The following is a 49,894-nucleotide window of genomic DNA, read 5'->3' as shown; positions in this document are numbered from 1 at the left end:
CGATTACTTGGTTTCCTATTTTGCTGACAGGCCTTTTCGTTGGAATTCTTCCTATTCTTTGAAAACGAGCCAACTTTTAAAAGAGGATATTAGAAGTAATCGGGATACCACAAATGCCTTCTGGGCAAGTGCCTTGAATAAGGAGAATGGCACGGTCTATCCCTACGAGTTTGGAGAACATGACCCTCAACCAAAAGAAAAACGGTTTGAAGGAAATGTCTATGTTTTGGTCAATAGGCAGTCTCATTCTCAGTCCGCCGTCACTGCTGCACAAATTCAGGATTATGATTTTGCAACCATCGTGGGTGAAGAAACGGGTGAATATCCTTCTTTGATGGCTTCGGTTTTTTACATTTCCCTTCCCAATACCGCAATCACCTTACAACTCTCCAAAGGCTATCTTGTACGAGTCAATGGAAGTACTAAGAATGAAGGGGTGATTCCGGATATTTTGATTCGGGATCATTTGCTTGATGAAAAAGATGAAGTTTTGGAAGGATTGCTTGAGCGTTTAGAAGCGCAACAGTGAACCGAATGGACTTTGGGAGGTTGTAAATTTTGTACCCAAAATCAAAAAGAAGATGCAGGAAAACTTTCAGAAAGAAGCGGATAAAAATGTCTTTGGGGAAAAATTGATTCCCTGTAGCACGGATCCATTGACTGGATTTTTCAGAGATGGCTGCTGCAGTACGGGACAGACTGATCATGGGACTCATACAGTCTGCGCGATTGTAACGGAGGAATTTTTAGATTTTTCAAGGAAGCAGGGTAACGACCTGATTACACCAAGGCCTGAATATCTTTTTCCCGGTCTAAAACCTGAAGATCGCTGGTGCTTGTGTGTACTCCGCTGGAAGGAAGCCTATGAAGCAGGAGTAGCTCCGGAGGTGGTGTTGGAAGCCACCCATGAGCGAAGCTTGGATTTTATACCCTTGGATGTGCTGGTGAAGTTTGCTTTCAGTAAAAAGTAAAGGACTTACATCCTAGCTAACTTTTAGAAACAATTCGCCATGTCTCTTCACCACCCGAATTCCGAAGTGTTGATTGATAAAAGCTTTGCAGTGGTTTTCGGCCCACTCAGCACGAGACTCTGTATCAAACAATAGCGTCATCCGAAGCATGGTTTTGACGTATTGCTCATTTTGACCCAACTGACGAATCATCGAGATAAACGCAGCCTCCCACTCTTCCTTAAACTTGTCAAAATGCGATTTGCCGTCAAATAGCAGTTCTAGCTGATTGTCTTGTTGTTGATAGCGGTAAACGCCACAAAGCTGCCGATAGATCATTCGAATGCGATCGGTAGGAAACTCAAACCCGTCTAAAATCACGGCATAGGTGCTGTCCATGAGTTTTAGTGGATTGTAGAGGTAAGTGTAGGATCGCTTGAGTTCGTATACCATCTGATCCAAAAGTTCCTCTTCTAGCGCAAACTGCGCTTGTCTAAGGATATAATTTTTGTCTAATGGGAAAAGTTTTTGAATCATTTTCAGTTCGAACTCTGGCAAAAATAGAAAAAATCCAATTCTGGATAAAATTCTTTTGATGCAGAACGAGAATTATCCAAATATTATTTCAAATCAAAAAATAATTCCTTTTGAAAAACTGTCTTTTACCAGTCAGCCGGTCTTCTGGCTTGGTAGGCTTGCATTTGATCCAAAAGCTCCACAGGATCATCAGAAATGATCAAGAGTTCTTCCTGCTCAGGGTATAAAAAGCCCTCTTTCATTGCATGATTTAGAAATTCGATGAGCATGTCATAATAGCCGTTGACATTATAAAGTGCGAGGGGTTTCTGAATATAGTGCAATTGATTCAATGTCATAATTTCAAACAGTTCCTCTAAAGTCCCGATTCCACCCGGCATGGCAATAAAACCATCACCTCGCTCCGCCATTAGCCATTTTCGGTCGCGCATGGTCTCGACGATGACTAGCTCTGTACATCCTGAGTGTGCTACCTCCCGGTCAACGAGTTTTTGTGGAATAATTCCCAAAACTTCCTGCCCCGCAGCCAGCATTTCATCTGCAATCACCCCCATGAGCCCTACCCGCCCAGCTCCATAGACCAAGGATAGGTCTCGATTGATCATCTCTTGTGCAAGTGCTCTTGCAGCTGATTCGAAAACAGAGGAGTTGCCTTTTTTTGAGCCGCAATAGACCGTGATTTTTTTCATAAATAGGAGATTTAAAAATCTGTCCGAATTTAGTTCTTCGAAAAGTAATGACAATATAAAACCGCTTAAAAACCGATAATTCGTCTTAGGAATATTCTGTACTTTTGGATATGAAATGCCCATGTGAATGGCTCCTCACACAGGGGAATTCCCCGATATATCAAAGTAGGGATTCTCCCGAATCAAGTTCGGGTCAAGCTATGTTGCCGCTGAAAAACAAATTATATACGCATGAAAATTTGCTTTGCCACCAACAACTCGAAGAAAATAGAAGAGGTCAAGGCAGCTCTTCCTGATTCCATCAAAATAGTTTCACTCAAAGAAATTGGTTGTGAGGAAGAGCTTCCTGAGACTGGAGATACGCTTGATCACAATGCTTTCCAAAAAGCTCGATATGTCAAGGAGAAGTATGGCGTAGATTGCTTTGCGGATGACACAGGTTTGGAAGTTGCAGCTCTTCAAGGTGAACCAGGAGTCTACTCCGGTCGCTATGCAGGTGAGCCCCGATCGGATGAAAGGAATGTGGACCTTTTGTTGAAAAATCTAAGTGGAATAAGCAATAGAGAAGCTCAGTTTCGGACTGTGATCGCTTTGATTTTGGGTGAGGATGAATATGCTTTTGAAGGGGTAGCTAAGGGGAAAATTATCGAAGAACGAAGAGGCGAAAGGGGATTCGGGTATGACCCTGTTTTTGTGCCGGAAGGAATGAATCGGACCTTTGCAGAGCTTGATATGGAAGAAAAAAACCGCATTTCTCACCGTGGAAAGGCGGTTCATACATTAGTTCAATTTTTAACGAGTAAAAATTTTTAAACTTGTGGCAAAATTCAGCACATGGGACGGCCATTTATAGTAGGAATCACAGGGGGTTCTGCCTCAGGTAAGACACTTTTTTTGGAAAGACTTTTGGGAAGTTTTGATCCAGGAGAGGTTTGTTTGATCTCGCAGGACAACTACTATAAACCAAGGCATTTGCAGCCAATCGATGCGCAAGGGATACATAATTTTGATACCCCTCAAAGCATAGACTTTGAAGCCTATGCGGCTGATATTCGTAGGATTCAAGCAGGAGAGACAATTTACAGAGAAGAGTACACTTTTAACAATGCCGCTAAAAAACCGGCGATGCTCACCTTTCATCCTGCACCGGTTATCGTGGTGGAGGGAATATTCGTATTGTACTATCCTGAGCTTTCGGACTTGCTCGATCTGAAAATATTCATCGATGCCAAGGATCACATCAAACTCAAGCGCAGAATCATCCGTGACAAAGTAGAGCGAGGATATGATCTCGACGATGTGCTTTATCGGTATGAAATGCATGTGATGCCAACCTATGAAAAGTACATCAAGCCTTTCAAAAATGACGCTGATTTGATCATTCCAAACAATTTGAACTTTGATAAGGGTTTGGAGGTCATTCGCGCTTACCTCAAAGCGAAATCAAGCTAAAACTCTCAGGAAAGGGCTTTTACATTGTAAATATTCTCTATATTTGCGCAGCATGAAGCAAAAAGCACAAAATAACATTTTATGGCAGCGAAGGTTCACATTGGCCTTGGCACTATTGCTGTGCTTTTTTGTCTCCTCATTAGAATACGTCACTCATCCCGAAATCAATAAGATTGAGCATCAATCCACCGAGGATGGAAGTGAGCAGGCTGTCATCTCCATGGCAGTAGATGCTGTGGTCCCTTTTGCGGTGCAATTGACCCAGACAGCCTTATACTTTATTTATGACATTATCAGCTTCGAGCCAAGGTCATTTACCGTTGAATCGGCATCCTTTGCTCCATCCAATCAGCTGGTTGAGATACTTTTTGAGCGGATTATTTCCACGCTCGGGCCCTAGTTTTCCTTCTTTTTCTTGCCAATTTCCATGCATGACCTATTGGTCTATGCTTCCTTATTCTATTTAAGAAATCAATAATTAATTCTATAATCCAATGCAAAACAAAGGAGTCATTGTGTTTTTGACAGTGGTGATCACAGGCTTGTGTCTGTATTATCTGTCATTCACATTTGTATCAAGTGGTATTCAAAAACAAGCCACTGAATATGCCGTCGAAGCGGATGGCAACGTAGATTTTGCCAAAAGAAGATCCTACCTGGACTCTATTTGGAGAGAGCCGGTGTACAACTTCTTAGGGGCAGATTTTACCTATCAAGAAATCAAAGAAACCGAATTGGGTCTAGGTCTAGACCTTCAAGGAGGAATGCACGTGACCTTGGAGGTTTCCCCAGTGGAAATCGTAAAGGGTCTTGCAGGAAATCCCAAAGACCCTGGATTCAATCAGGCTGTAGATGAAGCTCGCGAAGCTGCTAAAACCTCAACTGAAAAGTATGTGGATCTATTCTATTCCGCATGGCAAAGCAACAACCCAGATCGTCAGCTAAGCAGTATTTTTGCAACAGCTGCCAATCGTGGCCGTATCTCCCTGGAGTCATCTGATGCAGAAATTCTAGAGATCATCGACACAGAAGTTGAAAATGCAATCGAAAGATCTTTCAACATTCTTCGTACACGAATTGACCGATTTGGTACTTCTCAGCCAAACATTCAGCGAATTCAAGGAACTGGTCGTATTCAGGTAGAGCTTCCAGGTGTAGATAACCAGGAGCGTGTAAGAAACCTACTTCAAGGAGTAGCGAAATTGCAGTTTTGGGAAGTAGCCGAATTAAACGAACTAGGCGGTTCCCTTGACGCGATCAACGCTGCTTGGGTAGCTGATAATCAAAATGCAGATACTAGCGACGAAGACACGGTATCTACAGAGAATATGACAGAGGAAGATTCTCTTCGAAATGCGCTTGAAAAGCAGTTGGCGGAGATCGATCCAATGAATCCTTCCAATGACGTTTCTCCGATCTACAGCCTAATTCAGCCGAATTATGGTCTTGCCTATCAGGTTCGTGATACTATTATTATCAACCGAATCCTTAAAAACCCAGATTACAAATCACTACTTCCAAGAGACATTAAGTTGCTTTGGGGTGTGAAGCCATTTGTACCAGAAGGTACAGATTTGGAGATTCTTGAGCTTTATGCCATCAGAGCTCCTCGAGGAGCAGATCAAGCGCCTCTAGAAGGTGATGTGGTAACTGACGCTCGTCAGGTACTTGATCAGACTTCCCGTCCTGCTGTGTCCATGCAAATGAATGCAGAAGGTGCCAGAAAGTGGAGATCACTTACAGGTGCAAATATCGGTCGTCGTATCGCAGTAGTTTTGGATGACTATGTGTACACAGCACCGGTAGTAAATGGCGAAATTCCTACAGGTCAGTCTGAAATTTCAGGATCTTTCACCCTGCAGGAAGCACAGGATTTGGCAAACATTCTGAAGTCAGGATCACTTCCTGCGCCAACTCAAATCGTAGAAGAAAGCATCATCGGCCCAACATTGGGTAAAGAAGCTCAAGGCCAAGGTATCATTTCCATGGTCGCAGGTCTTGTCTTAGTTGTCCTTTTCATGGTAGCATACTATTCCAAAGGTGGATTGGTTGCTATCGCGGCATTGGTATTCAACATCTTCTTCATTCTAGGAATCCTTGCTCAGTTGGGAGCAGCTTTGACATTGCCTGGTATCGCCGGTATCGTATTGACTATCGGTATGTCCATTGATGCGAACGTACTCATCTTTGAGCGAATCAAGGAGGAACTTCGAAATGGAGCAGGTCTACTTGCTTCAATCAATGCAGGTTATAACAAAGCCTTCTCAGCCATCTTGGACTCCAATGTGACGACATTCTTGACTGGTGCCATTCTTTACGCTTTGGGACAAGGTCCAGTAAAAGGCTTTGCCATCGTATTGATGATCGGTATTGCTTCGTCCTTCTTCTCAGCGGTATTTATCACTCGAGTGATTGTTCACTGGATGAGCAAAAAAGGAGAAAAGAGCTCTATCAGCTTCGCAACGCCATTTGCTAAAAATGCATTGACTGGCTTGAACTTCGATTTCTTAAGCAAGCGAAAGACTGCCTATTTGATTTCATCCGCGATCATCATTGTCGGTTTGGCTATCGCCGCTGTAAACGGGTTAAAGTTTGGTGTTGACTTTACAGGTGGTCGATCTTATATCGTTGCTTTTGAAGAGCCGGTAGTTCCTTCTGAATTGAAAGTAGGACTGGATGGCGAATTTGATGGCTCCGTAGAGGTTAAAACTTATGGTGCGAATAATGTCCTGAAAGTGACCACCTCCTATCTGATCAACGAGGATGATGACGAGTCCAACCGTCAGGTAGAAGAAAAGGTAAAAGAAGGAATTGCCACAGTCACTGGCTTCTCTTTCACAGATAATGCTGAAAACCTAGGCACCGGCCAATTCGCAATTACTGGATCCTCGAAAGTGGGGGCGACTGTAGCAGACGATATCAAGACTTCCTCTGCCGAAGCCATGATCGTAGCCTTGATTGCTATCTTCCTTTACATTTTGGTACGATTCCGAAAGTGGCAATTCTCATTGGCATCAATTGCTGCCTTGGTTCACGATACATTATTTGTAATTGCAGCATTTGCAATTGCTACCGCACTGGGTGCGACCTTTGAGATCGATCAAGTATTTATAGCTGCGATATTGACGGTGATCGGTTACTCGATCAACGATACGGTGATCGTTTTTGACCGTATTCGTGAAAATATCGAGCTGAGAGGCACCGGTAAACTGGTGAATATCTTCAATGAGGCGATCAACCTTACCTTGGGTAGAACCTTGATTACTTCATTCACCACTTTGATCGTGGTATTAGTACTATTGATTTTCGGTGGTGAGGTCTTGAGAGGATTCTCCTTCGCCTTGTTCATCGGTATTCTAGTAGGTACTTATTCTTCTGTATACATCGCTACTCCGATTGTAGTAGACTTGATGAAGAAAGAGTTGGATAAAGAAAAAGAAGCGAAAAAAGTAGCTTAATCAGCAAAACCTATAAATGCAAAAACCCGGCTTAGTAGCCGGGTTTTTTTATGCCCTTTCCAAAAATTTGAAAAGGATAATGGATTGGTCAAATTATGATTTCAAGCTGTAGTTTGGAGCTTCTCTAGTCACACTCACATCGTGAGGATGCGACTCTTTCACACCTGCAGCGGTGATTTTCACAAACTTGCCATTTTTCTGTAAGTCGTCGATTGTTTTGGTACCGCAGTATCCCATACCTGCTTGTAGTCCACCCACGAGTTGGTAAAGGACCTCTGCTACCAAGCCTTTGTAAGGTACACGGCCTACGATGCCCTCAGGCACTAGCTTTTTGATATTGTCTTCTGCATCCTGGAAGTAACGATCTTTGGAGCCAGATTCCATGGCTTCCAATGAACCCATTCCCCGATAGGACTTGAATTTTCTTCCTTCGAAAATGATCATTTCACCAGGTGCTTCTTCGGTACCAGCAAGTAGGGAGCCAATCATAATAGAACTACCTCCAGCCGCGACGGCTTTTACCAAGTCGCCTGAATATCGAATACCCCCATCCGCAATTACAGGTACTCCTCTTTCCTTTAAAGCTTGTGAGCATTCGAATACTGCTGAAAGCTGAGGAACTCCAACTCCGGCAATGATTCGTGTGGTACAAATGGAACCTGGACCTACTCCGACCTTTACTGCATCAGCTCCGGCATCCGCCAAAGCTATTGCCGCTTCGGGAGTAGCAATATTTCCAACGATGACCTCTAAGTCAGGGAATGCTGTTTTGATTTTTTTACAAGTTTCAATTACGCCTTTGGAGTGTCCATGCGCAGTATCGATAGACACTACGTCTACACCTGCTTGAACCAAAGCCTCTACCCTACTTACGATGTCTGCGGTCACACCGACAGCTGCACCTACACGTAGTCTGCCATATTCATCCTTACAGGCATGAGGCTTATCCTTTCGCTTCAGAATATCCTTGTAGGTGATCAAGCCTGTCAGTTTATTATCTTCATCGACGATCGGTAATTTTTCGATTTTGTACTCCTGAAGAATCTCTTCAGCCTGCTCTAGGGATACACCAGATTTGGCGGTGATTAGATTCTCGATCGTCATGATTTGCTTGATCGGGAGATTTGGGTCCTTGATGAAGCGAAGGTCACGGTTGGTGATGATTCCTTTCAGAACTCGATTTTGATCAACGACTGGAATACCACCAATGTGGTATTCGCGCATGATAGATTCTGCATCACGGACCTTAGCATCAATATTCAAAGTGATTGGGTCCAAAATCATCCCCGCTTGCGAGCGTTTTACCTTTCGGACTTGAGCTGCTTGCTTCTCGATGGACATGTTTTTGTGGATGAATCCCAAACCTCCTTCCAAAGCGATAGCAATGGCAAGTTCAGCCTCAGTTACCGTATCCATCGCTGCGGACACTAGAGGAATGTTCAGTCGGATTTTTTTGGTGAGCCAGGTAGAAGTGTCGGTTTCTCGGGGGAGAACTTCGGAGTATCCTGGTACTAGAAGCACATCATCATAGGTGAGGGCTTCGAAGAGGAATTTATCGGAATTTCGATTCATAGCAAATATTGGTTTGAGGTAACCCTATTTGCCCGTCAAAGGTACAAACAATTTCTCATGCGGAAATACCTATTAGAAAAATAAATCTTCAGATAGAAGTTACTTAGGGTTTTCAGCCTGCAGAAAACGGGTCCTGCAGATATTTTCCTGATTTGCTGGCCCGAATGATGAAGTAGAGTAGTAAACCAACAGGTCCCATCATGAAGGTGAAGATGAGGCAAGGTAAAATCCACCATCTTCCAATATTTTGCCTAGTGGAATCCCGACAAATCCACATCCCAACAAATAAATCAAATACCAAATAGTGGATCCAGCCAGCCAAAACGGCTAAATCATCCTCGAAAAGTAACTTTAGATTGCCTAATGTATCGAAGCCACCTTGACTTTCCCCTGTCAGTGCTTGCGTAATGAAAAATGCATAAGTCAAGGCAAGTCCAACCATGACAAAGGAAAAGAGCGCCTTATAAATCCATGTCTTTTCGTAAAAGACAAACAAAAAAATCCAGCAGAAAAAGGCGATTGAATTGACGGTCAAAAAAACATTTTCTGCTGAATTCATGCTCTTGGAATTTAAGTTTTATGATTTTTTGGGCAGGAGGATTTGGTAAGTTCTTCCTCTTCGTACATTTAGATTTCGCTCCCGCATCCAGGGATTATAAAGCTTGAGTTCCTTGTAGCTATAACCTCGACCTTTTGCCCATTCGGCTAAGTTGGAGATGTCTTTTTCTACGGTTACTATTTCCATCTCTGGATCCTGATAGTAGTCTTTTGGGCGTAGATTGAAGCCATAATCTTGAGGATTTTCAAAGATCACTTTATAAGCCAAAATCCTAAAAATGTATCTGCTTGTCTCGTCATTCAGCAATAGCTGATAATAATCCTCCTCCAGCTGTTCGGATTGCCTTCTGGAGAAACCAGCCTGACCCATATTATAACTTGCCGCTACTGCTGTCCAGTTTCCAAACTTTTTGTGGGCTTGATTTAAGTAGGCTGTTGCTGCTTTGGTAGCCTTTTGCCAATGGTATCTTTCATCGACATTGCGATTGACCTCCAGGCCAAAATCTTTGGCGGTGCCTTGCATAAACTGCCAAAAGCCTTTTGCTCCGGCAGGTGAGGTGACATTCGCCAAACCTGATTCGGCCATTGCTAAGTATTTGAAATCATCCGGTACCCCTTGTTCCTGAAGTGTTTTAGATATTTCAGGAAGATATTTTGCGGAGCGCTTCATCAGGAGAACGGTATTGGACTGCCAATAGGCTATGGAATAAATCTCCCGCTCCAGACGCTCGAAGATATCTTGTCTATTCAGAGGTACTCTTTCTCCCGCAAAACTCAGGGTATCGGGAATCGGAAAAATCCGGATTGAGTCCAAAGGAATGGGTGACATTCCCTGCTGCCGGTCCATAAATTGTGGCCCAGTGGTATCTCTTGTGGGTTTTTGAAGCAGGATGGCCCCAATGCCAGCTAGACATAGGGCCAACATGCCGTAAATGAAAAACAGGTGGTATCGAGGCATTAGAAATTCGGGCTGAGTAGGTATTTGTTGTAGAAGTCATCAATTACTTGCACCGCTTCTGTGGCATTTTCTACAACTGAAAATAAGTCCAAGTCCTCCGGGCTAATGTATTTATTTTCTAAAAGGGTACTTTTTATCCAGTCCACTAAGCCTTCCCAGTAGTTTTTACCAACCAAGACGATAGGGAAACGGCCGATTTTGTTGGTTTGGATTAGGGTAAGCGCTTCAAAAAACTCATCCATCGTCCCGAATCCTCCAGGAAGAACCACAAAGCCTTGGGAGTATTTGACAAACATAACTTTTCTGACGAAAAAGTAATCGAAGGTCAGAAGCTTATCGCGATCGATGTAGATGTTATTGAATTGCTCGAAGGGTAGGACTATGTTCAGGCCTACGGATTTACCTCCCTCTGAGTGGGCTCCTTTATTTCCCGCCTCCATAATGCCCGGTCCGCCACCAGTAATCACCCCATAGCCATGCCGGACGAGTTTGGCGGCGATTTCTTCAGCCATTTGATAGTGCTTGTGGTCCCGTGGTGTTCGTGCTGATCCAAAAATTGACACACAAGGACCGATTTTAGCGAGTTTTTCGAAGCCCTCTACAAATTCGGACATTACTTTAAAAATCGCCCAAGAGTCTGCGCTTTTTATCTCACTCCAGTCTCGCTCCTTAAATGCCTTTCTGATTTTTTCATCTTGCTTGATCAGTTCTTTTTCGCTCATATCTAAATTCTTTTTCTGCTAAAACGATTCAGGACCTAAATAGTCTGTCTTTTCTTTAAAAATTTGGGCATTTGCCATTTCAATTCCTGAATTGAAGTTAGAAAAAATTTACAGTAGGGAGAATCAATTCGGTAGATTGCGTAGTAATTTTGTGGATTATTCATTGAATTCTTGAAGCTAAGCGAAAAGTCTCAAGCAGTCTTGGAGGTATTCCGGGAGCTTGAAGTCGAGAGTAGGGACTTTGTCCAGCAAGCAGGTTTGTCTTGTGTGATAGGGTGTGGGAAATGCTGTGCTAATCCAAAGGTACCAGCCAGTCCTTTGGAATTTTTGCCATTTGCCTTGGAGCTTTATGAAAATGGAGCTATCGAGTCAAATTTACGCATGCTTGATTCTCTGGGATCGGAAGGGTTTTGTCTGCTTTATCGTCCTACCTCTGAAGATGGCAGCAAGGGTTTTTGTAGCCAACATACTCACAGAGGCCTGATTTGTAGGCTTTTTTCAAGTTCTGCACGCCGCAATAAGCAGGGTGAAAAAGAATTGATTCTATGTAAGGTTCTTAAAGAAGCAAAGCCGGAAGCTTTTGCGAAAGCAAGTGCTGCCATTAAGCATGAGCTGCAGGTTCCGATGGCATCTACTTACTATTCCAAGCTTGCTGATATTGATGCTTTTCTGACTGAAACTTACCCCATTAATCAGGCTATTCGCATAGCGATTGAACTGGTCCTGCGCTATAAGTTTTATGAGGAATCTGAGACGCTTGAGGATTATTGATTTTTTTGCTCTTCTCAATTAAGTTATATTCGTCCAACGAACAATTGTTAGATTTTTGGTATGCTCAATATTTCTGAAATCACTCAGACCATCAAAAAATTGGTCGAGACTCGAATCAATCTGATCAAACAAGACATTCAGGAGGAAATCCTGACACTGACTTCCAGAATATTTTTGCTGGTGGTGATTGGAGGATTGATGCTTTTGGTCTTGTTATTTTTGAGTTTGGCTTTGGCCTTTTTTCTGAGCAGTTATCTCGAAAGTCCATTTAGCGGATTCTTGATCGTAGGACTACTGTTTTTGCTGATGATATTGATTCTTTACAAGGTGCGAGACTCGAAATCTTTCAAGCAAAATATCCAAAATGGGTTGAAGAATTTTATTGGAACTGCAGCTAAAAATTTTAAGTCCGATGAAGAGTGAACTGGAACGTCAAACTGAAGAGCTAGAGCAAACGCTTCAAAAGCAGCTTGAGTTGCTAAAAAAAGAATCTGAGGACTGGGTCAAAGTCGGTGGAGCAGTTTTGGCTGGAGCTCTGCTGGTTTTTGCAGTGGTGCAGCTTAAAAAGAAAAAGTCTTCCCGAAAAACTGATAAAGTACTAGAGGTATTGGAACGGGAAGGTTTGCTGGACAAGGATCTTGAGAAGAAGATTACTAAGTCTGAAAAAGCTACGTTTTGGCCTGGAATCGGGCAGCGATTGCTGATTGCAGGTCTTGCATTGGCAAAAGAGAAATACCTCAAGGATTTATTCAATGCAGATCAAACCGAGACGTTCGAAAAAGGTCAGTGAGATACTGAATGATCTTAGCCTTTCCAGTAAAAGAGGGGTCGCATGGTTGATCGATCCAGATGAGTTTGATTTTGAAAAGCTCGAAGAAGAATTTTTTTGGCAGGCGTCTCGAGCTGAGTTGGATTTGATTTTTATAGGAGGTAGTCAGGGACTTACATCTGGTGTCGACGAGTTGATCTTTGCCCTTCAACAAAAACTTCCCTCAATCCCGAAAGTGATTTTTCCAGGCTCCGAACTGCAAATAAGCGATCAGGCAGATGCGCTTCTGTTTTTGAGCTTATTGTCAGGGAGAAACCCCGAATATCTCATTGGTCAGCAGGTCAAAGCAGTAGAGAAGCTTAGATCAAGCGAGTTAGAGATATTGTCAACCGCTTATTTACTAGTCAATAATGGAGATATCTGTAGTGTTCATCGAAAGTCCGAAACCTTTCCTTTGTTAAATCAGGATATTGACCAAATAGTCAATACAGCGCTTGCTGGAAAGTACTTGGGGATGTGTCATTTTTATCTTGATGCTGGAAGCGGATCGGATTCGACAGTATCTCCTGAAGTGATCAAAGCAGTCAAAAATGCTGTAAACATGCCTTTGATAATTGGAGGTGGCTTGGATAGCTTAGAAAAGGTTCAGCGTTGCTTCGATGCAGATGCAGACCTGATTGTGATTGGAAATCAGGCACAAAAAAACCCCGATTTTTTGATCGAGGTTTTAGATTATAAGCGGTTTTACAATGCTGCTTTACACATTGATGAGTGATTCGCGTCGACGCATTTTCCCGGCTGGTACTCCATACATCATTTTAAATCTTCTGCAGAAATAGGCAGTATCTTTGTAGCCTACCTCTTTTCCGATATCTCGAATAGATTTTTTGGTAGTTCGAAGAAGATCTACAGCAGCTTCCATTCGCTGATACTCAATGTAGTCTTGTGGATTTATGCCCGTAAGCATTTTAAAATATTGTCCCACATAATCTTCAGAGACATTGGCTACTTGTGCTAGCACCTTATTAGAAAGATCTCCTCCGAGATTTGTCTTGATGAATTTGAATAATTCTATCAATCTAGGGTCTTTGAAGTACGTCACATTTGTCGAAAGCTCTTCGACAAATAGTCTGTTTTTCAAAATATGTCTTAAAATCTCAATGACCAATGCTTCACTGAGCGCTCGAAGTGAGCGTTCCTTTCCGATGGAAGTTTGCTCCACTTCCTTCATGATATCTTCTATCAAAATGGCGATTCGGTCATTGAATCGGATGATAAAGGGAGGAATATCTAAGCTATTGAAGAGGTTGACCACGTCGAATACCTTTGATTCAAAGCTGACTACAGAGATACAGTCTTCTTCAGAGTTTCTGATTTCTTTGAAGCTGACACTTTGGAGGTACTTTCGTTTGTTTTCCTGAAACTTATCCATGGAAATATCCACGTGCTTATTTCCTCCTCCTATGGTCAGTGGGGTCTTTTTTTCACCTGGCAGGAATAAGACTTCCCCTTCATTCAATAGTTCTTGGTCCTCACCAAATTTGACAGTACCATTATGAAGAAGAATTAGCATATTGTCAAATTCTTTATGGTCTGCCACGGCGAAAGGCTTCTGAACTTGGTAATTGAATCCGCGGAGGAAGCGAATATTTACTGATTCAATTAATTTATTGTAATATTCCATTAAAATATTTCATTAAATACTGATTACAAAAATAGCACTTTTCTTTTATAAAAATTAGAGTATTTATTGAAAAGGAAAAAAAATAATAAAAAAAGGCGCAATTTTTTGAATTGCGCCTATATTCTAATTAGTAATACTTACTTGAGAAGGTTTCTCGATATCACTATTTTTTGAATTTCTGATGTTCCTTCATATATCTGAGTGATCTTGGCATCACGCATCAAGCGCTCCACATGATACTCCTTGACATATCCATATCCTCCATGGACTTGTACAGCTTCCACTGTCACATTCATTGCAACTTCCGAAGCATAGAGTTTGGCCATAGCTGATGCATGTGCGTAGTCTTCACCCTGATCTTTGAGGCAAGCAGCTTTGTATACCAGCATTCGGGCAGCTTCTATTTGGGTGGCCATATCCGCTAGTTTAAACTGAATAGCCTGATGCTGACTGATGGGTTTGCCAAAAGCCTTTCGTTCCTTAGAGTAGGCAAGGGCTAATTCATAAGCTCCAGCAGCTATGCCTAATGCTTGTGCAGCAATACCTATACGGCCTCCATTGAGGGTTTCCATTGCAAAGGTAAAACCAAAGCCCTCTTCACCGATCCTGTTTTCGACAGGGACTTTTACATCATTAAACATCAAGGAGTGCGTATCACTTCCTCGGATGCCCAATTTATCCTCTTTTTTGCCAATGATAAATCCTTCCCAGCCTTTTTCTACGATAAATGCTGAGATTCCTTTATGTCCTTTGCTAGCGTCTGTTTGTGCGATCACTAAATAAACACTTGCTGAGGACCCATTGGTAATCCAGTTTTTGGTCCCGTTTAGAATATAATGATCCCCTTCGAGCTTGGCTTCAGTTCTTTGTGAGGTAGCATCCGATCCTGCTTCAGGTTCAGAAAGGCAAAACGCACCTAGAACCTCTCCGGTAGCCAATGGCTTCAGATATTTCTCTTTTTGTTCTTCGGTACCGTATTTTTCTAAGCCCCAACAAACAAGAGAATTGTTGACAGACATGGACACAGAAGCTGATGCATCAATTTTGGAGATTTCCTCCATAGCCAATACGTAAGAAAGCGTATCCATTCCGCCTCCATTATACTTAGGGTCAACCATCATTCCCATGAATCCTAATTCGCCCATTTTTTGGATTTGCTCCTTAGGGAATCGGGCTTCGGTATCTCTGTCGATGACTCCCGGCAGCAGTTCTGCTTGAGTAAATTCCCTCGCTGCATCTCTTACTGCAATATGCTCTTCAGTCAGTTCAAAATTCATTATATAATTCGGGTTTATTTTACGTGTTGAAATTTATAGTAAAAAAAGAAAAGGGGCAAAATGTTGCCCCTTTCCGAATTTTATTTTGATTTGAATCAATCTCGATTCCCAAAGAAAATAAATATATAGTAAGCTAAGGTCGCTAAGGAAGCCAATGCAGCGACTACATAAGTCATGGCTGCCCATTTCAACGCGTCTTTTGACATGGCGTATTCTGAAGAAGTGACAATATTACGATTTTGGACCCAAGCCAAAGCTCGATTGGATGCATCAAATTCTACAGGAAGCGTCACCAGAGTGAATAGGGTCATTACCCCATAAGAGCCGACCACGATGTATCCGACAAACTCATAAGGAAGTCCCAAAGCAAAACCTCCAAAAAGGGAGGCGATCAAGACCACATTCAAAATCTTCCCCGAAATGTTCTGCAGCGGAACCATGGCAGATCGGAAATTGAGCCAAGTGTAGCTAGTGGCATGCTGTACAGCGTGACCACATTCGTGAGCTGCTACTGCTGCTGCGGCGGCATTTCGTCCATAATATACATCAGGACTCAAGTTTACAGTTTTGTTCATTGGATTGTAGTGGTCTGTCAACTGACCTTCCACCGATACCACTTGCACGTCGTGGATATTATTATCCGCAAGCATCAGCTTAGCGATTTCTGCACCCGATAGATTTGCTTGAAGGGCTGTCTGAGAGTACTTTTTAAATTTGCTTTTCAGCCGATTGCTTACCACCGATCCGATGATGGCGAAGAAAACGACAATTACTATTAATATGATCATCTTTATTTCAGTTTTTGGTTGAGTACGAAATTACGCGGATTCAGGTTTTTTCCAAGCGGGTTTTTGAAGCATATACACCCATGAAATCAGCCCTGCAATGAGAATAAGGATCAGCTGTGTTCCGTGGATGATTGCCGCAAAGATTTTTCCATCCTGCTCCGCTATTCCCAACTGTATCAAAATAAAGGCCACGAGTGCATGAAAGGTCCCAATTCCCCCCTGAACGGGCGCTACCATGCCAATACTACCCATGACCATGACTAAAAGCACCTCGCCAGGAGACAAATTGGCAGTACTTGCAATCCCCATGGATACCGCATACATGGTCGAAAAATAAATAATCCAAATCAGCAATGAACTCAGCCAAAAGCCCCAGGGATTGCTCAATCGACTGATTCCTTTCACCCCACCATAAATATCGCGAAGGAAACCCTGGATTTTTTGAATTAGTCCACTTTGCCGGAATCGGCGGAAGATCAAATATCCAAAGAGAACCATTACTCCAAAAGCACCAATTATCAATGGAAGATTATCCAAAATTCCTTGGAAGATTTGCTCCAAATTGACCAATTGGTTGGCCAGGCTGATAAAAAGTTGATTTTCGATGAAAAAAGCTAAAAGGATGGTTCCTATTAGGAAAAGAAGATCAATGGATCGTTCGATAATGACGGTACCAAGTAGCTGGCCAAGAGAGATTCCATTGGTGCGTGTCAAAACCCCACAGCGAGCGACCTCCCCAGCCCTTGGAACGACCAGGTTTGCCAGGTAGCCAACCATCACAGCATGGTAAGCTTCGCTGTAGCTGACCTTCTTTCCCTCAGACATATCCATCAGCAAGGTCCATCTCCAACCGCGGAGCCAAAACCCGAAAAGGGATATTACCAAGGAAAAGCAAATCCAAAACCAATTACTGGTTTTTACCTGGCTCCAAAGTGTCTCGACTTCAATATCCTTGTATAAGAACCAAAAAATCCACACCGCCAATCCCAGAGAAATTAGCACTTGTAGGATTTGTTTGATTCTTGGGTGAAGCATCAAATCAATTGATTTTGATCATCAGGGAAGATGATGGTTGGTTTGAATTTTTTTGCCTCTTCAAAATCCATGATTCCGTAAGAAAAAATAATGATCATATCTCCAACGGCAACTCTTCTAGCAGAAGGACCATTCAGGCAAATTTTTCCGCTTCCGCGCTCACCTTTAATCACGTAGGTTTCCAATCGCTCACCATTATTGATATTGACGATTTGGACTTTTTCATTTTCGATAAGATTGGCCGCATCCATCAAATCTTCATCGATGGTAATGGACCCTACATAATGAAGCTCCGCCTGGGTAACTTTTACCCGGTGGATTTTAGACTTCATGATTTGAATTTGCATTGGCTTAGTTTTTCAGCTCGCAAATCTAAGCAATTACTGGTAAGTTGTCGATCAATCTCACTTTTCCAACCTCGGCGGCCACGCAAAGGGAGCTTTTTTGATTGGGGTCAAAAGTCTTTAAAATTTCGAAACTTTCCGTCCCTACCAACTCAAAGTACTCTAAACTCACCCCTTCAGCTTGCTTAAAATCGCGGATGATGTTCTGTTGCACTTCCAACCAACTTTTTCCATTTAAAAGTTCCTCTTTAGCCCTTGATAAGGATTGAAATAAAAGCAGGGACTTTTCTCTGGAGACTGGGTCAAGCCGGCGGTTGCGGGATGACATCGCTAAGCCATCGTTTTCTCGGCGAGTAGGAACTGTTTGGATTTCGATAGGAAAGGAAAGGTCCAACACGAGCCGCTTGATGATTGCCACTTGCTGCAGGTCTTTTTGTCCGAAAAAGGCTACATGAGGCTGGATCAGGTGAAAAAGCTTGGATACCACCAAGCCCACCCCATTGAAATGTCCAGGCCGAAAGGCTCCTTCTAGCACTCGCTCCAGCGGGCCGAAGTCCAATGTCATTTGAGATTTTTGAGGGTACATGGTTTCCACAGAAGGAGTAAAAACATAATCCGCACCCTCAGTTTTCAAAAGATACAAGTCATCATTTAGACTTTGTGGGTACTTGGCAAAGTCCTCCGGATTGTTGAATTGAGTGGGATTGACGAAAATGGAGACTACCGTCACATCACAATTTTCTTTAGACCTTCTGACCAGGTCGAGATGGCCTTGGTGCAATGCGCCCATCGTTGGGACGAGCCCTATTCGAAAGTTTTTCTGAAGAAGTCGGAGGCGGATTTCTGACCATTCGGCTCCAGTGTAGAATACCTGCACGCTTTGGGTAATAGCTTGGGGAAGATGCCGCAAAACTAGATTAATATTCAGAAAAACAAGGCTTTTCACCCTTTTTTTATTATCTTTGCGTCGTTGTTTATCACTTTACTAAAAAAACACTTAATATGTCCAAATTACGTATCCTCTACGTTGCTAGTGAAATCAACCCTTTTCTCCAAACTTCCGAAGTAGCCCAATTCTTACGAACACTCCCTCAAGCCATGCAAGAGCGCGGTATGGAGATCCGTATTTTGGTGCCTCGATTTGGGCTTATCAATGAGCGCAAAAACCGACTTCATGAAGTAGTTAGGCTTTCAGGGATCAACATTGCCGTAGGAGAAGAAGAAAAACCACTAGTCATCAAGGTGGCTTCCATCCCTCAGGCGAAGTTGCAGGTTTATTTCATCGATAATGAGGACTACTTTCAGCGAAAGAGTGTCTTCCATGATAAGCAGCAAAAATTCTACGAAGACAATGACGAGCGTGCGATCTTCTTCTGCAAAGGCGTGATCGAAACTGTCAAAAAACTAGGTTGGGCTCCGGATATCGTTCACTGTAATGATTGGATGACTTCACTCATTCCGATGTATCTGAAGACTACTTACAAAAACGAGCCTCTTTTCAAGGACACAAAATCCGTATTTGCTATCTACAACAATGGATTTTCTCATACCTTTGGCGATGATTTGTTAAACAAGGTTAAGATGGTGGACATAGATGACACGATTTTAGCACCTTTGGAAAGCAAAGATTTCGAAGGCTTTATCCGCATGGGCATGGAATATGCCGACTTAGTAGTCAAAGGCGGGGAAGTTTCGAAAGATCTAAACCAACTAATCGAGGATTTCTCTAAAGACAAGAAGTTTGAAATCAGTATTGAAGAAGAGGAGCAGGCTCACGAAGAGCTCTACGATATTTACACCAATTTGGCAGGCTAAAGCACTAGCGGCTGCCCTTGTAGTCACCATTTTCTTAAATTCTTGTTCTGACCCGTCTTCCGTGGGTATCGAATTGGCACCGGGAAACAACCAAGTGGGAGTTTTCTTTGTGGACTTCGAACTACCTGCGGAAGTCGTGTTATTGGACTCTTTTAATACGACCAATCAAAGTATTTTGGTCGTAGGGGAAGAGCAGGATGATTATTTTGGAAAGACTTCCGGAATGGGTTTCACCCGTTTGTTTATCAATGCCGTGGAAGAAAGACCGGAGTCTGAGGCTATTTTGGATTCCATGTTTTTCAACCTGGATGTGGTATCTGTTAACGGACAGGATCTGGAAAATCCCAAGTTCTACAGCGTCCATCGCTTGACAGAGCAACTCCAGGATACGCTTTATTACAATTTCAATGAGCTGAGCTTTGAAGAGAATCCCATAGCTAGCTCTGAGATTGAATTTGGTGAAACCAAGGATACCACCTTGATGATCCCTGTGACTGAAGCTTTCGCAGAAGAGCTCTTTGGAAAAATGAAGCGGGGAACGGAGTTCAACAATCTTTTTACTTTCCGTGAGTATTTCCCCGGAGTAGCCATCAAGGCCCGTGAAGGAGATAATACAACCATCGGCGTCAATTTGGGATTTGAAACAGGTATCACCACCTTCTTTCACTACCCGGGAGATACGGTAGCAACTACCTATGAGATCAGCACGGCATCTTCCAGAAGCTTCAATTCTGTGAAAAGTGATCGATCTGGGACTCCGACAGCTGTGGTGACTGAAAACCAAATTTCATACAAGACAGGAGTATTATCCGGAATGAAATCCAATTTGGGCATGGCTATCAAGATCAACACTGATCCTGTCGACGAGTTTTTAGATACTCTTTCAGGCGTGATCTTTAAGCAAGTTATTTTTGAGTTGGGTGAAATTGAATCAGTTCCCGAAGGACAGAACCCTCCTTCTACCTTTGTCGCCTATTTTACTGATGACACGAATGAAATTTTGACCAGATCTGATGGTCAACCGATAACGGTTCAGCGAGATGGTTTACCTCAGACTGAGGAAAGTGAGAGCGGGCAAATCCAGCCTTCATTCAATGCTCCTGCTATCGCTAGATATAATCAAAATGAAAATATTTATCGATTAGGGATCACTTCTTATTTTAATGCGGTTTTTAGAGGTGAAATTTTGAACAGAGATTGGTTATTGTATGGCAACTCTCCCGAGACTACTGGAGACGACTTTAAGCGCTCCTTTAGACAGTTCAAAGTTCGAGATAACAATATAAAAGTCAGAGTGATTTACTCGAAAACGCGGTAAACAATCGTTTTCGAAAAAGTAATTAGAATCCACTTTCAAATTTTAAGAAAGTGGATTCTTTTTTTTGGCATGAAAGCTGTTTCTTTGTGGAAGTTCAATTTACCTTAAATTATTTTTCAATATGTGCGGAATTGTAGCGTATGTGGGGCAGCAGGAAGCTTTGCCCATCATTATCAAAGGACTCAAGCGTTTGGAATACCGAGGATACGACAGTGCCGGAGTAGCCCTATTGGATCAAAAAGGCCTGAGTATTTACAAAAAGAAAGGAAAAGTCTCTGAACTGGAAAAGCATCTTGAATCAAATGGAGCGATCCAGTCTAAGATAGGAATCGGGCATACCCGTTGGGCTACTCATGGAGAGCCTAATGATGTCAATGCACATCCCCATTATTCCTCTTCGGAGAAACTAGCCATGATCCACAATGGGATCATCGAAAACTACGAGGTCCTAAAGAAAGACCTTCTCCAAAAAGGCTATACTTTTCAGTCCGAAACGGACACGGAAGTTTTTATCAAGTTTATCGAGGATATCCAAAAACACAATCAGTGTTCGCTTGAGGAGGCACTGCGTCTTGCGCTTCATAAAGTCGTCGGTGCTTATGCCATCGTTCTCATCAATCTGGAAGAACCGGATACCTTGATCGCTGCTCGAAAGGGTTCGCCCTTGGTGATAGGAGTGGGAGAAGATGAATACTTTTTGGCATCTGATGCTACCCCCATCATAGAATACACCAATAAGGTGGTGTATCTGGATGACTACGAAATTGCAGTGATCCGAAACGGTCGTCTTCAGGTCAAGACGATTGAAAATGTGGAGACCAATCCTTACATCAATCAGCTGGAAATGGAGCTTGAGGCGATCGAAAAGGGCGGCTATGAGCATTTCATGATGAAGGAGATTTATGAGCAGCCAAAGTCCATTGCGGACTGTCTTCGAGGACGATTGGATGCAAAGTCAGGCCGTTTAGTTTTGGGCGGTTTGCGTGATTACATGAATAAATTTCAGAATGCCGAACGAATCATAATCACAGCTTGCGGTACTTCCTGGCATGCGGGTTTGGTAGCAGAGTACTTGTTTGAGGAATTTGCCCGTGTCCCAGTGGAAGTAGAGTATGCCTCCGAATTCCGATATAGAAATCCGGTGATCAATGATCGGGATTTCGTGATTGCGATCTCCCAATCCGGAGAGACAGCTGATACCTTGGCTGCGATCGAGTTGGCCAAGTCCAAAGGGGCAACCATTTTTGGAGTTTGTAACGTGGTAGGTTCTTCTATTCCACGCGCTACCCATGCAGGTTCATACACGCACGCAGGTCCAGAAATCGGTGTGGCTTCGACCAAAGCATTTACAGCTCAGATTTCGGTCTTGGCGATGATGGCGCTCAAGTTGGGCTATCAGCGTGGTACTTTGCCTGAAGGACGCTATATCCAGTTGCTTCATGAGCTAGAAGCCATTCCCTCTAAGGTAGAAAAGGCATTGGAATCCAATAAGCAAATTGAGTACATCGCCTCTGAATACAAAGATGTACGAAATGCCCTGTATCTAGGCCGTGGATATAATTTCCCGGTTGCTCTGGAAGGTGCTTTGAAGCTGAAGGAGATATCCTATATCCATGCAGAAGGCTATCCAGCTGCAGAGATGAAGCATGGTCCGATCGCCTTGATTGATGAAGAAATGCCGGTAATTTTTATTGCTACGCAGGATAGCTCTTATGAAAAGGTAGTCTCTAATATTCAGGAGGTGAAAGCCAGAAAAGGAAAGGTCATCGCAGTAGTCACTGAGGGAGATACACAGGTGCGGGGTATGGCAGATCACGTGATTGAGATTCCTGAAACCCACGAAGCTTTTGCGCCCCTAGTGGCCGTTGTTCCACTGCAACTGCTCTCTTATCATATAGCAGTGATGCGTGGTTGTAATGTGGATCAGCCAAGAAATTTGGCGAAATCTGTTACAGTCGAATAAGATATAAGGCTCCAAATCAACGGAGCCTTAATTTTTTTCATCGCAGGCTCCTGAGGAAAAGCTGGTGACTCCGGAATTGATGGCATTGCACTCATTTCCATAGGTTTTTCCATCACAGCCACAGACAGGGGCGTAGAGTGTAATGCAGATTGCATCCAGGTTGATTTTGGACTCGTCAATACAATCCTGAAGCTGGGTGTCCTCTGAGCAATTTGCTAGAAGTAAAACAAGAATAATAAAGCTAGCATTCCGGAATACCTTCATATGAGAAAATCTATGATGCTGGAACGAAAAGGAGTTCGAAAATGATACATCTGGAATAATGTCTCTTCTTCCCAAGCGAGAATTAATCCTTACTTTTGTACAGCGAAGAAAAAACCATGCTAGATAAATTACAGGCCCTAAAAGAGAGATTTGAAGAAGTTGGACAACTCATCATCCTGCCCGAATCCATGTCGGATATGGGTAAGTATGCCAAGCTCACCAAAGAGTATAAAGACCTTGAAAAGGTGGTGGAGGCCTATGATGAATACAAGTTGATTCTTCAAAATATTGACAGCTCAAAAGAAATCTTAGAAAAGGAAAAAGATCCGGATTTTCGCGAAATGGCCAAATCTGAGCTGGATGAATTGCGAGAGCGCAAGGATTCGATGGAAGAGCATCTCAAGCAACTTCTGATTCCTAAAGATCCCAACGATTCTAAGGACTGTATCTTAGAAATCCGAGGTGGTACAGGAGGTGATGAAGCGGCGATTTTTGCAGGAGATTTATTCAGAATGTACCAGCGATTTTGTGAGATGCAAGGATGGAAGTTGACCGTTTTAGATTTGACTTTTGGCTCTGCAGGAGGCTACAAAGAAATCATTGCTACGGTATCTGGGGCAGATGTATATGGCATGCTCAAATATGAATCCGGTGTACACCGAGTGCAACGTGTGCCGGCAACCGAGTCCCAGGGGAGGGTACATACTTCCGCAGCTTCAGTGGCAGTACTGCCCGAAATGGATGAAGTTGAGGTTCACCTCGATATGAATGATATACGAAAGGATACCTACTGCTCCTCCGGTCCGGGTGGGCAGTCTGTCAATACAACCTATTCGGCGGTCCGATTGACCCACAATCCCACAGGTTTGGTGGTGACCTGTCAGGATGAAAAGTCTCAAATCAAAAACTTTGAGAAAGCGCTGAAGGTCCTTCGATCAAGACTATATGAGATCGAACTAGCCAAGCACAATGAATCCGTGGGAGCGCAGCGTAAATCCATGGTAGGTAGTGGAGATCGATCAGATAAAATCCGAACCTACAACTATCCCCAGTCTCGGGTGACTGATCACCGAATCAACAAGACCGTCTATAATCTCCCCGAAGTCATGGATGGAAATATTGAGGAGTTTATTTCTGCATTGCGCTTGGCAGAAAACCTTGAGAAAATGCAAAATTCTGGTCTGGAAGAATAAATTGACCTTTTGCATAAAACTGGGGCTATTTTTGTAGATTGCTTGGATAGGGAGTTATATTCCCTGATTGTTAGGAATTGCTGTTATGATACTTGCAGGAGAAAAAGAAATTAAGCTGGTAACGTGGAATGAAAATCACTTCCACCAATTATATCCTTTGGCCAATAATCCCAAAATAGCGATGAATTTGCGGGATAGTTTCCCGCAACCATATACCATCCATGATGCCCGTCATTGGATTGAGCATAATCAAAAGTTTAACCCTCCCCAAAACTTTGCGATCGAGTTTGAGGGAAAGCTAGCCGGAGCAATTGGCTCAGAGCGAGGTAAAGATGAACTACGAACAAACGTGGAATTGGGTTTCTGGGTAGGGGAGCCTTTTTGGGGAAAAGGAATTGCTACTGAAGCAGTTAGACTTTATACCGATTACCTTTTTGAGCGCTTCGATATACAGCGGGTTTTTGCCCAGGTTTTTGATTACAATGGAGAGTCTATGAATGTGTTAGAAAAGGCAGGCTATGTTCCCGAAGCCATATTGAAAAAGGCCTATGTTAAAAGAGGAACCATAGGAGACCTTTTTCAATATGTAAAAATCAGAGGGGAAGAGTGATGTTTACTAGTTAGTATTTAGTAGCAAACATCCAGTAAAAAGCCCACTCTTTGAATTTTGGTTTTTCCCTTTCTATGCTTTTTCAAGTGCCTCAGAGATATCCCAAATTAGGTCTTCAAAATATTCCACCCCGATCGAAAGCCTGACTAGGTTTTCAGAAATTCCAATTTCTGCCCGGTCTCCTTCATCTACATCACTGTGAGTCATGGTGGCCGGATGTTCCGCAAGAGATTCGGTACTACCTAGTGAAACTGCTAGTTTGAAGAGCTTGAGGTTGTCTAGGAATCGGAAAGCCGCTTCTTCTCCTCCCTCTATGTCAAAAGAGACCATTGCACCTGCTGAGGACAGCTGATGCTTAAAAATCTCATATTGAGGGTCACCTTCTTCTAAATGTCCTAAATAGTAAACCTTACTTACTTTTGGATGGTTTTTAAGGAAATCGGCTACTTTTTCGGCATTTTTTGCCTGCTGTGTCATTCTTACTTTCAGCGTTTCTAGGCTTCGCATCAATAACCATCCGGTCCATGGCCCTGCCATATTTCCCAAAAAAGTCCGGAGCGTTCGTACTCGCTGCATTAATTCAGATCGCCCAAGGACAGCACCGGCTATCAAGTCCGAATGCCCTCCAATATATTTGGTCGCTGAATAAACTACCAAATCAGCTCCTAACTTCAGAGGATGTTGCCAAAGAGGCCCCATATAGGTGTTGTCTACTACGACATAAACTTGATTTTCCGGGGTACTTAGCCGGTCAGCCACTCTTTTGCAAAGGGTCAGATCGAAAAGGGCATTGGTAGGATTGGCGGGAGTTTCGATATAAATCAGTTTCACATTTTTCCCTTGGGCTATAGATATCAAAGTTTCCTCATCCATGGCGTTGGTAAAACCTACACCTTCAATCCCGTATTGAGGCAAGACTTTGTTGATAAAGTGATCCGTTCCTCCATAGACAGGTTTACTATATAGCAATGCATCCCCAGGTCTTAAAAACTCTAGTAAAACCGTTGAAATCGCAGACATACCACTTTCGAAAACAGCGCATTCATCTGCACCATCCCAAAGAGTCAGTCGTTCCTCCAGGATTTGAAGGTCTGGATTATTCAGTCTGGAGTAGATTAGGCCCGGTTGTTCCTCTGGTGATTTTTCTCTTTTGCCGTAAGCAATTTCAAAAAACTCTTTTCCTTCTTTTGCACTTTTGAAAACGAAGGTGGATGTCTGGAATATGGGACATTTGACAGCTCCTTCTGACCATTCTGGCTTGTAGCCATATGACATCATCAAACTCTCTGGGGCAAGTGAATGCATAAAATTTGGGTTTATATTCTCCCCAAATCATCAAAAAATTTTCGGAATTCCCAAATCAAAAAACCTAATATAATTTGGATTAATTATATGATGCGGTATGATATTTTAAATATCTAGAATAAAAAGGATATAATTTTACAAGTGCCAAATAAAATTTGGCTATCTCGAAAAAATATGACAAGTGAAAAAATTCTATGTGGTGAAGATTTTTTTCTATTGAACAAGAATTTTTCTGACCACAAGGTCAGCAGACCCAGTCATTCGGATAAAATACAATCCTGGCCGAAGATTTTTAATTTCGATCCGTTTTTGTCCCTTATTGATTGGAAGCATTTCAATGGATTTTCCATTGGGATCAAAAATATCAATTGAATTCCACTGGTCTAAAAATTCTGCCTCAATGAACACTCTTCCTGTGGATGGATTTGGGAAGACTTTTAATCCTTTGATAGCCGGCGAAGGCTCCAATGATGTCACTAGACTGACAATGATAGGCAGGCTCCTCTCTGGTCCAAATCCACATGCATTTTGGGCAGCTACAGTCAGGCTATATTCCCCCTCTTCCACCCAGGATACCTCTACTCTGTTGGTCCCCTGACCGCTCAAAATCCTTCCTTCACCTTCTATTTGCCATTGGAAATTAAAGTTGGGCTGATTTTGAACTTCATAAAAGTAATTTCCTGGAGCCAAGATACTTTCGCCTTGAATTTCGCCGGGTTGGCTAGGACTTGCGATCACTTGAATTGGAAGAAGGACTGGATCAATGGTACCACAGCTATTTTCGGGTGTAGCAGTCAGTGTGGTTTGGCCAGCTTGTGTCCACTCTACCTCAACCTCGGCAGTCCCTTGTCCTGAGATGATGGTACCACCTGCTGCATTCCAGGTATAAGTTACACCTTCTAATGTCGGGAGTACATAAGTTTCTGTTTGATCCACGCAGGTGGTTCCTTCTCCCTGGATTTGAAGATTTTGAGGTGGGATATCAGAGACAATTACCTCCATGTATGAGGTTTCTCCGGATCCACAGAAATTCTGGCGACTGACGAAGACCCCTTTTCTACCCGGATCAGTCCATTCCACTTCGATTTCGGAAGTGCCTTGACCGGAAATGATATTGCCTCCGTCTACACGCCAGGTGATTTCTGATCCAGGTGCAGGGGAATCAGCAATTGTGTATGTTTTCATTTCCAGACAAGTAAAGCTAGGACCTGAAATTTCTGCCAATCCTCCAGAAGGTGGTACACAATCGTATCCAATAACAACCCCATCCTTCCCCACTGCGAATGCTTTATTGGGATTCACTGATTGGATTGCATACAAATCTCTTTTTGTTTTTGAATCGAATTTGGTCCATGACTCACCGCCATCGACGCTGATCAGAAATAGGCCTTCTTTTCCTACAATAAAACCCGTCTTTTCATCAAAGAAATCAACTCCCAAAAAATCTATTTCATATTCAGTCTGTATCTTTTTCCAAGACCTTCCTAGGTCCTCGGTTTTTAATATGGTCCCTTTTTCACCAATCACAATCGCAGTTGAATCGCTCAGTTGTGATGTGAAGTAAAGATCATTCTCTGTTCCAGATTCGATTCTTGGCCAATCTGAGCCATTATTAGAAATGCTGATGTAGCCACCCTCTCCTACCGTCATGGCGTTTTGAAGATCAAAACCTAAAAGGTCATTTATATCTTGGTCGGTATCGGTGGTTTCTTGCTGAAAAAGTTCCCAGGAGTTGCCGCTAGTGCCAGAAGAACGCACAATCAGGCCAGATTGTCCAGACAAATATGGGAATTCGGGAAGGAATAAATGAATTCCTTTCAGAGATTGATTTGTTTGGATCGGAAGTGGCGTCCATGATTGTCCACCATTGGACGTTCTATAAATGTTACCGTTTTCTCCAGCAACAAAACCATAATTTCCGTTCCAAAAATCAGCGGTAAGAATTGAGATTTTATCCGGAATGGGCCTTTCAATTACTGATCTAAATGCATTGGTGGTTACGAAAAACTTCCCTTCAGTTCCTGCAGCTATTGCAAAGGTGTTGGATAGAAATTCAAGCGTATAAAAGTCTACACGATTACCCAAAAGTTTTAATGCCCAAGAGTTTCCAGCATTAGCAGATGTAATGGAATATCCATCTTGACCGACAGCGTAAATTGTGTTTTCACCTGGTTTGAAGCTTAGCTTTTTAATTGTTCTTTCACTTCCTTGGGCAGGCAGGTTGATTTTTGAAAAACTTGTTCCCGAATTAACAGACCTAAATAATGCATTATTAGCTCCCGCGACATTAATTATCCTTTCATCCAATTCTCCGATGCTTAGGCTGTAAAAATCTACAGCCTCGGACGCTTGAATACTAGTCCATGTTTTACCAGTATCAAGAGAATGGATAATAGTTCCTGCTTCCCCTGCCGCGTAAACTTTACCCGAAGCTGAGATTTTTATGCTCTTTAAATTCTCAGAGGTGGCTACTGAGGTGATTTCCCATGTTTCACCCATATCTTTGGATTGGGCAACAAGGCCCTGATCTCCGGCTAAAACTCCAAGCCCACTATCCGAAAAATCCACTTCATAGAGGTTTGCACTTAAATTGGGACCCACTTCTACCCAGGTTTTTCCTTCATCTGTTGATTTAATAATTAAACCATCAGCTCCAACAGCAATTACTTCCGTTTCATTAATTTTTGAAACACTAAAAATATCCTTTGTAGTACCGGAGTCTGACGAATCCCAAGTTTTTCCTCCATCCAAAGAGTAATAAACTTGACCTTGTTCACCGACCGCAATTCCGGTATTCTCGCTAAGAAATGTCAAATCAAAAAACCTGAAATCAAAGTTTCTAGGAACTTCCTGCCAGCTTTCTCCTCCATCTTCTGTGACTGCAATAATTTGCTCACCTACAATAACTCCATGAAGATTAGATGTCCAATATATTGACTCAAAGTCTAAGCCCCAGCTTTGTAATTGCGAAAAGGTTTGTCCCTTCGCAAAACTGGAGAACATAAATATGGTAAAAATAAAGAGTAGGTATTTTCTCATCATTTGCTTTGAATCCAAACAAATTTAAGTGAATTCCGCACTTGTCAAAGTTCAATTTTGAATGTCTAAATTAAGGCTTTCCTATCATTTATTAGGATTGATTAGTAGATTTAGCAAAAGCAAACCAAATAAAAGATATGACTCGGAATCTGACTCTTATTTTCTTTATCACCATTTTGGCTTCTTGTGGAGGTGGCGAGCGAGTTTCCAAAGAAGTCTTTGAGGAAGTAAACCAAGCAATGGAAGTGAAAAAGCTAAATGAAGCTGAAATACTCGAAGAAGCCATGATATGGGGTGATTCAATCAGCTTGGAGGCTCAGAAGCAACTCATGGGAAGCCTTCAGAAAGCCATTGCCGAGAAAGGAGTACCCGGAGCTATTGAGTTTTGTAATGTTCAAGCCCTTCCTATTTTGAAAGAAGTGGGGGACAAATACGGAGTGGAGGTAAGAAGAGCTTCCAATCGGTACCGAAATCCTGCAGACCAGCCTACTGAAATGGAGTTGCGCTATCTTGAAACCTACGAGTACGATGTTGAAAATGGAAATGAATTAGCACCCAATCTCCAAAAACTAAATGGAGGAGAGGAGTTGCTTTACACTAAAGCAATTGTAATTCCTGGAGGACTTTGCTTGAATTGCCATGGTGAACCGGGCAAGGAAATCAATGAAGAGACCTTACAGAAGTTAAATGAGCTATACCCTGAGGATAAAGCAAAAGGGCATCAAATCGGAGATCTTCGCGGAATGTGGTCCATCAAAATTCCCAAAAAAGAAGTCGTAAAAAGGATGTAATTGAGATCAAATGGGCATGAGCAAGACATGGGTTTTTATTATTCTACTTTTCCTGACCTTAGGCGAAAAGGACTATTCGGAATTCAATGCCTATGATCAGTCTATTGAGGGTACTGATCTCTATTTTTCTATGGTACCAATTCCCGCTGGAAGTTTCATTATGGGCTCTGATAATTCGGTTTTTTTGGACGAAAAACCAGCTCATGCTGTTCAGATTGATGCATTTTGGATGAGTGCTCATGAAGTTACCTGGGATATTTTTGAGCTATTTGTTGATAAGAATTATGAATTGGCTATTTCCGAAGGTCCTATTGGGGATCAAGTGGATGGTCTTTCTCGTCCTTCTCTACCGTATCTAGATATGACTTTCGGGATGGGGAAAGAGGGGAAGCCTGCTGTAGGTATGACACAGTATGGAGCTATCCAATTTTGCCATTGGTTATATCTGAAAACGGGTGTATTCTACAGATTGCCTACCGAAGCGGAATGGGAATATGCAGCGAGGGCAGGCTCAGATGCCCGGTATTTTTTCGGAGAAAAGAGTTCTGATTTGAGTGATTACGCATGGATTAAAGAAAATTCGGAAGAGTCCACTCAGAAAGTAGGCATCAAAAAGCCAAATCCTTGGGGGCTTTACGATATCTACGGAAATGTACTGGAATGGACCATGGATCATTATGATTCGAATTTTTATAAGGAATCCTCCGAATTAAACCCCTTAAACCCTTCCACCAATCTCTATCCAAGGGTAGTTCGTGGAGGTAGTTTCAAGCATTCTGCAGATGAAATTAGCGCTAGCAGAAGATTTGCCACTGATCCAAAATGGAAACAGATTGATCCACAAATTCCCAAAAGCCAATGGTGGTTTCCAGAAGCACCATTTTTGGGGATTCGTCTGGTTAGACCCTTAGAAAGTCCATCTGAAGAAGAAATTCAGGCCTATTATGGACAAGCACCTATCGATGACTATTAAACCTAAAACAACCCAAAATATGAAAACCGAAAATTCTCGCCGGGACTTTATTAAGACTTCCGCCATTTTGACCGGAGGTGTCCTGACTTCCCCATTCGTCGTACCTGGGGCTTATGCCTCTTCTGACAACCATCTCAAGCTGGCACTCATTGGCTGCGGAGGTAGGGGTACGGGAGCTGTATTCCAGGCTTTTGAGACCGGTCACCCCATTCGATTGGTTGCAATGGCAGATGCATTTCAGGATCGATTAGATAAAAGTTTGAAGCCTATTTTGGATAAATATGGTCCAGAAAAGGTTCAGGTTCCCAAAGAGAAACAGTTTGTAGGATTTGAGGGGTACAAACAAGCAATAGCTGAAGCAGATGTGGTTATTTTAGCGACACCTCCTGGCTTTCGCCCCAGTCACTTTGAAGAAGCCGTAAGGCAAGGCAAACAGATTTTTATGGAAAAGCCAGTAGCCACCGATGCTGCTGGAATTCGCAGAGTTTTAGCCGCTGCAGAGATAGCAAAACAAAAAAAATTGAATGTAGTCGTTGGTTTGCAGCGGCACTACCAAGCCAACTACCGTGAAACCATCAAACGAATTCACGATGGAGCAATAGGAGATATTGTTGGTGGACAGGTCTATTGGAATGATGGTGGGGTATGGGTGAGAGAACGACAACCTGGCCAGACTGAAATGGAGTATCAGATGCGGAATTGGTACTATTTTAACTGGCTTTGCGGAGATCATATCACAGAGCAGCATGTGCATAATATCGATGTGGCCAATTGGGTCAAGCAAGGCTATCCGGTGAAAGCAGAAGGTACAGGTGGGCGTCAGGTTCGTACCGGAAAAGATCATGGTGAGATCTTTGATCATCATGTGATCACCTTTACCTACGAAGATGGATCGGTGATTCACAGTGAATGCAGACACTTCCCCGGAGCAGCTAATCGGGTGGACGAAACCTTCCAAGGCACGAAAGGGAAAGTCTATCTCAGTGCCGGAAATCACGGTAATCTGAGTGATTGGAAAGGGAATTCCATTTATACCCATGATCGGGAAAACAATGCCAATCCCTACCAGGTAGAGCACGACGAACTCTGGGCGGCTTTGGTAAAAGGAGACTATAAATTTGCTGATGCTGAAAATGCAGCAAAAAGTACCATGACTTCCATTATGGGAAGGTATGCGACCTATTCGGGAAAAGTCATTTCCTGGGATGAGGCTTTGAATGGATCTGTAGATTTATTCCCTGAAAAACTTGCCTGGGATGCCCTTCCAAAAATACTTCCCAATGAGGATGGGTTTTATCCACATGCTGTTCCCGGTAAAACTAAAGTGATCTAAGCCATGGAAAGAAGAGGATTTATAAAAAGAGTAGGTCTTGGAAGTACTTTTTTGGGTCTTACTGGAGGAATGAGTTTTCAGGCTATGGGCAAGGATTCGCTGAATGCTCCAACTTTTAACATGGACTTTGCTCCGCATTTCGGGATGTTTAGAAATCACGCCCCGGGAGGAATCATCGATGAGCTGAAGTTTATGGCTGATCAGGGTTTTCGCTCTCTAGAAGATAATGGTATGCTCAAGCGATCTGTTGAGGAGCAAGAGCAAATCGGAAATACCCTAGATCAACTGGGGATGCGAATGGGAGTTTTTGTGATCGAAGGTGGGGATAATTGGAAGACTTCTTTAGCAACAGGCAAGCAGGAATTTATGGATACTTTTCTCAAAACCTGTCGTGAATCAGTGGAGGTGGCCAAGCGGGTCAATGCCAAATGGATGACGGTGGTACCGGGGTATTTTGATAGAAACCTGCCGATGGGGATTCAGACTGCCAATGTCATCGAAGCGATGAAACGGGGTGCTGAGATCTTCGAACCACATGGATTGACCATGGTCATGGAGCCTCTCAGTGACAATCCTGATCTTTTCCTTCGACATGCTGACCAGACCTTTATGATTTGTCAGGCAGTAGATAGTCCAGCATGTAAGATTCTATACGATATCTACCATATGCAGCGAAATGAGGGAAATCTAATTGCTAATATGGAGAAGTGCTGGAATGAAATAGCCTATATCCAAATAGGTGACAATCCGGGAAGAAAAGAACCGGGAACCGGAGAAATCAATTTTGAAAATGTATTTAAATACATTCATGATAAAGGGTTTAAGGGGGTAATGGGAATGGAGCATGGCAATGCGATGCCTGGAAAAGAAGGTGAGCTTGCACTTATTGAAGCGTATCGAAAAGTAGACGTGAAAGTTTAAGGAAATTATTCAGAGTCATGTGCTGGGGTATTTCAAACCCCAGCATAAAAATATAAGGCTCTAATGCTTTAGCTTCTTACATTTGGCCTAGTCTGAAATTTTATTCATAAAAAGTATTTGTGCAAAACTTCATATTCAAGAATCGGCTGAGCTTCACGCTTGCCATCGTTTATTCACTTATTTTTTCTGCTTGTCAAAATAAATCAGGTCAGGAGTCTCCAGAAAAACCATTGGCTTGGGAAGTAGTCAATACACCAACCGAAGCATCTCTTCGTGGTATCAGCGTAGTCACTTCTGATATAATTTGGGCAAGTGGTTCGCAAGGAATTTGGCTTCGATCAGTTGATGGAGGGAGCTCATGGAGTTCAGGAGTGGTTGATGGCTTGGATTCGGTAGATTTCCGTTCGATTCATGCTTTTAATGCTGAAGAAGCCATAGTGGTGACAGCTGGACAACCAGCTCGGATTTATCGTACTTCAGACGGTGGGGAAAGTTGGGAGTTGAAGTTAGAAGAGTCCGAAAAGGCATTTTTCGATGGAATCAATTTTGCAGATGAAAAGCGCGGTTACGTCTTCGGAGATCCTGTAGATGGCTTTTGGATGATCTATCAAACATTAGATGCAGGCTTAACTTGGAGTCTATTGGATTCCCTTCCGCAAGCGGAGGAAGGCGAAGCAGGTTTTGCGGCATCGGCTAGTTCACTCCTTGCGCAAGAAGATAATATTTGGCTCGGGAGTGGCGGTAGTTATTCAAATATCCACCACTCACCGGATCGTGGGAAAACCTGGATGGTTCATCCGAGTCCACTGATTCAAGGAGAGTCCTCGCAGGGAATTTTTTCAATGACTTATACGAAAAAGGGAGAATTGGTAGCTGTGGGTGGGGACTACTTAGAGCCCGATTCAGAAAAAGGGAATATTGGACTCTTTTTGACTCCGACTATGAACTGGTCTGAAGAAAATACTACAGGGCCAAGTGGCTATCGATCCGGTGTACAATACTTCCCAAGATTTTCCTGGTTGATAGCTGTTGGACCTAACGGATCAGATTTTTCTAAAGATGGTGGCAAAACTTGGGATCGCTTTTCAGATATGTCCTTCCATGCAGTTTCTTTGAGTACTTCAACAGGAAGTATTTGGGCATCTGGTCCAGATGGCAAAATAGCGAAGTTGCTATACTGAATTTCTGATTGTTCGCTTTCCTATCAATACAAAAAATACCTGCTAGAATAGGCCTCGGGATTTAGATTTCGCACGCTTATGCCCTCATTCTTTCGACGACTGTACTGAGCGAAATCGAAGTATGCAGCTCAATTAGCAAAAAAAATTAGGGTGCTGGGTGAATTGCTTATCTTGCTATTCTAATTTCATCTTTTGCATTGAATCCTTGAGTAAATTTAAAAAATTGTAAAGTTTTGCCACTTTACTTGGAGAGATAGTAGTCTTCTGTGTTATCTTTAGGATTCAGATTTTTCTGCTTATTTTACTAGACACCTCTATCGAAATTAAAATGTTTGAAATAATACCTTCAATATGGCTTATTGATGGCAAATGTGTCCGCCTGAAGCGTGGAGACTTTTCCACTCAGGAAGTCATTTCCAATAATCCTCTCGCGATTGCTCAGCAATTTGAGTCTATTGGCATTAAGCGCTTGCACTTGGTGGATTTGGATGGTGCAAGACGGGGTGAGCCAAAAAACTACCATATTTTGGAGGCAATCTCCGGATATACCGATTTGAAGGTTGATTTCACCGGAGGAATTACGACTGATGGAGATGTGATCAAATGCCTAGAGTTTGGGGCAAAGACGGTAACGATATCTTCTGCGGCGGCAAACTACCCGGAGCGTTTCGCTCAGTTTATCTTGTCCTATGGGCGTGAAAAAATCAATCTTGCAGCGGATACCAACCCATCAGATAATAAAATTAAAATCCGTGGTTGGCTCAAAAAAACAAGTATTGATCTCTACGAACATATTGAATTCTTTTATGAGCGAGGCCTCAAATATCTCAAAGTATCGGATGTAACTCGAGATGGGGTCATGGAAGGTCCCAATTTTGAGCTTTATAAGACGGTGAAGGAGAAGTTTCCCCAGTTGCATATTGCAGCAAGTGGCGGGGTGAGAGGGATTGACGACTTCAAGGCGCTAAGAGACGTAGGGGTACAATCTGCTGTTTTTGGACGAGCCTTTTATGAAGGAATGATTAGTGTACAAGATCTGGAAAAATTTCTAGCAGAATCATAAAAAAAGGGACTTTCTAAAAAGTCCCTTTTTGCTTTTAAAAGAAAACACAAATTAGTCTGCTTTGAATTTCTCTAAAACATAGAGAAAGATATTAAATGATAATGTTGATGAAGGCTCACTGGATTTTTTTCCTTCAGGTCCGATGACTACTTCTCTTCTGATAGGAGTGGTAGGGATTGGAACTGGACTAACTTTTAATTCAGCATTAGCTTTGATATCATTTTGATCCGAATTAAAATTATGATGAAAGGATCCATCTTCTTCTACAACAGGTCGGTCTGATTGTCTTGGTACTTCAATTGGCTTCTCTTGCTCATTTTGCGCTAGTGATTCACCTGAAAAAAGGCATAATGCTAACACAGAGGTCAGAATGAAGCCAATTTTACCAAAAGGAAATGTAGGTTTATTAAGCATTTTGAGTTCGTTACCTTATCTTAAACTTAGGGCATTTTAAAAGGTTCATAAAATTAGTAAAAAAAATCACTATGCAAACGATTGACTACGAAGAATTCGCCAAATTAGATATTCGTGTTGGTACCATTATTCGAGCTGAAAATTTTGAAAAAGCGCGGAAACCTGCCTATAAAATTTGGGTTGATCTTGGACCTGAAATCGGTGTGAAAAAGTCATCTGCCCAAATTACGGAGCTTTACTCAGAAGCCGAGCTGAAAGGTAAGCAGGTAGTATGCGTAGTCAATTTTCGACCTAGACAGATTGCTGATTTTATGTCTGAAGTTTTGATCACTGGATTTCCAGACGAAAAAGGACGGGTAGTTCTTACATCTACCGAGCGAATTGTTGCCAACGGAGCCAAACTATATTAAATCATGCAAAAAATCTCATCTATTCTCCTTGTTGTATTTTTATTTACCTACCAGTCCTCTTTCGCCCAAGAGTCTGATACCGCCTCGCATAGTCCGCGTCAATTTGTAAAAAGCCACACCGGGGTGTTTGACGGTCAAAGGATTTCTTATCAGTCCATTGTCAAAGAAACATTTCTTAAGAATTTGAAAGGAGAAGTGACTGCCTCATTCTGGAGTACTAGCTACATCAAGGAGGGAGCTGACCAAAATCGGCCTGTGATCTTTATTTTTAACGGAGGGCCAGGCTCAGCTTCTATTTGGCTTCACATGGGATTTTTTGGGCCTAAGGTAGTGCGGGTAGACTCTGAGGCCAAAGCGGATGATGGAGCTGCTCCATACCATGTTGAAAGCAATTCAATGGCTTTGCTGGATCTGGCTGATCTAGTTTTTTTGGATCCTATCGGAACAGGCTTCAGTCGAGTAAGGGAAAAAGGGAAAGTAGAAGACTATTGGGGTTTGGTCGAAGATGCACAGTCAGTTGCTGATTTCATTCGGATTTGGATTCGGGAAAACAATCGTTGGCAGGCTCCCAAGTTCTTGGCAGGGGAAAGCTTTGGTACAACTCGTGCCGCCAAAGTCGCTGAAGTTTTGGAGGGAGATGGGCAGCACGTTGCTTTAAATGGCCTAATTCTGATTTCTCAGGCATTGGATTATGCAGGATCATCTTCTTGGCCAGATAATTTGACCTCATTTTTTACCTATTTGCCATCTATGGCTGTGACAGCCCGGTATCATGGGAAAGCCGGAGAGGGAAAAAGCATAGAGGAATTTGCTAAGGAAGCCCGAGACTTTGCCTATCAAGAATACCTTCCTGCTCTTTTCGAAGGTCAAAATCTATCCAAAGAGAGAAAAGAGGAGATTGCGGAAAAGCTTTCTTATTTCACCGGATTAGATCAAAAATATATTCTTAGGTCTGACAATCAGATTTTGATGCATCGCTTCAAAAAGGAGCTTCTGAGAGAAGATGGGAAGGCAATAGGGACCTTAGATGGACGATTTGCAGCAGTGGAAACCGATCAAGTAGCAGAAGGTCCTGTATTAGGAGATCCGAGTGATTACATGACAGAGGGAGCTTATACCGCAGCCTTCAATTCATACCTACTCAATGAATTGGGTGTGGAGCTGGAGATTCCTTATTTGTCTTCCAACGGAGAAATTGGCGGTAAATGGCGCTGGAGACCAGTTCCAGATGGCAGCTATTGGGAGCCTTCCTATGTCAGTACTGCGAGAGCACTCAGCGAAGTGATGCATAGAAATACAAAGATGAGAGTAATGGTAGCCAATGGCTATTATGATTTGATTACTCCTTTCTTTGATGCGGAATTTACTTTTGCCAGGCATGATTTTCCTCAAGACCGTATTGAGATGAAGTATTACGAGGCAGGCCACATGATGTACAATCGCAGAGAGGACTTTGAAGCCTTGGCAAAGGATATTAGGGCTTTTGTCGAGGAAGTTTTGGCGAACTGATTAAGCTTAATTCATAATCGCTAAAAGCTCATCTAAATAGTCGCGGCTATTTGATAGTCGGGGGACTTTATTTTGTCCGCCAAGCTTTCCTTTTTTGCGCAGCCATTCTTGGAAAAGCCCACTTTCGGCTACATGAATAATTGGTTTTACAAGCGCTAGGTCTTTATGCCTTTTGGCATCATAATCAGAATTAATTTCCCGCAAGTGCTGATCCAATAGCTCTTCGAATTTGGCTAGGTCAGTCGGGTTTTTGGCAAATTCAATGATCCATTCATGCGCACCTTTTTCGCCATTGTTTCCAAAGTAGGCAGGGGCAGCAGTAAAGTTTTCGATGGTCGCTTCAGTCTTTTCAGCTGCAAATTCTACCGCCTTTTCTGCATTCTCCACAATGACTTCTTCTCCAAAAGCATTGATAAAATGCTTGGTTCTTCCGGAAATTTTGAATCGGTAGGGCTTAGTTGAGGTAAATCGGACGGTATCTCCGATTTTGTATCTCCATAGCCCACCATTTGTTGAGATGACTAAGGCGTAGTTTTTTCCTACTTCTACCTCCCATAGCGGAAGTACGGTAGGATTCTCATCCTCCCAAGATTCCATGGGGATAAACTCATAGAAAATCCCATAATCCAAAAGCAACAGTAATTCGTCAGAATCTATTTGGTCTTGCAGTCCAAAGAATCCCTCCGATGCATTGTAGGTTTCCATGTACCGCATCTTGTCAGAAGGGATGAGTTCTTTAAAAAGGTTGCGATAGGGACCAAAGGCTACCGCTCCGTGAAAAAAGACCTCCAGATTAGGCCAGACTTCCAGGATGTTTTTGGCTTTTTTGATCTCAAGGATTCTTCTCAGTAGGACGATGGTCCAGGTGGGAACACCCGCAATGCTCACGACGTTTTCGTCCATGGTTTCGCGAGCCATTTTTTCAATTTTGGCTTCCCACTCATTCATCAAAGCGACCTCAAGCGAGGGAGTTCTGGCAAATTGTGCCCAAATGGGAAGGTTACGCATGATGACAGCTGAAATATCACCTGCTTTTGCTTTGCTATTTGAGTTGAGTGGGTTGGATTCCAAAGAACCTCCGATTGTCAGGGATTTACCCGAAAAAAGCTTGGAGTCAGGATAGTTATTTACATAAATAGTGACCATATCCTTCCCGCCTTTAAAATGACACTCTTCAAGGCTTTCTTCAGTGACGGGAATGTATTTGCTTCTGCTGGAAGTAGTACCTGATGACTTAGAAAACCATTCGATTTCTGTATTCCAGATCAGGTTCTGCTCTCCTTTCATGACTCGGTCGATATAAGGCTTGAAGCCTTCATAATCGTTTAGAGGTACATTTTTAGCAAAATCTTGGTAGCTCTTAAAGCTTGAAAAATCAAATTCCTTTCCGAATTTGGTTTGTTTTCCAGCTTCAATAAGGTCTTTCAACACGCTGTCTTGAGCCGCATGCGGGGCTTTTTTGAAATATTCGATTTGTCCCAGGCGGCTTTTGAAGACCCAGGTCATAAAGCTGTTGATTACCTCCATTAATTTGAAAAAGTTTTGCGTTTCAATTCAAACTGACTGCCCAAATAGACCTTTCTTACTTGCTCATCGGCAGCTAATTCTTCAGCAGTCCCGGCTTTCAAAAGTCTTCCTTCAAACATCAGATAGGCCCGGTCCGTGATGGATAGGGTTTCATTTACATTGTGATCGGTGATCAATATCCCGATATTTTTGGTTTTAAGCTTGGCTACGATGGTCTGGATTTCCTCAACGGCAATCGGATCTACCCCGGCAAATGGCTCATCAAGCAATACGAATTTAGGATCAACCGCCAATGCACGGGCAATCTCTGTTCGTCTTCGCTCTCCTCCTGAGAGAACCATTCCCAAGTTTTTACGGACATGGGTTAGGCTGAATTCTTCCAATAGGCTTTCCACTTTTTCCTTTTGCTGCTGCTTTGGCATATTGGTCATTTCGAGGACTGCCAGAATATTTTCTTCCACGGAAAGTTTGCGAAAAACGGATGCTTCCTGCGCTAAATATCCGATACCCAATTGGGCCCTTTTGTACATTGGTAGGCTGGTAATATCTTCCTGATCCAAAAAGATTTTCCCTTCATTCGGTTGGATCAATCCCACGATCATGTAAAAAGAAGTGGTTTTTCCTGCTCCATTGGGACCTAGTAACCCGACAATTTCCCCTTGCTTTACCTCAACGGAGATATCGTTGACCACCTTTCGGCTTTTGTATATTTTGATGAGATGCTCTGCTCGAAGTTCCATACTAGTCGAATTTGATATCTTTCACGTAGAGTTGCAAACTACTTTTGTCCCGGAAGAAATTTTCCCGCATTTCTGCCACTAAGTCAAAACGCATTCGGGATCTAAGGAAATTTACGGTAGTCAAATCTGGGTCCTTAGCTCGATCCGCCATTCCGAAGCCAAGACAAACCGGAGTGGTGAGTTGACCGTCCTGCACAATTTTGAACCGAAGATGCTTTTCTTTCAAAACGACCACATCCTCGGCCTGCACATTGGAAATCTTGAAAATGGGCTCGGGATTTCCGGGGCCAAAAGGGGCCATTTGCTTTAGAATATTGTAAAAGCGATAATTGATTTGGTCCAGCAGGAGTTCTCCATCGATCTCAATGACCGGTTTTCGATGAACTTCCTCGATTCGGTTTCGAACTACCTCTTCAAATTTTGCCTGAAAGGCAGGAACCTTATCCACCGAAAGTGTCAAACCTGCAGCATATTTGTGACCTCCAAATTGATCTAAGAGATCGCTACATTCTGCAATGGCTTCATAAATATTAAAATCTACAACAGACCGCGCACTTCCCGTTGCTTTGGAATTGGATTCGGTGAGTATAATGGTTGGACGGTAGTACTTTTCGATACAGCGGCTCGCTACGATCCCGATGACACCCTTGTGCCAATCTTCCTTGAATAGCACCGTTGAGTTCCAGGTTTGCTCCTCTTCCCTTGCCGCAATCATTTCAAATGCTTCTCGGGTGATGTTTTCATCGAAATTTCGGCGGGTGGCATTGACTTCATCTACTACTTTGGCTCGCTCCAGCGCCTCGTCCAGTTCGGTAGAGATCAGAAGCTCCACAGATGCTTTGGCATGTTCTAGGCGACCGGAAGCGTTGATTCTTGGACCGATTTTGAAGACAATGTCAGAGATGCCGATGTCTTTTTCGATTTTGCTGCGTAGGATCAAAGCCTTGAGTCCGGGTCTGGGAGTATTGTTGATCCGATCGAGACCATAGTAGGCCAAAATTCGATTTTCTCCGGTGATAGGTACAATGTCTGCTGCAATGCTGACAACGACTAAGTCCAAGTATCCGTAAAGTGCGGATTCATCGATATTTCTTTTTTTGGCAATTGCCTGGATCAGTTTGAAACCGACCCCACAGCCACTTAATTCTTTGTAGGGATATTGACAGTCCGTCTGTTTTGCATCCAAAACGGCAATGGCAGCCGGAAGAATTTCCCCGGGTGTGTGGTGATCACAAATGATAAAATCTACGCCCAGTTCCTTGGCTAATGCCACTTTTTCGATGGCCTTGATCCCACAGTCTAATGCAATAACCAAAGAAAAATTTTCATCTGAGGCATATCTGACCCCTCTTTCGGATATCCCATAGCCTTCTTTATATCGATCTGGGATATAAAAGTCTACGTGTGGATAAATGCCTTTTAGAAAGCCATAGACGAGCGAAACTGCCGTGGTGCCATCCACATCGTAGTCTCCATAAACTAGGATCTTTTGCTCGTCCCGAATGGCTTCCTCGATTCTATTGACAGCCTCCTGCATCCCCTTCATTAGATAAGGGTCGTGAAGCTGACTTAGGCTCGGTCGGAAATAATCCTTTGCCTGCTCAAAGCTCTCAACACCCCGATTGATCAGCACATTGGCCAAAGTCGGATTGACATTGATCTCTTTGCTGAGTTTTTCGAGTGCAGATTGAGCTGCTATTGGTTTAGGTTTCCAGACGTACTCCATGGGTGTAAATTACGAAAGAATTTGAGGATCGGGTTCGATCGTGTATTGTGAATACCCCTTTTCAGGATTGTTTAACTTCTTTTTGGTATTGAAACCAATAGTAAGCGGGAAAAATCAAGGCCTTAAGTTTCCAGTCATTTTTTTGCTTTATCGAAAGCATGGAATTTCCATGTACAGCCCGGTACATTTTTCCTGCTAAGAGCGTATGCCCTAAGAGCAGCAAAAACAAAACCGCATAAAACAAGAGTTCCTCCATCTTAGCTTTTAGTGAAGACCAATGCAGCCCAATTATTTTTTTCACTTTGATTGACTAATTCCAGGCCAAGCTTTTCGCAAGCCAATTGGATATCGGCAATATCATGGGTGTAAAAACCACTCAGAAGTAAGTACCCATGAGGTGCCAACAGACGGGAATATATCTCCATTTCGTCCAAAAGCACATTTTTGTTGATGTTGGCGAGAATGATATCAAAGGGCCCCTTGGGATTTACATCCCGAATGCTGCCTAGCCCCATGGTTGCCGGGACTTCATTGAGCTGAAAGTTTTCATTCCCATTATCCACGCACCAGTCATCGATATCAAAAGCTTCAACAGAAGAAGCTCCAAGAAGATGAGCCATGATTGCTAAGATTCCAGTACCCGAACCCACATCCAATACACGCTTACTTTGATGGTCGATTTTTCCCTGAAGCTGCAGAATCTGAAAGGTAGTCGCATGATGACCTGTCCCAAAAGACATTTTGGGATTGATGACTATCTGGTATTTAAACCCTGGTCTTGGCTCATGAAAAGAAGCTCTGACGAATACCAAGTCACCGACTACAATGGGGTCATAGTTTTTCTCCCATTCCTCATTCCAGTTGACTTTTTTGGTGAGATTCTCCGAAAAGCTGATGCTTGCATGACTTTGATAGCGATTCAGAATCTCCTCAAAGGCTTCTCGGTCGAACGAATCCAAAGGCGAGTAGCATTCAAAGCCCTCATCTGTTTCCAAAAAGGCATCAAAACCTATCTCAGAAAGTTCAGCAATTAGAATCTCTCGAAAATCCTCGGAGCAAGTGAATTTGAATTCCCGGTAGTCCATCCAAGCTTAGTAGGATTTGGCGATATCGATGAAGTCGCGCGATTTCAGAGAAGCCCCTCCGATAAGTCCTCCATCCACATCGGGCTTAGCAAGAAGTTCGGCAGCGTTTGACGGTTTCATACTTCCACCATAAAGAATGGAAATTGAATCAGCCACTTCCTTACCATACTTACTGGCCAAATGCTTTCGGATAGCCGCATGCATCTCCTGAGCTTGCTCAGCGGAAGCTGTTTTTCCTGTACCGATTGCCCAAATGGGTTCGTATGCGATGGTGACTTTTGAAATTTCTTCAGCGCTAAGTTCAAAAAGGCTGTCAGTGAGCTGGAATTTGACATTAGGCTCATGGGTTCCGGCCTCTCTGATATCCAATGATTCACCGCAGCAGAAAATTGGTTGGAGTCCAGCTGCCAAGGCTTGCTTTACTTTCTCGGTGAGCATTTCATTATTTTCTTTGAAATATTCTCTCCGCTCCGAATGCCCAATGATGACGAAATTCACTCCAAATGAAGCTAAAATTGGTGCCGAAACCTCACCGGTGTATGCTCCTGATTCCTTATCAGAGCAGTTCTGAGCTCCCACAAAAACATTGGGTGCCCCGCCGATTAATTTTTTTACCACGTGAAGATGAGGAAAGGGAGGATTGAGCACGAGGCTGACACCTTTCAACTGTTCATCCTGTGCCATTTGCGCGATCTCAGAAGTCAGTTTTTGACCTTCTTCATAGGTCATGTTCATTTTCCAGTTTCCGGCTATGATTTTCTTTCGCATCGTAAGAGTTTTTATTAGGTTTGAGAAAAACTAAGGACAAAATTTTCTATAAAATTAATCAAAATGTCTGGTTGGGGAAGAAATAACCCAAAGCAAGTCCGAAAAACCACATGGACGGTCGAGGAGGCTGAGGAAAAAATCGCTGCTTTCTGTGCCTATCAGGAGCGATGTGTCTGGGAGGTGCGGCGTAAGCTTTTTGAAAAAGGGATCGCTGAAGCGCAGATTGAAAAGCTGATAGGTTTTCTTCTCCGGGAGAAATTTATCGATGAGGGACGCTATGCCAGGGCCTTTGCCAGGGGAAAATTCCGCTTGAAAAAATGGGGTAAAAACCGGATTCGAATGGAGCTGAAGATGCGGCAAGTTCCTGAGGATCTGATCAGAAAAGGCTTGCTGGAAATTGACCCAACGGAGTACTATGACACGCTTCTTTCGGAGACAGAAAAGAAATGGGAGAAGACCAAAGAACCCGACCTGTACAAAAAGCGATTTAAGGTTGTCGGCTATTTGATGCAGCGGGGATTTGAGCAGGATCTGGTTCAGGAAGCAATAGACTCACTTTTGTGATTTATGATTGACGAAATACGATTTACGAGCAGCAGAGCAGGATTTGAAGTTAATTTGCGAGTCTTTGACCAAATTTTCACCTTTCCACTTTTACAACTTTCCAACCTCAAGTTAGAGGACTGCACCTCATTTTGGGACAGTTTTTCAATTTTCTAATTTTTCACAAACCCTATCATAATCTTTGCTCCTTATCTGCAGCATAAGCTAAGCAGGCATCAATCATTTCATCTGTAATTTCCTCAAAATCAGACTTTATTTGATAGCGACTCATTCCATTGGCCATCCAGTTCAGTACGTCATAAACTGAAATTCTGGTGCCCTTAAGACATGGTTTACCAAATCGTTTTTCGGGCCGAATCTCTAGGTGTTTTTTGAAATCCATAATGTAAAATACGAAAAATTGGATGATAAGATTAATAGTACTAAAGTCATTTTTGAATTTTTCCTAGGAATCCCCCACAAATCCCATCATAATCTTCGCCGAAAGGAGACTTAACGGAATTCCTCCTCCAGGATGTACTGATCCCCCGCAGAAGTAAAGATTTTTGATGTCGGAGGAATAGTTGGCATGCCGAAGAAAAGCTGCAAATCGATTGTTGGAAGAGTTGCCATAAAGCGCTCCATTCGCACTGGAAGTTTTGGACTCGATCGTTCGAGGTTCTAGAATTTCCTCGACCTCGATCAAGGATTCCAAATCAGTTTTTAACACCCGATTGACTTTGGAGATGATGTTTTTCCGGGCTTCCTGTATCAAGCTATCCCAATCCTGCCCCTGATTATTGGGGACATTGATCATCGTAAACCAATTCATACAGCCCTCGGGAGCATCGTCGGATTTGTGAGTGGAGGTGATATTGATGTAAACAGTCGGATCTTCGTAGATGCTTCCCTTTTTGAAAATATGCTCAAACTCAGTTTGATAATCTTCCGAAAAAAGAATGTTATGTAGTCCTAGCTCTTGGAATTCTTTTTTGACTCCCCAATAAAAAATCAGGGCAGAGCTGGATTTGGGTTGCTCCAGCAACTTCTTGGGCTGCTTCTGCTTGCGCAAAATACTTTTGTAGGCATTCACCATGTCCATATTATTGACGACCAGATCAGCTGGATGGCTTTGGCCATTGACTTGGACTCCCACGGCTTTGCCATTTTCCACTAAGATCTCTTCAACTTTTGCATTGAAATGAAAACCAACTCCTAGATCTACAGCTAGTCTATACAAGCTCATGGTGATGTCATGCATCCCTTTTTTGGGGAAGTAGGCTCCGATATTGAATTCCAAGTGGGGGATGATATTCAGGGTAGCTGGGGTCTGATAGGGGTCCGATCCATTGTAGGTAGCATAGCGATTGAAAAGCTGAACTAACTTTGGGTTCTGGAATTGCCGTTCATTTGCCTGATTCATGGTGGAGAAAATGCCCAATTTCCCCATTTTGAGGTAAGACTTTAGCGCTTGCGGATTGGTCCAGGTACCAAATTGATGCAGGGATCGATGCATGAATAGGGGTGCCAAATGCTCATAAATAAAGGCCGAGCTCCGCAAAGCCTCTCGTACATTTTGAGCAGGTTCCCCTAGCTTGGTTTCTACCTCTTCAGCAAAGCGATGGATATCTGCCCAGGCCTTGATTTGCTTCCCATCTTCCCAAAAATAATGACAGGCTACTTCCAGTTTTTCGTAATCAAAATGATCCTTGGGATCTTTCCCGGCTAGCCGAAAGAGCTCTTCGACTTGCTCAGGGAGGGTGAAAAGCGATGGGCCTGCATCAAAGCGGTAACCTTTTAAGGTGATTTCGGAAAGTTTTCCGCCGGGATAGGAATTCGCCTCGAAAACCTCAACTTGATAGCCTTGGACCGCTAGCCGAATAGAGGATGCAATACCGGCAATTCCGGAACCGATGATCAGGGCTTTTTGGGACATGGATATGCTTTTGAATCTAAACTACACAATCGGCCGGGAAGTTGGTAGAAAATCGGGAAAAGCTCAAAACAATTACTATCTCAAAAATTTATCATGCCTTCAGGGGATATTACCGTGAGTGAGACAATAATGGAGGAGGATAAAACCAAAAAGCCTTGAGAAATTAAATCTCAAGGCTTTTTTCACTAGTTCTCATCGCCACTGATAGTGCCTTCACTAACAGCTATTATCAAATCTTCTCAAAAACCCGTCTAAAGCTCGTCGCCTCAGCGATTCGGCCATGTAATTCGGAGATGGAAACTCTCTCCTGCTCGGTCGTATCCCGGTGACGGATGGTAACTGTATTATCTTCCAAAGTCTGATGATCCACAGCGATACAGAATGGCGTTCCGATCAAATCCTGTCTCACATAACGCTTTCCGATAGACGCCGCCTCTTCATAAATAATATTGAAATCATATTTCAATAATTCCACGATTTCCTGCGCTTTTTCCGGCAATCCATCTTTCTTGGTGATCGGAAGAATAGCTGCTTTTACCGGAGCGATAGCCGGATGGAATTTCAAATAGGTTCTGCTTTTCTCTTCTGTCTTTTCTTCAGTATAAGCATTGCAAAGGGTCAACAAGAACAAGCGGTCAGCACCTATTGAAGTCTCAATCACATAAGGAATATAGTTCTGATTAACCTCCGGATCGAAGTACTGCTGCTTTTTCTTGGAATATTCCTGATGGGATTTCAAGTCGAAATCAGTTCTTGAGTGAATCCCTTCCACTTCTTTGAAACCAAATGGGAATTCGTATTCGATATCCATGGCTGCATTGGCATAGTGCGCCAATTTCTCATGGTCATGCTTTCTCAATTTCTCAGCCGGGGTACCCAATGCCAAATGCCAGTTCATCCGAGTCTCAGCCCACTGCTTGTACCAGTCGAGTTCGGTGCCAGGGCGTACGAAAAACTGCATTTCCATCTGTTCAAACTCACGCATACGGAAGATGAACTGACGGGCTACGATTTCATTTCGGAAAGCTTTCCCGATTTGGGCGATGCCGAAAGGAACCTTCATCCGAGCAGTTTTTTGCACGTTGAGGAAGTTGACAAAAATCCCCTGTGCTGTCTCCGGACGCAGGTAAATGGTCGAAGCATCTTCAGCCACAGAACCTACCTGAGTAGAAAACATCAAGTTAAACTGACGAACATCAGTCCAGTTGGTCGTGCCACTGATTGGACAGGCAATTCCCGTATTCACGATCAAGTCACGCACACCGGCCAAGTCCTCCGCTTCCAGCAAGCGAGCTAAAGCAGCAGTGAGCTGCTTGGCTTCCTCCACTTTCCCATCATTTTCCAATTTGGCAGCATGCTCCTCCACCAAGACATCGGCGCGATAGCGTTTTTTGCTGTCCTTGTTATCAATCATGGGATCATTGAAGGAGTCCACGTGACCGGAAGCCTTCCAAGTAGTAGGATGCATAAAAATAGCCGCATCGATCCCGACAATATTTTCGTGGACACGCGTCATGGTTTCCCACCAGAGACGCTTCAGGTTGTTTTTCAACTCAACCCCATAAGCGCCATAGTCATAGACCGCCTGTAGGCCATCGTAGATTTCCGAACTGGGGTACACAAACCCATACTCCTTGGCATGGGAAATTATATCTTTCAATTGGGCGTTTTCCGCCGGAGTCGCTGTCTTTGCCATAGGGCGCAAAATTAAGGAAACTTATTGATTTGGGGGAGGAAGGGAGGGAAATTGCTTGTATCAGATCATCAAATTGAGAAATATAAACGTGAAAGGGAAAAGCGTCTTTCACCTATTATCCATAGCAAGAAATGACATAATAACTGTAGGCGGAACATTCATATTTCCAACCCCTCGCCGGGTCATAGTGATAAATTTGCACTGCGTGAGATTCGTATTCTCTTGTGAGGAGAAAAGCATAATCTTGAATAATTATGGGTTCGGAGATAAACTGAACGGTTTCTTTGTCCAATTTTTTGGTGAGTTTGATTTTGGCTCCCAACATTCTCTTATCAAGAAACTTTTGAGAAAGTTGACTGCTTAATTCGGGTAGCTGTTCAATTGAAGCAGGTAGCATTTCATCTTTAAATGAACAGAGCTGTACGCCCTTTTCCCATTTTTCTTCCAATAAAAAATCAATCCAGGATGGGTCTCCGATTGTTTTATAGTGGAGCTTAATTCGATTAGCTTTCTGATTCGAAAAGAAGGCTTTCAAGACTTCGTATTGTTCCTCCGAAATAGGATCTAAAGTATTTTGGGTTTGACCATTCAATGGAGAAGAAATGATCCAACTCAAGAGAAGAAATGAAAATATTAAAATATGTTTTAATGGACTCTTCACGGGGAATTGGATTTTTTATGCTCATATTATTAACATCCTGATGACTGTAAGGATGTGAATGCCACCTTTTCATTTATTCTTGTATCCGGACCAAATTACAAATTTGTTTGCACAAAAAGGTGTTGAAGCAATCTAAAACTAGATAGGGGTAGTCAAACCCTAAACTACCACCCGTTGGTCCAAATTTTTTATCCCAATTGTACGATTTCAGCCCAGCTAATTCCTGAAAATCTTCAATTAGGCGCGTTTCCAGCTTTTTGGTAAAAAGCCACCCCTAGAATGGATGGCTTTCTAATCAAATTAATCAGTGAAAACTACATACAGCGGGATCGAGCCTTCATAGACCCATTCTCCTTTTTCATTCTTTTTTTGAACTTCTAAACTTTCTGAATTGGGATATTTAAACAATACAAAAGAGTAGTCTCCTATAATGATCGGCTCTGTAAGGGACAAATAGGGTTGCTCTGTCAAATCTTTGACCAAAACAAATCTTTTTCCCAGCTTGCTAGGATTAAACTCTTTGACCTGAATATTCCTTACATGATCGATTAATTGATCGATGGCTTGTTCTAGTTTGGAATCCTCAAATGAGCAAAGTGCAATGCCCCAATCTTCCCTGTAGTAGTCCCCATACAATAGGTGGACCCAGGATTTGTAATCGATTGTCTGAAAGAAAATCCGCGTTTGATCTTTTCCAGAATTTCTGAAGGCTCCTTCGATCACCTCATATTGTTCTTTTGTCAGCCTATCTTTTTGTTGAGCTTCGCAAACGAAAGAAGATCCGAGTAGAACAAGGAATACAAATCCATTAATTACATTTCGTACCATTTGCTTGATTGCTTCCAGATGCTTCATTTTTTAGGATTTGATCGATTTTAGCCCAGCTACTTCCTGATGGGATGAATGGTTTTGCTTCATCGATTAGTTGCGTTTTATCAGAAGGATTGACTAATCCTCCAAATGCCATTTTGTAGTAGTAATCAAATGGTAAACTTCCTGCCGTTGGACCATATTTTTTATCCCAATTGTAACGATTTCAGCCCAGCTAATTCCTGAACATCTTCAATTAGGCGCGTTTCCAGCTTTTTGTAAAATGCCATCCCATTTGGGGATGGCATTATAAATTTATATTTCAATGGAGTTCACCGTAGATAGTTACTCCACATTCATACTCCCAAATTCCATCTGAATTCATTTTTGAAACAAACAAGCTTTTATTTGTTTTCGACTTTAAGAAATGGAAAGAATACCCTCCAATTATTATAGGTTCTGATATGAAAATAAGCCCCTGTCTATTCGATTTCTGAGTCAATTTTAATTTTTTTTCTAGATATTCAGAGTTAATTGGTTTTGAGACTAGAGTATTTAAGGATGTTTTCAAAGTATCAAATGCAACCTTTAACCTCTCATTTTCAAATGAACATAGTCCAATTCCATCATCTCGTAAGAAATATCTATTCCATATATCGTCCATCCATTCTTCGTAGTTCATCGTTCTACTATAAATCCTTATATACTTTTCAGAAGAAAAAGTAAAGGTATTGTT

At 42.7% G+C, this 49,894-nt stretch carries 52 protein-coding genes; 24 read left to right on the top strand and 28 right to left on the bottom strand.

From position 1 onward, the window contains the following. Both OU792_RS13490 and OU792_RS13485 read left to right on the top strand, forming a co-directional pair. Positions 1-529 (top strand): S41 family peptidase (locus OU792_RS13490; protein ID WP_274670446.1); only part of this gene is annotated, 529 nt, incomplete at its 5' end. Between the two features lie 52 nt (positions 530-581). Continuing rightward, entirely contained in the window at positions 582-971 is a 390-nt protein-coding gene (locus OU792_RS13485; protein ID WP_274670445.1) for a DUF2237 family protein, read from the top strand. A gap of 12 nt (positions 972-983) precedes the next feature. Here the strand turns inward: OU792_RS13485 and OU792_RS13480 are convergent, their stop codons facing one another. Further along, positions 984-1,487: a hypothetical protein gene (locus OU792_RS13480; RefSeq protein ID WP_274670444.1), complete on the bottom strand. Its 504-nt coding sequence runs from the start codon at positions 1,485-1,487 to the stop codon at positions 984-986. Positions 1,488-1,612: 125 nt separating this feature from the next. Then, positions 1,613-2,176, bottom strand: coding sequence for an LOG family protein (locus tag OU792_RS13475; protein ID WP_026946314.1), 564 nt, complete (start codon positions 2,174-2,176; stop codon positions 1,613-1,615). Positions 2,177-2,407: 231 nt separating this feature from the next. Between OU792_RS13475 and OU792_RS13470 the strand changes: the two genes are divergently transcribed. The 4 genes from OU792_RS13470 to secDF all read left to right on the top strand — a co-directional run bounded on the left by OU792_RS13470 (position 2,408) and on the right by secDF (position 7,086). Further along, a complete protein-coding gene (locus OU792_RS13470) occupies positions 2,408-2,989 on the top strand; it encodes a non-canonical purine NTP diphosphatase (protein WP_274670443.1) in 582 nt (193 codons plus the stop codon). A gap of 21 nt (positions 2,990-3,010) precedes the next feature. After that, positions 3,011-3,628, top strand: coding sequence for a uridine kinase family protein (locus OU792_RS13465; RefSeq protein WP_026946316.1), 618 nt, complete (start codon positions 3,011-3,013; stop codon positions 3,626-3,628). Positions 3,629-3,680: 52 nt separating this feature from the next. Further along, positions 3,681-4,028: a hypothetical protein gene (locus OU792_RS13460; protein ID WP_026946317.1), complete on the top strand. Its 348-nt coding sequence runs from the start codon at positions 3,681-3,683 to the stop codon at positions 4,026-4,028. Between the two features lie 94 nt (positions 4,029-4,122). Continuing rightward, entirely contained in the window at positions 4,123-7,086 is a 2,964-nt protein-coding gene (gene secDF, locus OU792_RS13455) for a protein translocase subunit SecDF (RefSeq protein ID WP_274670442.1), read from the top strand. A 93-nt stretch (positions 7,087-7,179) separates the two neighbouring features. Here secDF and guaB read toward each other — a convergent pair whose 3' ends face one another. The 4 genes from guaB to OU792_RS13435 form a co-directional block, all read right to left on the bottom strand. Continuing rightward, on the bottom strand, positions 7,180-8,658 hold the full coding sequence (gene guaB, locus OU792_RS13450; RefSeq protein ID WP_026946319.1) for an IMP dehydrogenase: 1,479 nt from the start codon (positions 8,656-8,658) through the stop codon (positions 7,180-7,182). Between the two features lie 112 nt (positions 8,659-8,770). Then, a complete protein-coding gene (locus OU792_RS13445; RefSeq protein WP_274670441.1) occupies positions 8,771-9,217 on the bottom strand; it encodes an ABA4-like family protein in 447 nt (148 codons plus the stop codon). Between the two features lie 18 nt (positions 9,218-9,235). Next, positions 9,236-10,174: a lytic transglycosylase domain-containing protein gene (locus OU792_RS13440; RefSeq protein ID WP_274670440.1), complete on the bottom strand. Its 939-nt coding sequence runs from the start codon at positions 10,172-10,174 to the stop codon at positions 9,236-9,238. Further along, entirely contained in the window at positions 10,174-10,896 is a 723-nt protein-coding gene (locus tag OU792_RS13435) for an LOG family protein (RefSeq protein ID WP_026946321.1), read from the bottom strand. Before OU792_RS13435 ends, OU792_RS13440 begins: the two co-directional genes overlap by 1 nt. 171 nt (positions 10,897-11,067) lie before the next feature. Between OU792_RS13435 and OU792_RS13430 the strand changes: the two genes are divergently transcribed. The 4 genes from OU792_RS13430 to OU792_RS13415 are packed head-to-tail and all read left to right on the top strand — an operon-like array spanning position 11,068 to position 13,211. Then, positions 11,068-11,667 (top strand): YkgJ family cysteine cluster protein, encoded by a 600-nt coding sequence (locus tag OU792_RS13430; protein WP_274670439.1) that lies wholly within the window; start codon positions 11,068-11,070, stop codon positions 11,665-11,667. A 60-nt stretch (positions 11,668-11,727) separates the two neighbouring features. Continuing rightward, positions 11,728-12,090 carry a phage holin family protein gene (locus OU792_RS13425; RefSeq protein WP_081701412.1) on the top strand — a complete coding sequence of 121 codons (363 nt, stop codon included), beginning with the start codon at positions 11,728-11,730 and terminating at the stop codon, positions 12,088-12,090. Continuing rightward, positions 12,080-12,457 (top strand): hypothetical protein, encoded by a 378-nt coding sequence (locus OU792_RS13420; RefSeq protein WP_026946323.1) that lies wholly within the window; start codon positions 12,080-12,082, stop codon positions 12,455-12,457. The genes OU792_RS13425 and OU792_RS13420 overlap by 11 nt, the downstream gene beginning before the upstream one ends. Continuing rightward, the gene (locus OU792_RS13415) at positions 12,420-13,211 is read left to right on the top strand and encodes a geranylgeranylglyceryl/heptaprenylglyceryl phosphate synthase (protein WP_134200332.1); all 792 of its coding nucleotides are present in this window, start codon (positions 12,420-12,422) and stop codon (positions 13,209-13,211) included. Before OU792_RS13420 ends, OU792_RS13415 begins: the two co-directional genes overlap by 38 nt. Here the strand turns inward: OU792_RS13415 and OU792_RS13410 are convergent. From OU792_RS13410 to panC, 6 genes are all read right to left on the bottom strand, one after another. Further along, positions 13,194-14,120 (bottom strand): AraC family transcriptional regulator, encoded by a 927-nt coding sequence (locus tag OU792_RS13410; protein ID WP_026946325.1) that lies wholly within the window; start codon positions 14,118-14,120, stop codon positions 13,194-13,196. The genes OU792_RS13415 and OU792_RS13410 overlap by 18 nt on opposite strands. A 137-nt stretch (positions 14,121-14,257) precedes the next feature. After that, complete coding sequence (locus OU792_RS13405) at positions 14,258-15,397, bottom strand: acyl-CoA dehydrogenase (protein WP_222584413.1); 1,140 nt, start codon at positions 15,395-15,397, stop codon at positions 14,258-14,260. A 95-nt stretch (positions 15,398-15,492) separates the two neighbouring features. Then, a complete protein-coding gene (locus OU792_RS13400; RefSeq protein ID WP_035483586.1) occupies positions 15,493-16,185 on the bottom strand; it encodes a zinc metallopeptidase in 693 nt (230 codons plus the stop codon). A gap of 30 nt (positions 16,186-16,215) precedes the next feature. Then, positions 16,216-17,220, bottom strand: a complete 1,005-nt coding sequence (locus tag OU792_RS13395) for a lysylphosphatidylglycerol synthase transmembrane domain-containing protein (RefSeq protein ID WP_274670438.1) — start codon at positions 17,218-17,220, stop codon at positions 16,216-16,218. Further along, positions 17,220-17,567, bottom strand: coding sequence for an aspartate 1-decarboxylase (panD, locus tag OU792_RS13390; protein ID WP_134200338.1), 348 nt, complete (start codon positions 17,565-17,567; stop codon positions 17,220-17,222). The genes OU792_RS13395 and panD overlap by 1 nt, the downstream gene beginning before the upstream one ends. A 25-nt stretch (positions 17,568-17,592) precedes the next feature. Beyond that, positions 17,593-18,474 (bottom strand): pantoate--beta-alanine ligase, encoded by an 882-nt coding sequence (gene panC, locus OU792_RS13385; protein ID WP_274670437.1) that lies wholly within the window; start codon positions 18,472-18,474, stop codon positions 17,593-17,595. Positions 18,475-18,566: 92 nt separating this feature from the next. Between panC and OU792_RS13380 the strand changes: the two genes are divergently transcribed. From OU792_RS13380 to glmS, 3 genes are all read left to right on the top strand, one after another. Then, the gene (locus OU792_RS13380) at positions 18,567-19,379 is read left to right on the top strand and encodes a glycogen/starch synthase (protein ID WP_026946331.1); all 813 of its coding nucleotides are present in this window, start codon (positions 18,567-18,569) and stop codon (positions 19,377-19,379) included. A 61-nt stretch (positions 19,380-19,440) separates the two neighbouring features. After that, entirely contained in the window at positions 19,441-20,697 is a 1,257-nt protein-coding gene (locus OU792_RS13375; RefSeq protein ID WP_274670436.1) for a DUF4270 family protein, read from the top strand. A gap of 121 nt (positions 20,698-20,818) precedes the next feature. After that, positions 20,819-22,660: a glutamine--fructose-6-phosphate transaminase (isomerizing) gene (glmS, locus tag OU792_RS13370; RefSeq protein ID WP_100628544.1), complete on the top strand. Its 1,842-nt coding sequence runs from the start codon at positions 20,819-20,821 to the stop codon at positions 22,658-22,660. Between the two features lie 27 nt (positions 22,661-22,687). Here the strand turns inward: glmS and OU792_RS13365 are convergent, their stop codons facing one another. Next, positions 22,688-22,924 carry a Kazal-type serine protease inhibitor family protein gene (locus OU792_RS13365; RefSeq protein ID WP_134200342.1) on the bottom strand — a complete coding sequence of 79 codons (237 nt, stop codon included), beginning with the start codon at positions 22,922-22,924 and terminating at the stop codon, positions 22,688-22,690. A 116-nt stretch (positions 22,925-23,040) separates the two neighbouring features. Here OU792_RS13365 and prfA point away from each other — a divergent pair, with 116 nt between their 5' ends. Then, a complete protein-coding gene (prfA, locus tag OU792_RS13360; protein WP_134200344.1) occupies positions 23,041-24,117 on the top strand; it encodes a peptide chain release factor 1 in 1,077 nt (358 codons plus the stop codon). A gap of 85 nt (positions 24,118-24,202) precedes the next feature. Continuing rightward, entirely contained in the window at positions 24,203-24,727 is a 525-nt protein-coding gene (locus OU792_RS13355; protein ID WP_134200346.1) for a GNAT family N-acetyltransferase, read from the top strand. Between the two features lie 72 nt (positions 24,728-24,799). Here OU792_RS13355 and OU792_RS13350 read toward each other — a convergent pair whose 3' ends face one another. Both OU792_RS13350 and OU792_RS13345 read right to left on the bottom strand, forming a co-directional pair. Next, positions 24,800-26,032 (bottom strand): cystathionine gamma-synthase family protein, encoded by a 1,233-nt coding sequence (locus OU792_RS13350; RefSeq protein WP_134200348.1) that lies wholly within the window; start codon positions 26,030-26,032, stop codon positions 24,800-24,802. A 213-nt stretch (positions 26,033-26,245) separates the two neighbouring features. After that, complete coding sequence (locus tag OU792_RS13345) at positions 26,246-29,071, bottom strand: YCF48-related protein (RefSeq protein WP_274670435.1); 2,826 nt, start codon at positions 29,069-29,071, stop codon at positions 26,246-26,248. Positions 29,072-29,208: 137 nt separating this feature from the next. Here OU792_RS13345 and OU792_RS13340 point away from each other — a divergent pair, with 137 nt between their 5' ends. From OU792_RS13340 to OU792_RS13315, 6 genes are all read left to right on the top strand, one after another. Further along, positions 29,209-29,862, top strand: a complete 654-nt coding sequence (locus OU792_RS13340) for a Tll0287-like domain-containing protein (RefSeq protein WP_026946338.1) — start codon at positions 29,209-29,211, stop codon at positions 29,860-29,862. 16 nt (positions 29,863-29,878) lie between these two features. Next, positions 29,879-30,835 (top strand): formylglycine-generating enzyme family protein, encoded by a 957-nt coding sequence (locus tag OU792_RS13335; RefSeq protein ID WP_274670434.1) that lies wholly within the window; start codon positions 29,879-29,881, stop codon positions 30,833-30,835. A 19-nt stretch (positions 30,836-30,854) separates the two neighbouring features. Continuing rightward, complete coding sequence (locus tag OU792_RS13330) at positions 30,855-32,168, top strand: Gfo/Idh/MocA family oxidoreductase (protein WP_274670433.1); 1,314 nt, start codon at positions 30,855-30,857, stop codon at positions 32,166-32,168. A 3-nt stretch (positions 32,169-32,171) separates the two neighbouring features. Further along, a complete protein-coding gene (locus OU792_RS13325; protein WP_274670432.1) occupies positions 32,172-33,089 on the top strand; it encodes a hydroxypyruvate isomerase family protein in 918 nt (305 codons plus the stop codon). A gap of 119 nt (positions 33,090-33,208) precedes the next feature. After that, positions 33,209-34,270, top strand: coding sequence for a WD40/YVTN/BNR-like repeat-containing protein (locus OU792_RS13320; RefSeq protein WP_274670431.1), 1,062 nt, complete (start codon positions 33,209-33,211; stop codon positions 34,268-34,270). Between the two features lie 328 nt (positions 34,271-34,598). Beyond that, complete coding sequence (locus OU792_RS13315; protein WP_134200359.1) at positions 34,599-35,333, top strand: 1-(5-phosphoribosyl)-5-[(5-phosphoribosylamino)methylideneamino]imidazole-4-carboxamide isomerase; 735 nt, start codon at positions 34,599-34,601, stop codon at positions 35,331-35,333. Positions 35,334-35,384: 51 nt separating this feature from the next. Here OU792_RS13315 and OU792_RS13310 read toward each other — a convergent pair whose 3' ends face one another. Then, complete coding sequence (locus OU792_RS13310) at positions 35,385-35,747, bottom strand: hypothetical protein (protein ID WP_133390954.1); 363 nt, start codon at positions 35,745-35,747, stop codon at positions 35,385-35,387. Between the two features lie 71 nt (positions 35,748-35,818). Between OU792_RS13310 and OU792_RS13305 the strand changes: the two genes are divergently transcribed. Then, positions 35,819-36,157, top strand: a complete 339-nt coding sequence (locus OU792_RS13305) for a tRNA-binding protein (RefSeq protein ID WP_134200361.1) — start codon at positions 35,819-35,821, stop codon at positions 36,155-36,157. Between the two features lie 3 nt (positions 36,158-36,160). Beyond that, a complete protein-coding gene (locus OU792_RS13300; RefSeq protein ID WP_274670430.1) occupies positions 36,161-37,666 on the top strand; it encodes a S10 family peptidase in 1,506 nt (501 codons plus the stop codon). A 6-nt stretch (positions 37,667-37,672) separates the two neighbouring features. Here the strand turns inward: OU792_RS13300 and OU792_RS13295 are convergent, their stop codons facing one another. From OU792_RS13295 to tpiA, 6 genes are all read right to left on the bottom strand, one after another. Further along, positions 37,673-39,193: a GH3 auxin-responsive promoter family protein gene (locus OU792_RS13295; protein ID WP_274670429.1), complete on the bottom strand. Its 1,521-nt coding sequence runs from the start codon at positions 39,191-39,193 to the stop codon at positions 37,673-37,675. Then, positions 39,193-39,933 carry an LPS export ABC transporter ATP-binding protein gene (lptB, locus tag OU792_RS13290; protein ID WP_024284379.1) on the bottom strand — a complete coding sequence of 247 codons (741 nt, stop codon included), beginning with the start codon at positions 39,931-39,933 and terminating at the stop codon, positions 39,193-39,195. Before lptB ends, OU792_RS13295 begins: the two co-directional genes overlap by 1 nt. Before the next feature lies 1 nt (position 39,934). Continuing rightward, positions 39,935-41,659: a single-stranded-DNA-specific exonuclease RecJ gene (gene recJ / locus OU792_RS13285; protein ID WP_274670428.1), complete on the bottom strand. Its 1,725-nt coding sequence runs from the start codon at positions 41,657-41,659 to the stop codon at positions 39,935-39,937. A 61-nt stretch (positions 41,660-41,720) separates the two neighbouring features. Then, positions 41,721-41,915, bottom strand: coding sequence for a hypothetical protein (locus tag OU792_RS13280; RefSeq protein WP_274670427.1), 195 nt, complete (start codon positions 41,913-41,915; stop codon positions 41,721-41,723). 1 nt (position 41,916) lies between these two features. Further along, the gene (prmA, locus tag OU792_RS13275) at positions 41,917-42,744 is read right to left on the bottom strand and encodes a 50S ribosomal protein L11 methyltransferase (RefSeq protein ID WP_274670426.1); all 828 of its coding nucleotides are present in this window, start codon (positions 42,742-42,744) and stop codon (positions 41,917-41,919) included. A 6-nt stretch (positions 42,745-42,750) separates the two neighbouring features. Continuing rightward, the gene (gene tpiA, locus OU792_RS13270) at positions 42,751-43,512 is read right to left on the bottom strand and encodes a triose-phosphate isomerase (RefSeq protein ID WP_274670425.1); all 762 of its coding nucleotides are present in this window, start codon (positions 43,510-43,512) and stop codon (positions 42,751-42,753) included. A 63-nt stretch (positions 43,513-43,575) separates the two neighbouring features. On the opposite strand from tpiA, the gene OU792_RS13265 reads away from it, so the two are divergent. Further along, on the top strand, positions 43,576-44,076 hold the full coding sequence (locus OU792_RS13265) for a regulatory protein RecX (RefSeq protein ID WP_274670424.1): 501 nt from the start codon (positions 43,576-43,578) through the stop codon (positions 44,074-44,076). A gap of 172 nt (positions 44,077-44,248) precedes the next feature. On the opposite strand, the gene OU792_RS13260 is transcribed toward OU792_RS13265, so the two are convergent. The 6 genes from OU792_RS13260 to OU792_RS13235 all read right to left on the bottom strand — a co-directional run. Beyond that, entirely contained in the window at positions 44,249-44,458 is a 210-nt protein-coding gene (locus tag OU792_RS13260) for a DUF433 domain-containing protein (protein ID WP_134200377.1), read from the bottom strand. Between the two features lie 63 nt (positions 44,459-44,521). Continuing rightward, positions 44,522-45,991, bottom strand: coding sequence for a 1-hydroxycarotenoid 3,4-desaturase CrtD (crtD, locus tag OU792_RS13255; RefSeq protein WP_026946355.1), 1,470 nt, complete (start codon positions 45,989-45,991; stop codon positions 44,522-44,524). Between the two features lie 229 nt (positions 45,992-46,220). Then, positions 46,221-47,687, bottom strand: a complete 1,467-nt coding sequence (locus tag OU792_RS13250; RefSeq protein ID WP_274670423.1) for a glycine--tRNA ligase — start codon at positions 47,685-47,687, stop codon at positions 46,221-46,223. A 115-nt stretch (positions 47,688-47,802) separates the two neighbouring features. Then, positions 47,803-48,303: a hypothetical protein gene (locus OU792_RS13245; protein WP_274670422.1), complete on the bottom strand. Its 501-nt coding sequence runs from the start codon at positions 48,301-48,303 to the stop codon at positions 47,803-47,805. 345 nt (positions 48,304-48,648) lie between these two features. Further along, complete coding sequence (locus tag OU792_RS13240) at positions 48,649-49,203, bottom strand: hypothetical protein (protein WP_274670421.1); 555 nt, start codon at positions 49,201-49,203, stop codon at positions 48,649-48,651. A 277-nt stretch (positions 49,204-49,480) separates the two neighbouring features. After that, positions 49,481-49,894, bottom strand: a 414-nt coding sequence (locus OU792_RS13235; RefSeq protein ID WP_274670420.1) for a hypothetical protein, incomplete at its 5' end; no start/stop codon positions are given.

Source organism: Algoriphagus sp. NF (assembly GCF_028823735.1).
In the GTDB taxonomy this organism is placed as follows: domain Bacteria; phylum Bacteroidota; class Bacteroidia; order Cytophagales; family Cyclobacteriaceae; genus Algoriphagus; species Algoriphagus marincola.
This window is presented reverse-complemented; position numbering and strand designations above follow the sequence as displayed.

Coding starts and splice junctions, on each gene's coding strand:
- OU792_RS13485 (WP_274670445.1), top strand. CDS start 582: ATGCAGGAAAACTTTCAGAAAGAAGCGGATAAAAATGTCTTTGGGGAA.
- OU792_RS13480 (WP_274670444.1), bottom strand. CDS start 1,487: ATGATTCAAAAACTTTTCCCATTAGACAAAAATTATATCCTTAGACAA.
- OU792_RS13475 (WP_026946314.1), bottom strand. CDS start 2,176: ATGAAAAAAATCACGGTCTATTGCGGCTCAAAAAAAGGCAACTCCTCT.
- OU792_RS13470 (WP_274670443.1), top strand. CDS start 2,408: ATGAAAATTTGCTTTGCCACCAACAACTCGAAGAAAATAGAAGAGGTC.
- OU792_RS13465 (WP_026946316.1), top strand. CDS start 3,011: ATGGGACGGCCATTTATAGTAGGAATCACAGGGGGTTCTGCCTCAGGT.
- OU792_RS13460 (WP_026946317.1), top strand. CDS start 3,681: ATGAAGCAAAAAGCACAAAATAACATTTTATGGCAGCGAAGGTTCACA.
- secDF (WP_274670442.1), top strand. CDS start 4,123: ATGCAAAACAAAGGAGTCATTGTGTTTTTGACAGTGGTGATCACAGGC.
- guaB (WP_026946319.1), bottom strand. CDS start 8,658: ATGAATCGAAATTCCGATAAATTCCTCTTCGAAGCCCTCACCTATGAT.
- OU792_RS13445 (WP_274670441.1), bottom strand. CDS start 9,217: ATGAATTCAGCAGAAAATGTTTTTTTGACCGTCAATTCAATCGCCTTT.
- OU792_RS13440 (WP_274670440.1), bottom strand. CDS start 10,174: ATGCCTCGATACCACCTGTTTTTCATTTACGGCATGTTGGCCCTATGT.
- OU792_RS13435 (WP_026946321.1), bottom strand. CDS start 10,896: ATGAGCGAAAAAGAACTGATCAAGCAAGATGAAAAAATCAGAAAGGCA.
- OU792_RS13425 (WP_081701412.1), top strand. CDS start 11,728: ATGCTCAATATTTCTGAAATCACTCAGACCATCAAAAAATTGGTCGAG.
- OU792_RS13420 (WP_026946323.1), top strand. CDS start 12,080: ATGAAGAGTGAACTGGAACGTCAAACTGAAGAGCTAGAGCAAACGCTT.
- OU792_RS13415 (WP_134200332.1), top strand. CDS start 12,420: ATGCAGATCAAACCGAGACGTTCGAAAAAGGTCAGTGAGATACTGAAT.
- OU792_RS13410 (WP_026946325.1), bottom strand. CDS start 14,120: ATGGAATATTACAATAAATTAATTGAATCAGTAAATATTCGCTTCCTC.
- OU792_RS13405 (WP_222584413.1), bottom strand. CDS start 15,397: ATGAATTTTGAACTGACTGAAGAGCATATTGCAGTAAGAGATGCAGCG.
- OU792_RS13400 (WP_035483586.1), bottom strand. CDS start 16,185: ATGATCATATTAATAGTAATTGTCGTTTTCTTCGCCATCATCGGATCG.
- OU792_RS13395 (WP_274670438.1), bottom strand. CDS start 17,220: ATGCTTCACCCAAGAATCAAACAAATCCTACAAGTGCTAATTTCTCTG.
- panD (WP_134200338.1), bottom strand. CDS start 17,567: ATGCAAATTCAAATCATGAAGTCTAAAATCCACCGGGTAAAAGTTACC.
- OU792_RS13380 (WP_026946331.1), top strand. CDS start 18,567: ATGTCCAAATTACGTATCCTCTACGTTGCTAGTGAAATCAACCCTTTT.
- glmS (WP_100628544.1), top strand. CDS start 20,819: ATGTGCGGAATTGTAGCGTATGTGGGGCAGCAGGAAGCTTTGCCCATC.
- OU792_RS13365 (WP_134200342.1), bottom strand. CDS start 22,924: ATGAAGGTATTCCGGAATGCTAGCTTTATTATTCTTGTTTTACTTCTA.
- prfA (WP_134200344.1), top strand. CDS start 23,041: ATGCTAGATAAATTACAGGCCCTAAAAGAGAGATTTGAAGAAGTTGGA.
- OU792_RS13355 (WP_134200346.1), top strand. CDS start 24,203: ATGATACTTGCAGGAGAAAAAGAAATTAAGCTGGTAACGTGGAATGAA.
- OU792_RS13350 (WP_134200348.1), bottom strand. CDS start 26,032: ATGCATTCACTTGCCCCAGAGAGTTTGATGATGTCATATGGCTACAAG.
- OU792_RS13345 (WP_274670435.1), bottom strand. CDS start 29,071: ATGAGAAAATACCTACTCTTTATTTTTACCATATTTATGTTCTCCAGT.
- OU792_RS13340 (WP_026946338.1), top strand. CDS start 29,209: ATGACTCGGAATCTGACTCTTATTTTCTTTATCACCATTTTGGCTTCT.
- OU792_RS13335 (WP_274670434.1), top strand. CDS start 29,879: ATGAGCAAGACATGGGTTTTTATTATTCTACTTTTCCTGACCTTAGGC.
- OU792_RS13330 (WP_274670433.1), top strand. CDS start 30,855: ATGAAAACCGAAAATTCTCGCCGGGACTTTATTAAGACTTCCGCCATT.
- OU792_RS13325 (WP_274670432.1), top strand. CDS start 32,172: ATGGAAAGAAGAGGATTTATAAAAAGAGTAGGTCTTGGAAGTACTTTT.
- OU792_RS13315 (WP_134200359.1), top strand. CDS start 34,599: ATGTTTGAAATAATACCTTCAATATGGCTTATTGATGGCAAATGTGTC.
- OU792_RS13310 (WP_133390954.1), bottom strand. CDS start 35,747: ATGCTTAATAAACCTACATTTCCTTTTGGTAAAATTGGCTTCATTCTG.
- OU792_RS13305 (WP_134200361.1), top strand. CDS start 35,819: ATGCAAACGATTGACTACGAAGAATTCGCCAAATTAGATATTCGTGTT.
- OU792_RS13300 (WP_274670430.1), top strand. CDS start 36,161: ATGCAAAAAATCTCATCTATTCTCCTTGTTGTATTTTTATTTACCTAC.
- OU792_RS13295 (WP_274670429.1), bottom strand. CDS start 39,193: ATGGAGGTAATCAACAGCTTTATGACCTGGGTCTTCAAAAGCCGCCTG.
- lptB (WP_024284379.1), bottom strand. CDS start 39,933: ATGGAACTTCGAGCAGAGCATCTCATCAAAATATACAAAAGCCGAAAG.
- recJ (WP_274670428.1), bottom strand. CDS start 41,659: ATGGAGTACGTCTGGAAACCTAAACCAATAGCAGCTCAATCTGCACTC.
- OU792_RS13280 (WP_274670427.1), bottom strand. CDS start 41,915: ATGGAGGAACTCTTGTTTTATGCGGTTTTGTTTTTGCTGCTCTTAGGG.
- prmA (WP_274670426.1), bottom strand. CDS start 42,744: ATGGACTACCGGGAATTCAAATTCACTTGCTCCGAGGATTTTCGAGAG.
- tpiA (WP_274670425.1), bottom strand. CDS start 43,512: ATGCGAAAGAAAATCATAGCCGGAAACTGGAAAATGAACATGACCTAT.
- OU792_RS13265 (WP_274670424.1), top strand. CDS start 43,576: ATGTCTGGTTGGGGAAGAAATAACCCAAAGCAAGTCCGAAAAACCACA.
- OU792_RS13260 (WP_134200377.1), bottom strand. CDS start 44,458: ATGGATTTCAAAAAACACCTAGAGATTCGGCCCGAAAAACGATTTGGT.
- crtD (WP_026946355.1), bottom strand. CDS start 45,991: ATGTCCCAAAAAGCCCTGATCATCGGTTCCGGAATTGCCGGTATTGCA.
- OU792_RS13250 (WP_274670423.1), bottom strand. CDS start 47,687: ATGGCAAAGACAGCGACTCCGGCGGAAAACGCCCAATTGAAAGATATA.
- OU792_RS13240 (WP_274670421.1), bottom strand. CDS start 49,203: ATGAAGCATCTGGAAGCAATCAAGCAAATGGTACGAAATGTAATTAAT.